Below are 56,979 nucleotides of genomic sequence, written 5' to 3'. Positions count from 1 at the left end.
TCCGCCCCCTCCGCCCCGCGGGGCCGCACGACGAACAGCCCGCCCCCCACACGGGGGGGCGGGCTGTTGACGTCGGCGACGCGTCAGCGGTGCAGGTCGAACCGGTCCAGCTCGGTGACCTTGCCCCAGGCGGCGACGAAGTCGCGGACGAACTTCTCGTTCGCGTCGTCGGAGGCGTAAACCTCGGCGAGAGCCCGCAGCTCGGAGTTGGAGCCGAAGACCAGGTCGGCGCGGCTGCCGACCCAGGTCGCCTCGCCGCTGGCGTCCGTCGTGGCCTGGAAGGCGTGCGACCCCGGATCCAGCGGCTTCCAGGTCGTGCCCAGCTCCAGCAGGTTGACGAAGAAGTCGTTCGTCAGCACGCCGGGGCGATCGGTCAGCACCCCGGTCGAGGTGCCGTCCCAGTTGGTCTCCAGCACCCGCAGCCCGCCGACCAGCACGGTCATCTCCGGCGCGCTCAGGGTGAGCAGATTGGCCTTGTCCACCAGCAGGAACTCAGCCGGCAGCTGGGCGTGCTTGCCGTAGTAGTTGCGGAAGCCGTCGGCGATCGGCTCCAGGTAGCCGAACGACTCCACGTCGGTCTGCTCCGGGCTCGCGTCGGTCCGCCCCGGGTGGAAGGGCACGACGACGTCGACACCGCCTGACCGGGCTGCCTGCTCGACCGCCGCGTTGCCGGCCAGCACGATCAGGTCGGCCAGCGAGACCCGCTTGCCACCGGTCTGCGCCTGGTTGAACTGGGTCTGGATGCCCTCGAGAGTCTCCAGCACCGCCGTCAGCTGAACCGGGTTGTTGACCTCCCAGTCCTTCTGCGGGGCGAGCCGGATGCGGGCGCCGTTCACGCCGCCACGCTTGTCGCTGCCCCGGAACGACGAGGCCGCCGCCCAGGTCAGCGAGACCAGCTGGGAGACCGTCAGGCCGGAGGCCAGCACCTGCTCCTTCAGGGTGGCCGCGTCCGCGTCGTCGATCAGCTCGTGGTCGACGGCCGGCAGCGGGTCCTGCCAGAGCAGCTCCTCCGCCGGCACCTCGGGTCCGAGGTAGCGGGCCAGCGGACCCATGTCGCGGTGGGTCAGCTTGAACCAGGCCCGGGCGAACGCGTCGGCCAGCTCGGCCGGGTTCTCGTAGAACCGGCGCGAGATCTTCTCGTAGACCGGGTCGACCCGCAGGGCGAGGTCGGAGGTCAGCATCCGGGGCTCGCGCTTGCTCGACGGGTCGTGCGCGAGCGGCACCAGGTCGTCGCCGGCGCCGTTCTGCGGACGCCACTGCCAGGCACCACCGGGGCTCTTGAAGAGCTCCCACTCGTACGAGAACAGGATGTGGAAGTACTCGTTGTCCCAGCGGGTCGGGTGGTAGGTCCAGGTGACCTCGAGCCCGGAGGTGATCGTGTCGTCACCCTTGCCGGTGCCCAGGTCGTTGCTCCAGCCCAGACCCTGGCTCTCCAGCGGAGCGGCCTCCGGATCCGGGCCGATGTGCTCCTCGGTGCCGGCGCCATGGGTCTTGCCGAAGGTGTGACCGCCGGCGATCAGCGCCACGGTCTCCTCGTCGTTCATGGCCATCCGGCCGAACGTCTCCCGGATGTCGCGGGCCGAGGCCAGCGGGTCCGGGTTGCCGTTCGGGCCCTCGGGGTTGACGTAGATGAGACCCATCTGGACGGCCGCGAGGGGCTTGTCCAGCTCGCGCTCTCCCCGGTAGCGGTCGTCGCCCAGCCAGGTGGTCTCCGGGCCCCAGTAGACGTCGTCGTCCGGCTCCCACACGTCGGCGCGACCGCCGGCGTAGCCGAACGTCGCGAAGCCCATCGTCTCCAGCGCCACGTTGCCAGTGAGCACGATCAGGTCGGCCCAGGACAGGTTCTGGCCGTACTTCTTCTTCACCGGCCAGAGCAGCCGGCGGGCCTTGTCCAGGCTGACGTTGTCGGGCCAGGAGTTCAGCGGGGCGAACCGCTGCTGCCCGGCGCCGGCGCCGCCACGACCGTCGAAGACCCGGTACGTGCCGGCCGAGTGCCAGGCCATCCGGATCATCAGCGGGCCGTAGTTGCCGAAGTCGGCCGGCCACCAGTCCTGGGAGGTCGTCAACAGCTCGGCGACGTCGGCCTTGACCGCAGCCAGGTCCAGCGTCCGGAAGGCGGCCGCGTAATCGAAGTGCTCACCCAGCGGGTTGGCCACGGCCGGGTTCTTGGCCAGGATCTTGAGGTTCAGCCGGTTCGGCCACCACTTCTCGTTCGCGGTGCCGCTGGTGGGGTGCGGCTGCTGCTGCTCACCGTGGATGACGGGGCAGGTGCCCGCGGCCTCGGTGCCCTGACCGGTGGTGTTCGTCGACTCGGTCTCCACGTCGGAGACGACCGGGTGGTCGCTGGGGATCCCGGCGGAGTCGCTGACCTTCTCGCTGTCTGTCATTCTGTCCTCACTGTGGGTGGTTCGGTCGGAGCTCGATCAGGTGCGGTTGCTGGCGCAGGCGGAGCAGGTGCCCCAGAAGGTGACCTCGGCGACGCGGACGACGAACCCGCGGTCGTCGGACGGGGTGAGGCAGGGAGCCTCCCCGACGACGCAGTCCACGTCGGAGATCGCACCGCAGTCGGTGCAGATCAGGTGGTGGTGGTTGTCGCTGACCCGTAGCTCGAACAGGCCCGGGTGGCCGGCGGGCTCGATCCGTCGCACGAGACCGGCGTCGGCGAAGTCGCTCAACGCGTTGTAGACCGACTGCAGACTCGTGCCGGGCACCGTGACCAGCACCCGGTCGAGCAGATCATCGGCCCTGCTGTGCGGCCGCTCCCGCAGAGCGTCCAGCACCGCCCGGCGGGACTCGGTCACCCGCAGCCCGACGCCGCGGATCGCGTCGTCGGTGGGGTCGAGCTGGCTGGCGGTCATCGCTACGCACGTTAGCACTCTTTTGAATGACCCAAAAGAGGGACTCTGCCGAGAGTGCCAGCCAGTGGTCCGGTCACGAGCCTTCGAGCGAGCGCCAGCGAGCGAGCCCGTCGCAAGCGTCCGCGCAGCGGAGCGCCCGGTCCTGTCTGGACTGAGAAGCGCGCAGACACGCTTCACCGTCTGCGCGCGCCGAGGGAAGTCAGGACCAATCGGCGCGCAGCGGAGCAGCGTGTGACGACAACAGTGACGACTACACCGAGCGGGTGACCACCGAGTCGCAGAGGTCGGCCAACGCGTCGCGGGCGGGGCCGGCGGGCAGGTCGGCGAGGAAGGACCGGGCCCGGTCCGCCCGACGCCGGACCTCGGCGCGCGCCTCGTCGACGCAGTGGTGGACCCGGAGCAGACCGAGCGCCTCGGCCAGGTCCGCGTCGTCGCTGAGATCGGAGTCCAGCAGCTGCAGCAACCGGGAGTCCGCGGGTGAGCTCGGGTCCGCGGAGCGTCGGAACAGCAGGGTGGGCAGGGTGGGGATGCCTTCCCGGAGGTCGGTGCCGGGTGTCTTGCCGGTCTCGTCGGAGGTGACGTCGATGACGTCGTCGGAGAGCTGGAAGACGGTGCCGATCTCCTCGGCGTACGCCGCCAGGGCCCGCTGCACCGACAGCTCGGCGCCGGCCACCTTGGCCCCGAACAGGGCCGAGGTGGCGATCAGGGAGGCCGTCTTGTCGGCCACCACCTGGAGGTAGTGAGCCAGCGGGTCGGCGTCCTGCGGTCCGACCGTCTCGGCGATCTGACCCTGCACCAGACGCGCGAAGGTCCGCGCCTGCAGCCGGACGTAGTCCGGACCGAGCTCGGCGACCTCCTCCGAAGCCCGCGCGAACAGGAAGTCACCGACCAGGATGGCCACCGTGTTGCCCCACCGCTCGTTGGCGCTGGCCGAGCCGCGGCGCAGCCGCGCCTCGTCCATCACGTCGTCGTGGTAGAGGCTGGCCACGTGGGTGAGCTCGACCACCAGGGCCGCCCGGACGACGTCCTCGGCCGGAGCTCCGGCCGGGTCGCCAGCCGGGCCGAACTGGGAGGCCAGCACCACCAGCAGCGGACGGAAGCGCTTCCCGCCGGCCGCGATGACGTGGCGGGCGGCCTCGGTCACCATGGCCGAGTCGGCCTCGGCGGCCCGGAGCAGCGCGGCCTCGATCAGCTCGAGCCGTTCACGGACGGTCGCCTCCAACGCGACCTCCCGCTCCCTCTCTGCCAGCACAGCTCTCCTCGATCCTCGTCCGTCACGCCGCGGACCGCGGCGGGCGAGTCACCCCGACCGCAACCCGCGGTGGGGCTGTCACCGTCGTGACCGGTCACCGTCGTGACCCCTCACCATTGTGACTCAGCGGACGAACTCCCCGGCCACCTGAGCCAGCTCGAGCAGCGGCCCGGGGAACAGGCCCAGAGCCACAGTAGCCACGACGGCAACACCGACGGCCACCAACGTGGAGGCCCCCGGCTTGATGACCGCCACCGGACCCTCGGCCGGCTCCGAGAAGAACATCAGCACGATGACCCGGACGTAGAAGAAGGCGGCGATCACGCTGATCACCACGGCCACCACGACCAGCCACTCGGCCCCGCCGTTCCAGGCCGCCGCGAAGACCGCCCACTTGCCGATGAAGCCGCTGGTCAGCGGGATGCCCGCGAAGCTGAGCATGAACACCGAGAAGACCACCGCCGCGGCCGGCGAGCGACGGGCCAGCCCGACCCAGCTCGAGAGCAGGGTCGCCTCGCCACTGGGGTCGCGCACGAGGGTGATCACGGCGAAGGCCCCGAGCGTGGCCGCGCCGTACGCCACCAGGTAGAACATCACCGAGGAGACGCTGGTGAGGCCGCCGGCCGGACTCCCCGAGGAGGCCTGCGAGGCACCGACGAACGCGGTCATCAGGAAGCCGGCGTGCGCGATCGAGGAGTAGGCCAGCATCCGCTTGACGTCGGTCTGGCTGATCGCGACGACCGAGCCGACGGCCATGGTGGCCACCGCGATGATGGCCATCATCGGCTGCCAGTCCCAGCGGTCGGCGCCCAGAGCCACGTAGAAGACCCGCATCAACGCGCCGATGGCCGCGATCTTGGTGCAGGCCGCCATGAACGCCGTGATCGCGGTCGGGGCCCCGGCGTACACGTCGGGAGTCCAGGAGTGGAACGGCACGGCCCCGAACTTGAACAGCAGACCGACGCCGACCAGGGCCATCCCGGCCAGCAGCAGCAGCGAGTCCCCGGTGCCGCCGCGCAGTGCGGTGTCGATCCGTGCGAAGTCGAAGGACCCGGCGTAGCCGTAGAGCAGCGCCGCACCGTAGAGGTAGATGGCCGACGACATCGCGCCCAGCAGGAAGTACTTCAGCGACGACTCCTGCGACAGCAGCCGACGGCGCCGCGCGAGCCCGCAGAGCACGTAGAGCGGCAGCGACAAGATCTCCAACGCGATGAACATGGTGATCAGGTCGTTCGAGGCCGGGAACAGCATCATCCCGGACAGGGCGAACAGCGCCAGCGGGTAGACCTCGGTGTGCTCGACGCCGGCCCGGGCGGCTTCGCGCTCCGACTCGGTGCCGGGCACCGCCGCGGCCTGCGGCGCGAAGACGCTGGCCCCGTTCTCGGCGGTCCGGTCGGCGATCAGCAGGAACGAGATGGCGCCGAAGACCAGCAGGATGACCCACATGAAGGAGGTGGGGCCGTCGACGCTGACCGAGCCCTCGGCGGCCACGGTCGGCGGGTGGACGGTCCAGTTCCGCAGGGTCATGAACAGCGCGGCCGCGATGGCGGCGTAGACGATGGTGAGCTGCGCGGCGCGGCGGCTGCCGCGGGGGGCGAAGCCCTCGACCAGGACCCCGAGGCACGCGCCTGCGAAGATCAGGATGAAGGGCATCAACAGCCCGTACTCGATGGTGGGTGCAGTGATCTCCATCAGGCTCACCTACCCCCTTCTGCCGTGACCCACGGTTGCGGGTCGCTCACTCCGACGTGCTGCATGGTGGCCTCCACCGACGGCGCGATCACGTCGAGCATCGGCTTGGGGAACACGCCGAGGACCAGGATCAAGATCACCAGCGGAGCGAGGGCGAGCCGCTCCCGGCCGTTCAGGTCGTCGGTGATCGTGCGCTCGACGTCTGCGGTGACCGGTCCGGTCATCGTGCGCTGGTACATCAACAGGATGTACAGCGCGGCGAGCACGATGGCCAGGGTCGAGACCGCGGCGTACGCCGGGTGCCGGCTGAAGGTGCCGGCCAGGACCATGAACTCGGACACGAAGCTGGACAGCCCCGGTAGCGACAGGGTCGACAGCCCGGCGAACAGGAACAGCGCGGCCGCCACCGGCGCCACCTTCTGCACCCCGCCGAAGGCGTACACGTCACGGGACCCGCGCCGCTTGATCAGGTAGCCGACGACCAGGAACAGACCGGCCGTGGACAGGCCGTGGTTCAGCATGTAGAGCGTCGACCCCACCATCGACTGGCTGGTGAAGGCGAAGATGCCCAGCACGATGAAGCCGAAGTGGCTGATCGAGGTGTACGCGATCAGCCGCATCAGGTCACGGCTGCCGATGGCGAGGATGGCGCCGTACAGGATGGAGACGGTGGCCAGGACCAGCACCACCGGGGTCGCCCACTGGCTGGCCTCGGGGAAGAGCCCCAGACAGAACCGGATCATCCCGAAGGTGCCGATCTTGTCCATCACGCCGACCATCATGGTCGCGCCCCCGGGACTGGACTCCTCGGCCGCGTCGGGCAGCCAGGTGTGCAGCGGCACCAGCGGCGCCTTGATGGCGAAGGCGAACATGAACCCGAGGAACAGCCACCGACCCGTGTCGGTGGCGATGTCCAGCTGCATCAGGTCCGACAGCAGGTAGCTGGCTTTCCCGGCCTGGGCCGACAAGACGTACAGCCCGATCACGCTGGCGAGCATGACGAAGCCGCCGAGCAGACCGAAGATCAGGAACTTGGCCGCCGCGTAGCTGCGCCGCGCTCCGCCGAAGCCACCGATCAGGAAGTACATCGGGATCAGGATGACTTCGAAGAACACGTAGAACAGGAACACGTCGGTGGCCAGGAACAGGAACAGCGCGCAGCTCTCGACGACCAGGACCAGGGCGAAGAACACCCGGCTGTCGTACTTGGGCGGTGGGGCCGTGGTGTCACCCGAGGCGACCCACGCGGCTGCGCCCTCGCCGTCGAAGTCGTTCCAGCTGGCGATGATCACCAGCGGGGTGACGATGGTGACCAGGAGCACCAGGGTGAGCCCGATGCCGTCCAGGCCGAGGGCGTAGTAGACGCCCAGCGGCTTGATCCAGGGGACCTGCTCACTCAGCTGCATGCCGGCGCCGGGCCGGTAGGAGATCAGCAGCACGATCGAGATCACGAAGGCGATCAACGAGACCGCCAGGGCCAGGGTCTTGGCCGCCTGGCCCTTGACCACGATCAACGCGGCCGCGCCGACCAGGGGCAGCAGGGCGAGCACACTCAACCAGGGAATCATTGCCGTCACTTCCTAGCCGAGCCGTCCGAGGGCGATCACAGCACCGACCACCACGGCCCCGAGGACCATGGTCAGCGCGTACGACCGCACGAAACCGTTCTGCACCTTGCGGAGCTGACCCGAGATCTGGGTGATCACCGCACCCGTCGAGTTCACCCCGCCGTCGATGCCGTCGTCCTCCAGCCGCAGCAGACCGTCGGTCAGCTGCTGACCGGGCCGCATCAGCGCCGCCTCGTTCAACGCGTCGCCGTACAGGTCGTTGCGTCCGGCCAGGGTGAACGGCGACCGGCTCTGCGGCGCCGTCAGCGGGATGTCCTTGCGCGGGCCGAAGACCACGAACGCGACGGCCACCCCGGCCGCCACCAGCAGCAGCGTGGCGATGCCGACACCGGTGAGGTGCAGCAGGCTCGGAGCGTGCTCTGCGCCGTGCGCGATGCCGAAGGCGGGGTCCAGCCAGCCGCCGATCCAGTTGTTCAGCAGCAGGCCGCCGGCGAAGGAGAAGACACCGAGGATGATCAGCGGCACCGTCATCACCGCCGGTGACTCGTGCGGGTGCACCCCGGCCAACCACCGCTTCTGACCGAGGAAGGTCATCAGCATCAACCGGGTCATGTAGAACGCCGTCACCCCGGCGCCGAGCATGGCCAGCACCCCGACCAGGGCGCTGTGCTCGAAGGCGGCCTCGATGATGTGGTCCTTGGAGTAGAAGCCGGCGAAGAACGGGAAGCCGATGATCGCCAGGTAGCCGGCGGCGAAGGTGATGAAGGTGACCGGCATGGCCCGCGACAGCGCACCGTAGTGCCGCATGTTCACGTCGTCGTCCATCCCGTGCATGACGGAGCCGGCGCCGAGGAACATGTTGGCCTTGAAGAAGCCGTGGGTGACCAGGTGGAAGATCGCGAACGCGTAGCCGGCCGGGCCGATGCCCGCGGCCAGCATCATGTAGCCGATCTGCGACATGGTCGAGCCGGCCAGGGCCTTCTTGATGTCGTCCTTGGCGCAGCCGATCCAGGCGCCGGCCAGCAGCGTCACGGTGCCGACGACGACCACCGCGGTGGCCGCGGTCTCGGTCTGCTCGAAGACCGCGAAGGAGCGGGTGACCAGGTAGACCCCGGCGGTGACCATCGTGGCCGCGTGGATCAGGGCCGACACCGGGGTCGGACCCTCCATCGCGTCCAGCAGCCAGGACTGCAGCGGCACCTGGGCGGACTTGCCGCAGGCGCCGAGCAGCAGCAGCAGACCCATCACGGTGGCCATGCCGCCCGGCATCGCGGCGGCGCCGGCGTTGACGTCGACGAAGGCCGAGGAGCCGAAGGCGGCCAGCATCAGCATGATCGCCACGGACATACCGAGGTCACCGACCCGGTTCACCACGAACGCCTTCTTGCCGGCCACGGCCGCTGACGGCTTGTGCTGCCAGAAGCTGATCAGCAGGTACGAGGCCAGGCCCACACCCTCCCAGCCGACGAACAGGACCAGGTAGTTGTCGGCCAGGACGAGCAGCAGCATGGCCGCGATGAACAGGTTCAGGAACCCGAAGAACCGGCGCCGCCGCTCGTCGTGGGCCATGTAGCCGATCGAGTAGACGTGGATCAGGCTGCCCACGCCGGTGATCAGCAGCACGAACAGGATGGACAGCTGGTCGACCAGCAGGCCGACGCCGATGTCCCAGCGACCGGAGGTGATCCAGGTGTAGACCGGCACGGCCACCGCGCGGGCGGTCTCCTCGCGTCCGAGCAGCTGGACGAACAGGGCCACGCCGAGGGCGAAGGACGCGATCGGGGCCAACGTCCCGAGCAGATGACCCCACGCGTCGCCGGCCCTGCCCACGAGCAGCAGGATCGCCGCGCTGACCGCCGGGATGGCGATCAGCAACCAGGCGTACGAGAAGAGTCCCTCGGCCGCGACCGGGGTGACCACTTCGAGCAGATTCACCGCTGTCCCCTCAGAACTTCAACAGGTTGGCGTCGTCGACCGAGGCCGACCGGCGGGTGCGGAAGATGGAGACGATGATGGCGAGACCCACCACGACCTCCGCCGCGGCCACCACCATGACGAAGAAGGCGGCCACCTGTCCGTCCAACGCGCCGTGCACGCGCGCGAAGGTGACCAGCGACAGGTTGGCGGCGTTGAGCATCAGCTCGACGCACATGAACGCCACGATCGCGTTGCGGCGCGTCATGAAGCCGATCAACCCGATGGTGAACAGGATCGCGGACAGGCCGATGTAGTAGTCGGGATTCACTGGTCGCTCCCTCCGCCGGCGCGGGACTGGCCGGCGTTGCGGGAGACGTCGTAGCCCCGGCCGCTGTCGTCGGCGGCGTCGTCGGGTCCGCCCCCGCCGTCCTCGGTCGCGATCTCGCGCAGCGTCCGCTCGATCGGGGCGGCCAGCTCGTGCGCGTCGGCCACGGTGCCGCGCGCCCGGAGGGTCGCCGACACCGACAGCTCCGAGGCGGAGCCGTCCGGCAGCAGGGCCGGGGTGTCGACGGCGTTGTGCCGGGCGAAGACACCGGGGCTGGGCAGCGGTCCGGGGTGCTGACCGGTCTCGGCGTACTTCTGCATCCGCTCGGCGACGAGCTCGGGCTGCTTCTTCTTGGGCGTGAGGCGTTCCCGGTGCGCCAGCACCATCGCGCCCAGGGCGGCGGTGATGAGCAGCGCGGCGGTGGCCTCGAAGACGAACACGTACCGGGTGAAGACCAGGGCGGCGATGCCCTGGACGTTGCCGCCGTGGTCGGCGTTCGCCGCGTCGAGGCCCAGGGGCGACCCGACCACCGCGTTGCCGACGGCCACGACGAGGAGGACCCCGAAGCTCACCCCGGCGATCACGGCCCAGACCCGCTGGCCGCGGATGGTCTCCACCAGGGAGTCGGCGGCGTCGACGCCGACCAGCATCAGCACGAACAGAAACAGCATCAAGATGGCGCCGGTGTAGACGATGATCTGCACCACGAACAGGAACGGTGCGTCCTGGGCGGCGTACTGGACGGCCAACGAGATCATCACCGCCGCCAGGCAGAGAGCGGAGTGCACGGGCTTGCGGGACAGGATCATCCCGAGGGCACCGAGGATCATCACCGGCGCCAGCAGCCAGAAGGCCACCTCCGCCCCGGTGACCATGGGCGTGAGTCCGATCACCGTCCCGCCTTCTCTCGCTTCGCAGCGTCCTTCTCGGCCTTGGCCCGCGCCTTGCGGCCCGGGATGCCCTGGTTCGGCACCGGCGGCTCCCAGCCGCTGATGTCGCCGGCCCGGTCGTCGGGCTTGCCGGTGGCGGGCAGACCGAGGAAGTACGCCTGCTCGTCGTCACCGAGGCGGCGCTCGTGCGGCGGCAGCTCCATCCCCGGCAGCAGCGGTCCCAGCAGGTCGGCCTTCTCGTAGATCAGCTTGCCCCGGCTGTCGTCGGCCAGCTCGAACTCGTTGGTCATGGTCAGCGCCCGGGTCGGGCAGGCCTCGATGCACAACCCGCACAGGATGCAGCGCAGGTAGTTGATCTGGTAGACGCGGCCGTAGCGCTCCCCCGGCGAGAACCGCTCGCCGTCGCTGTTCTGGGCACCCTCGACGTAGATGGCGTCGGCCGGGCAGGCCCAGGCACACAGCTCGCAGCCGACGCACTTCTCCAGCCCGTCGGGCCAGCGGTTCAGCTGATGGCGCCCGTGGAACCGCGGGGCGGTCACCTTCGGGGCGTTCGGGTACTCCTCGGTGAAGGTCTTGCGGAACATCGTCTTGAAAGTCACGCCGAACCCGGCGATCGGGTCGAAGACACCCATCAGGACTGCTCCTCTCGGGTCGTCTGATCGGCGTCGGCAGGCATCGGGCGGGCGCGGCGGGGCGGAGCGGAGTCGGCGTCCGGCGACTCCTCGCCGACCAGCAGGCCGGCGAGCTCGGGCAGCTGCTGGTCGCCCTGCGGGGGCACCGGGTAACCACCCGCGAAGGCGTCGAAGGGTTCGTCGGCCCCGGTGTCGTCCGACGCGGTCTCGCCGTCGCCACCGACGAAGGTGGCCACGATCAGACCCACCAGCACGACTCCGGCGACGACCCAGAAGGTCGGGGTGGAGAACCAGCCCTCCCGGTTGCCCAGCCGGAAGGCGGCCACGGCCATCAGCCAGACCAGGGAGATCGGGATCAGCCACTTCCAGCCGAAGCTCATGAACTGGTCGTACCGCAGCCGCGGCAGGGTGCCGCGCAGCCAGACGAACAGGAAGAGGAAGAACAAGACCTTGAGCACGAACCACAGCAGGCCCCACCAGCCCTGGTCCAGCGCCGGCACCAGGTTGAACGGGAACGGGGCGTGCCAGCCACCGAGGAACAGGGTGGTGGCCAGCGCCGAGACGGTGATCATGTTCATGTACTCGGCCATGAAGAACATGGCGAAGCGCATCGAGGAGTACTCGGTGTGGAAGCCGCCGACCAACTCGCCCTCGGCCTCGGGCAGGTCGAACGGGGCCCGGTTGGTCTCCCCCACCATCGAGATCAGGTAGATCGCGAAGGACGGGATCAGCATCACGCAGTACCAGAGCGGGAAGGTCTGCCCGAACAGGGTGAAGTTGGGCTGCGCCTGGGCGGCCACGATCTCCGAGGTCGACAGCGAACCGGCGTAGAGGAACACCCCGACCAGGGCCAGACCCATCGCGATCTCGTACGAGATCACCTGCGCGCTGGAGCGCAGCGCGCCGAGCAGCGAGTACGTGGAGCCACCCGACCAGCCGGCCAGCACGATCCCGTACACGCCGATCGAGGCGAGCGCCACGATGAACAGCACGGAGACGGGCAGGTCGGTCACCTGCAGCGGGGTGGTGATGTCGGTGAACGGGATCTGCACCACGCCCGCGATCGGGATCACCGCGATCGCCGTGACGGCCGGGATGGCCATCACGAACGGCGCGATCATGAAGACGACCTTCTCGGCGTTCTTCGGAGTGAAGTCCTCCTTGAACATCAGCTTCATGCCGTCGGCCAGCGACTGCAGCAGACCGAACGGCCCGTTCATGGTCGGGCCCTTGCGGTGCTGCATCAGACCGACGACGCGACGCTCGAACCAGATGGTGAACAGCGTCATGACCAGCAGGAAGACCAGGGCGAAGACCGCCTTGATCAGCACCAGCCACCAGGGGTCGGCGAAGAACACGTCGAGTCCGGTCATGGGCGCAGCCTCCCGGGAGTGCAGGAGCGATCGGGGACGACACGCTGTTCGTCGTCACCGATCGCGACGAACGAGCGGGAAACCGCGGAGCACAGGACCGCGGAGCGCGGAGCGCGACCGATGGCACCGGTCATGGCACGACCACCTCACTGTTCGACGGGGTGATCAGGACCGGGTCACCGGCGGCCGCTGCGAGGTGCTCGGCGACCTCGTGACCGCGGGGCCGGGTCGGCAGCCAGATCACGTTCGGGACCATCTCGACCGCCAGCTGGACGGGCAGCGTGACCGACCCGCGGTCGGTGGTGATCCGCACCGTGTCCACGATCCCGGCGGCCGCGGCCGTCGCGGGGTGCAGCACGGCCACCGGTGGCCGTGCGGTGTCCAGCAGGTAGGGCTCGTGGGCCACCGCGGAGCTGTGGTCCAGGTGCATCCGCCAGGTGGCCAGCAGCGCGTGCCCGGGAGCCGGCTCGTACGCCACCCCGGCACCGATGGTCGGCGCCGCCGCCCGGGGCCCGTCCCAGGTCCCCAGCTCCCGCAGCTCGGCGAGAGCCTGGGCAGGCGTCCGGAGCCCGAGCGACCTCCCGAACGCGTCGGCCAGGGCGGCCAGCACCCGCAGGTCGCTCATCGAGCTGGGCTTGGCGAAGACCGCGTCGAAACCGCGGTCCCGACCCTCCCAGTTGACGAAGGTGCCGGATCGCTCCTCGATCAGCGAGACGGGCAGCACGACGTCGGCCCGCTCGGTGACCGCGGAGGCGCGAGCCTCAAGACTGACCACGAACCCGACCCGCTCCAGCCCCTCGAGCGCGGCGACGGGGTCGAGCAGGTCGTTGGGGTCGACCCCGGCCACGACCAGGGCCCCGAGCTCGTCGTCACCCGCGCCGAGCAGCATCTCGTCGGTGTCGCGGCCGGTGTCGGCCGGGAGGTGGTCGGCACCCCAGGTGACCGCGGTGTCGACCCGGGCGGCCGCGTCGTCGACCGGACGGCCGCCGGGCAGCAGGTTGGGCAGGCAGCCGGCCTCCACGGCACCGCGGTCGCCGGCGCGACGGGGCACCCAGGCCAACCGGGCCCCGGTGCGTTCGGCCAGCGCGGCGACGGCGGTCAGCGTGCCGGACGCCAGAGCGGCCCGCTCACCGACCAGGATGACGGTGTCGGGTCCGGGGAAGAGCTCCGCCGGCAGCTCGGCGAGCACACTCGCCTCGGCGCCGGGCGCCGTGGCGACCAGGGTGGCGTCGAGCTTGTGGTTGCCGTTGCTCAGGTAGGGCGCCAGCGTGTACACCTGCAGACCCGTCGCGCGGACCGCCTTGCGCAGGCGCAGGAAGACCGCCCCGGCCTCCTCCTCCGGCTCGAGCGCGACCAGCAGCACCCGGTCGGCCCGCTCCAGGTCGGCGTAGGTCACGCCCCGGCCCGAGCCGGCCACCGTGTGCGCGAGGAACTCGGCCTCCTCCTGGCTGTGCGGCCGGGAGCGGAAGTCGATGTTGTTGGTGCCGAGCACGACCCGGGCGAACTTCGCGTACGCGTACGCGTCCTCCACCGTCAGCCGGCCGCCGGTGAGCACACCGACCCGGCTGCCCGGGCTGACCGGTGCCGCCTCCGGGTCGTCGGGGTCGAGCGGCGGGTGCATCGCCGCCTGGAGACCGCGGACGGCGACGTCGATGGCCTCGGGCCAGGACGCCGGGCGCAGCACCGAGGTGCCGTCGGCGTCGACGTCGCGGACCAGGGGCCGGGTGAGCCGGTCGGCGCCGCGGCCGTAGCTGAAGGCGAACCGGTCCTTGTCGGTGATCCACTCCTCGTTGACCTCGGGGTCGTCGCCGGCCAGCCGCCGCATCACCTGGCCGCGCCGGTAGTCGACCCGGATGGCCGAGCCGCACGCGTCGTGCTCGGCGATGCCGGGCACCGACACCAGGTCGAAGGGGCGCGAGCGGAACCGGTAGGACGACGACGTCAGCGCGCCGACCGGGCAGATCTGGATGGTGTTGCCGGAGAAGTAGGAGTGCAGCGGCTCCTTCTCGTAGATGCCGACCTGCTGCAGGGCCCCGCGCTCGATCAGGGCGATGAACGGGTCGCCGGCCACCTGCTCGGAGAAGCGGGTGCAGCGGGCGCAGAGCACGCAGCGCTCCCGGTCGAGCAGCACGTTGGCCGAGATGTTGATCGGCTTCGGGTAGGTCCGCTTGACGTCGTGGAAGCGGGACTCGGCCTGACCGTGGGCCATCGCCTGGTTCTGCAGCGGGCACTCTCCGCCCTTGTCGCAGATCGGGCAGTCCAGCGGGTGGTTGACCAGCAGGAACTCCATGTTCCCGTGCTGGGCCTTGTCGGCCACCGGGGAGGTCACCTGGGTCTTGACCACCATGCCGGCGGCGGCCTCCAGGGTGCAGGACGCCTGGGGCTTGGGGATCGGCCGACCGTTGCCGGCGTCGGGGATCTCCACCAGGCACTGCCGACAGGCGCCCACGGGCTCGAGCAGCGGGTGGTCGCAGAAGCGCGGGATCTCGGTGCCGATCAGCTCGGCGGCCCGGATCACCAGGGTGCCCTTGGGCACGCTGACCTCGACGTCGTCGATGGTCAGGGTGATCAGGTCCTCGCGCTTCTCGAGGTCCTGTCCGGGCGTCGCCGTTGCGGTCATGAAAGAGCTCCCTCACGGACGAAGATCGTGCTGCGCTCGTACGGGAACAGCTCCCAGGCCGGGGTGTGCATGGCGTCCTCGAACTCACTGCGGAAGTACTGGATGGCCGAGCTGATCGGCGACGTGGCGCCGTCGCCCAGCGCGCAGAACGAGCGACCCAGGATGTTCTCGCACAGGTCGAGGAGCTTCTCGATGTCGCCCTCCTCGCCCCGGCCGGCCTCCATCCGCTTCAGGATCTGCACCAGCCACCAGGTGCCCTCGCGACACGGGGTGCACTTGCCACAGGACTCGTGCTTGTAGAACTCGGTCCAGCGCAGCACGGTGCGGACCACCGAGGTGGTCTCGTCGAAGCACTGCAGCGCCTTGGTGCCCAGCATCGACTTGACGCTGGCCACGCCCTCGTAGTCCAGCGGGATGTCCAGGTGCTCGTCGGTCAGCATCGGGGTGGAGGACCCGCCCGGGGTCCAGAACTTCAACCGGTGACCCTCGCGGATGCCGCCGGCCAGGTCGAGCAGCTGGCGCAGGGTGACCCCCAGCGGGGCCTCGAACTGTCCCGGCCGCGTCACGTGCCCGGACAGCGAGTAGATCGTCATCCCCTTGGACTTCTCGGTGCCCATCGAGGCGAACCACTCAGCACCGTTGGCCAGGATGCACGGCACCGAGGAGATCGACTCGACGTTGTTGATCACCGTCGGGCTCGCGTAGAGACCGGCGACGGCGGGGAACGGCGGCCGCAGCCGCGGCTGGCCGCGCCGGCCCTCCAGGGAGTCGAGCAGGGCGGTCTCCTCCCCGCAGATGTACGCCCCGGCGCCGGCGTGCACCACGATCTCGAGGTCGTAGCCGGTGCCCAGCACGTTCTTGCCCGCGTAACCGGCGGAGTAGGCCTCACGCACGGCCTGCTGCAACCGGCGGACCACGTGCAGCACCTCGCCGCGGACGTAGATGAAGGCGTAGGAGGCGTTGATGGCGTACGACGCGATGATCACGCCCTCGACCAGGGTGTGCGGCGAGGCCATCATCAGCGGGATGTCCTTGCAGGTCCCCGGCTCGGACTCGTCGGCGTTGACCACCAGGTACTTCGGTTTCGGGTTGTCCTGCGGGATGAAGCCCCACTTCATGCCCGTCGGGAAGCCGGCGCCGCCACGTCCGCGCAGCCCGGAGTCCTTGACCTCTGCCACGACCTCCGCGGGGGTCATGCCCAGGGCCTTGCGCAGCCCCTGGTAGCCGCCGCGGCGTTCGTAGTTGTGCAGCTTCCAGGCCCGCTCATCGCCCCAGTTGGCGGTGAGCACCGGGGTCAGCAGGTCAACCATGGTTCTCCTCCCCCTCGTGCCCGGCGCCGTCCTGCGCCGCCTCGTGCCGCGGCACCGGAGGTGCCGACCAACCCTTCTCCGCCGCGATCCGCAAGCCCAGCAACGACTCCGCGCCGGACGTCGGGCCCTCGTCGGCCCGGTTGTCGGGGAAGCCGGCGAGCACCCGCTCCGACTCGCGCCAGGTGCAGACCCGGGCGCCCCGGGTGGCGGTGACGGCCTCCCCGGCCCGCAGCTGGTCGACCACCTCGCACGCCCGCTGCGGCGTGGTGTTGTCGAAGAACTCCCAGTTGACCATCATCACCGGCGCGTAGTCGCAGGCGGCGTTGCACTCCAGGTGCTCCAGGGTGATCTTGCCGTCGTCGGTGGTCTCGTCGTTACCGATCCCGAGATGGTCCTGCAGGCGGGCGTAGACCTCGTCCCCGCCCATGATCGCGCAGAGCGCTGTGGTGCAGACCCCGACGTGGTACTCCCCCACCGGACGGCGCTTGTACATCGTGTAGAACGTGGCCACGCCGCTCACCTCGGCGGTGGAGATGCCCAGGATCTCCGCGCACAGCTCGATGCCGCGCGGTGTCACCCGTCCCTCCACGCTCTGCACCAGGTGCAGCATCGGCAGCAACGCCGACCGGGCCTGCGGGTAGCGGGCCGCGATCAGGTGCAGCTCGTCGATCGTCGACCCGTCGATCGCCGTCCCCTGGACGGAGTGGTCGATGCTGGCCTCGTCGAAGTGGGTGGTGAAGTGGCCATGCCGCGGAGCCTCCCCGCTGGTCAGCTGCCCGACCAGCTCCTCGCTCCCGACATCGCCGCCGGCATGCCCGTTCGACCGCCCCGGCTCACTCGGCGGATTCGGCTCGGTCAGGCTCATCGGTCGACTCCGCCCATCACGGGATCGAGACTGGCCACCGCGACGACGACGTCGGACACCATGGCGCCCTCGCACAACGCCGGCATCGCCTGCAGGTTGACGAAGCTGGGATCGCGGAAGTGCGCGCGGAACGGGCGGGTGCCGCCGTCGGAGACCACGTGCGCGCCGATCTCGCCGCGCGGGCTCTCGATCGGCACATACGCCTGACCCGGGGGGACCCGGAAGCCCTCGGTGACGAGCTTGAAGTGGTGGATCAGGGCCTCCATCGACTCACCCATGATGTGCTTCAGGTGCTCGTTGGAGTTGCCCATCCCGTCGCTCCCGACCGAGAGCTGGGCGGGCCAGGCGATCTTGCCGTCGGCGATCATCACCGGGTCGCCCTCCATCTTCTCCAGCCGCGCGATGCACTGCTCGACGATCTTGAGGCTCTCCCACATCTCGTTGAGCCGGATCCGGAACCGCCCGTACGCGTCGCAGGTGTCCCACGTCTGGACCTCGAAGTCGTAGGTCTCGTAGCCGCAGTAGGGCTGCTTCTTGCGCAGGTCCCAGTCGTAGCCGGTGGCGCGCAACGGCGGGCCGCTGATCCCCAAGGCCAGGCAGCCGGCCAGGTCGAGGTGACCGACCCCGCTCAGCCGGCCGATGAAGATCGGGTTGGCGTTGCAGAAGTCGGCGTACTCCGGCAGGTGCTTCTTCAACCAGGACACGAGATCGCGAAGGTGGTCGAGCGCGTTGGGGGGCAGGTCCTGAGCCACGCCCCCCGGGCGGATGTAGGCGTGGTTCATCCGCAGTCCGGTGATCAGCTCGAAGGCGTCCAGCACCTTCTCCCGCTCCCGGAAGCCGATCGTCATCACGGTGAGCGCGCCGATCTCCATGCCGCCGGTGGCGATGCAGACCAGGTGGGAGGAGATGCGGTTGAGCTCGAGCATCAGCACCCGCAGGACGTTCGCCTTCTCGGGGATCCGGTCCTCGATGTCGAGCAGTCGCTCGACGCCCAGGCAGTAGGTGGTCTCCTGCGAGAACGGCGACAGGTAGTCCATCCGGGTGCAGAACGTCACCCCCTGGGTCCAGGTGCGGAACTCCATGTTCTTCTCGATGCCGGTGTGCAGGTAGCCGATGCCGCAACGGGCCTCGGTGACCGACTCACCCTCCATCTCCAGGATCAACCGGAGCACGCCGTGGGTGGACGGGTGCTGCGGACCCATGTTGACCACGATCCGCTCGTCGCCCCGCTCCGCCTGCTCGGCGACGAGGGAGTCCCAGTCCTGACCGGTGACGGTGTAGACGTGACCCTCGGCGTCTTCGGTGAAGGCGCCGTACGGGTCCGTGGTCGTACCGGTACCACTCATGAGTAGTTCCTCCGCTCGTCCGGGGGCGGGATGGTGGCGCCCTTGTACTCGACCGGGATGCCGCCGAGGGGGTAGTCCTTGCGCTGCGGGTGGCCGGGCCAGTCGTCCGGCATCAGGATCCGGGTCAGCGCGGGGTGGCCGTCGAAGATGATGCCGAAGAAGTCCCAGGTCTCCCGCTCGTGCCAGTCGGCGGTCGGGTAGGTCGGGACCACTGACGGGATGTGGGGATCGTCGTCGGGGCAGGACACCTCGAGCCGGATCCGCCGGTTGTGGGTCATCGACTGCAGGTGGTAGACCGCGTGCAGCTCGGCACCCTTGTCGGCCGGGTAGTGCACCCCGGAGACGCTGCTGCAGAACTCGAACCGCAGGTGGGCGTCGTCCCGCAGGTGCTGCGCGAGGGTGGCCAGGTGCGCCCGCGCCACGTGGAAGGTGATCTCGCCGCGGTGCACGACGACCTTCTCGATCACGTCGGAGTAGCTCCCCATGACCTCACCGATCCGGTCGTTGACCTGGTCCCACCAGCCCCCGTACGGCGGCAGCGAGGCGGCCGGGAACTCGATGGTGCGGGTCAACCCGCCGTAGCCGGAGGTGTCGCCGGTGCCGTGGACGCCGAACATGCCCTGCCGGGTCTCGATCACCTCCGCGCTGGAGCCCGAGCGCTGGACGGCCCCCTCGGCGGTCGCCTCCGACGCCTCGGTCTCGTCGCTGGCCACGTCCGCCGGGGCGCCGGTGGCCGATTCCGACTTCGTCCCCGCGTCGGGGGCGGACTCGCCCTCGGGCACGGCGCCGGTGATCGGGGCCTTGGCGTCGGACTCGTTGTGCGGCCCGGTCGGTTCGGTCGGCTTGTCGCTCATGGGCGGAGCCTCTCGGGAGTGCAGCAACGAGACTCCGCGCAGCCCACGAGCACGGGGCGCGGAGCGCGACCATGGAGAGCGGTCACCGCAGCAGCCCCTTCAGCTCGTGGGCGGCCGGGGCCTCCAGCTGACGGGCCTCGGCAGCCTCGTCCGCGGCCACGGCGTTCAGACCGACCGGCAGGTGCGCGACCTTCTCCCGCAGCTTGAACATCGCGTCGATCAGCATGTCCGGCCGCGGCGGGCAGCCGGGCAGGTACATGTCCACCGGCACCACGTGGTCGACGCCCTGGACGATCGCGTAGTTGTTGAACATGCCGCCGGTGCTGGCGCAGACACCCATCGCCAGGACGAACTTGGGGTTGGGCATCTGGTCGTAGATCTGCCGGAGCACCGGGGCCATCTTCTGGCTGACCCGGCCGGCGACGATCATCAGGTCGGCCTGGCGCGGGGAGGCCCGGAAGACCTCCTGGCCCCAGCGACCCGAGTCGTAGCGGGGCGCGCCGTACGTCATCATCTCGATCGCACAGCAGGCGAGCCCGAAGGTCGCCGGCCAGAAGGAGGCGCTGCGCATGTAGCCGAACAGCCCCTCCAGCGTCGTCAGCAGCACACCGGTGGGGAGCTTCTCCTCAACACCCATGATCGTCTTCTTCCCGGGAGGAGGTCTGGAGGTCAGTGGTCACAGGGATCAGTCCCACTCGAGTCCGCCGCGTCGCAGCACGTAGAGGTAGGCCAGGAAGACGGTGATCACGAAGAGCACCATCTCCACCAGCGCGAAGGTCCCCATCTGGTCGAAGGAGACCGCCCACGGGTAGAGGAAGACGATCTCGATGTCGAAGATGATGAAGAGCATGGCGGTGATGTAGTACTTCACCGGGAACCGGCCACCACCCAGGGGCTGCGGGGTCGGCTGGATACCGCACTCGTACGAGTCGTACTTGGCCCGGTTGTAGCGACCAGGACCCACCAGCATGGAGGTGATGATGGTCAGGCCGACGAAGCCCGACGCGATCACCAGCATGATCACGATGCCGAGGTAGGGGCTCACCGCTCCACTCCTTGCCCGCTCATCCGGCTGCCCCTCATGCTTTCGGGGCGATCTTGCAGAGCGCGTTGATGATCTTGTCCATGGCGTCCCCGTCCCGGCTGTCGTGCAGGTTGGCCAGCAGCTTGAGGGTGAAGCGCATCAGGGTCTTGCGCGGCAGACCGTACTTGGTGCACAGCGACATCACCCGCGGGTTGCCGATCAGCTTCACGAACACGGCGCCGAGGGTGTAGTACCCACCGAGCTCGGCCTTCAGCTGGGTGGGGTAGCCCTGCAGGGCCCGCTCGGCGGTGCTGGTCCCGACGCCGCGGTAGTGGGCCTCGGCGATCGCGTCGGCGGCCAGCTCGGCCGACTCCATCGCGTAGGCGATGCCCTCGCCGTTGAACGGGTTGACCATCCCGCCCGCGTCACCGACGAGCAGCAGGCCCCTGGTGTAGTGCGGCGTCCGGTTGAAGCCCATCGGCAGCGCCGCACCCATCACCTTGGTGGTCATGTTCTCGTCGCGGAAGCCCCACTCCTCCGGGGTGTTGTCCAACCACCGCTTGAGCAGGTCCTTGTAGTCGGTCTTGCCGAAGGCCGAGGACGTGTTCAGGACGCCCAGTCCGACGTTGCAGGTGCCGTCGCCCATCCCGAAGATCCAGCCGTAGCCGGGCAGCAGGTCGCTCTCCCCGGGCGTGCCCGACCACAGCTCGAGCCAGGACTCCAGGTGGTCGTCGAGGTGCCGCGGGCTGGTGTAGTAGGTGCGGACCGCCACACCCATCGGTCGGTCGTCCCGCTTGGCCAGCCCCATCGCCAGGCTCAGCCGGGTCGAGTTGCCGTCCGCGGACACCACCAGCGGCGCGCGGAACTCCTGGCCGTCCTTGGTGGTGACGCCGACGATCCGGCCGGTCCGGTCGTCCAGGATCGGCGTGCTCACGTTGCACAGCTCGTACAGCTTCGCGCCCGCCGCGACGGCGTTGCGGGCCAGCAGGTCGTCGAAGTCGGAACGCGGCCGCACCAGTCCGTACGACGGGAAGTCCGCGAGCTCGGGCCAGGGCAGCTCGAACGGCGTCGTCGAGCCGCCGTAGATGCGCAGGCCCTTGTTGTGCAGCCAGCCCGCCTGCTCGGAGGTGTCGATGCCGAGCCGGATCAGCTGCCGGGTGGCGCGCGGTGTCAGACCGTCGCCGCACACCTTCTCCCGCGGGAACTGGGCTTTCTCCAGCAGCGCCACGTCCAGGCCACGGCGGGCCAGATGCGTCGCGGTCGCCGAACCAGCCGGTCCGGCGCCCACGACGAGGACGTCGGCCTCGACAGACATCGTCCCTCCCGGGCGTCAGCAGTGAACATCAGTGGGGGCGCTCGTGAAAACCTTCACGAACTCTGTGAACCTACCCTACGACTCAGACACCGGAAGAGTCATGCGGGGGCGACGCCTTCGGCGGACGATTTCCCTTGCCAGACACGAATGTCGCGATGAATTACGTGCGGCTGCGGTTGCGAAAATGCGCGAGCTGGGCGCCGGTGTCGATGTCGCGCGACAGGTCCTCGGCCAGGTCCAGCCGTGCGGGGGCCAGGGCGGTCACCAACCGGCGGACGGACTGGTCGTGACCGCGGTCCGGTCCGGCGAGCTGGATCAGGCGCCGGGCGGCGACGGGTCGTAGGGCGAGCTGGAGCACCTGGTCCCGGCCGGACAGGTCGACCCCGACCACCGCGTCGGCCCCGGTGCGCTCCAGCTCGGCCAGCAGGAGCGCCGCGGCCCGCCCTCCGCCCGGGGCGTCACCGGGGAGGGTCACGACCGCGGCGGGGTCGGAGGTGAGCGCCCAGGCCAGCCCGGTGACCAGACCGGCGGCCGGCCCACCGCCCGGCGGGTCCTCGGCGACCACGGTGACCGGTCGACTCACGGCACGGGGCGGACCGACCAGGGCGATCGCGGTCCCGGCCGGCAGGCCGTCGAGAGCGTGCTCCAGCAGCGGGCGACCGTCGATCTCGACCGCCAGCTTGTCGCCGCCGAACCGGCGGCCAGCCCCACCGGCCAGCACGACGGCGACCAGCCGGGGGGCGCTGGGCGGGGTGGTGGGCGGGCCGGAAGAGGCGGGGCGGACAGCGGGAGCGGCCACGAGGGTCAGCCGAGCGCGTCGCGCATCGGCACCAGCTTGGCGTTCGACTCGGTCAGCTCCGACTGCGGGTCGGAGCCCGCCACCACCCCGCAGCCGGCGAACAGGCGGATCTGCCGGGGGTCGGTCTCGTCGACGATGCCGCAGCGCAGCGCGATCCCCCACTCGCCGTCACCCTGGGCGTCGATCCAGCCGACCGGCCCGGCGTAGCGCTCCCGGTCGAGGTGCTCCAGCTCGGCCAGGGTCTCCCGGGCCGTCTCGGTCGGGGTGCCGCAGACCGCCGCACTCGGGTGCAGGGCCGCGGCCAGTCCGAGCGAGGTGCGCTCCGGTCCGGCCACGGCGGTGACGTCGGTGGCCAGGTGCAGCACGTTGGGCAGCTCGAGCACGTACGGCGCGTCGGGCACGTTCATCCCGGAGCAGTACGGCGCGAGCGCGTCCGCCACCGAGGCCACCGCGTACTCGTGCTCCTCCAGGTCCTTGCTGGAGCGGGCCAGCGCCGCCGCCGACGCCAGGTCGCGGGTGTTGTCGCCGCTGCGCTGGATGGTCCCGGCCAGCACCCGGGAGGTGACCAGCCCGTTCTCGCGACGCAGCAGCATCTCCGGCGTGGCACCGACCAACCCGTCGACCAGATAGCTCCAGCAGCGCTCGTACCGCTCGGCCAGCCGGGCCAGGATCCAGCGCGGGTCGATCGGTTCGCTCGAGCGGGCCAGCAGGTCCCGCGCCAGCACCACCTTCTCCAGCTCGCCGGCGCTGATCCGCCGGACCGCCTCGGCCACCGCCGCCTCCCACTGCGGTCCGGTGAGACCGCCGTCGGCGTACGAGACAGAGCGCGGCGGCACGGGCTGGACGACCGGCGGCAGGGCGTCGTCGTGGCCGAAGGAGGTGCCGATCTGGGTCAGCCAGGACCGGCCGTTGCGGCGACCGATCACCGTCCGCGGCACCACCATGGTGGAACGGGCCGCGGTGGTGGCCGGATCGAACACGAAGCTGCCGAAGGCCATGAACCCGGCTCCCGGCGTCTGGTTCAGGTCGCTGACCGAGACCACCTGGGACACCAGACCGGTCCACCACTCCTCGGCCTCGGCCACCGAGGCGGGCTTGCTGCGGACCACCTCGCCCCAGCCGATCATGCCCTCGCCGCGTCGCACCCAGGCGAACGCGTCAGGTCCCGGCAGCAGCGGAGCGAGCGGGCCCGGGTCCTCGATCTCGACCGTACGGGCGTAGAGCCGGGGCGGGTACGGGCCGGTGCTGCTCACCCTGGCAGCGTATCTCCGGGCGCCGCACGACCCATCCGTACGGACCGCGGCTCCGAATGATCGGCATGGGGAAGCCACGGAAGTCGACGCTCGCCCTCAGCGGGGTGCTGTCCGCGTCGGCGGCGCTCGGGGTCGGTCACCTGGTGGCCGCGCTGATGGCGAGACCAGCGGCTTCGCCGCTGATCGCCGTCGGCTCCGTGGCGGTGGATGCGGCTCCGACGCCGGTCAAGGAGACGGCGGTCCGGTTGCTGGGGACCTGGGACAAACCGGTTCTCATCAGCGGGATCGCGGTCGTGCTGCTGGTCGCGGCCGCTGGGATCGGCCTGCTGGCCCGGCACCGTCCGGGACCGGCGTCGGTGGCCATCGGCGCTCTGGGCCTCGTCGGAGCGGGGGCGGCGCTGCTGCGCAGCGGCTTCTCCTCCGGCGGGGTCTGGAGCGCTGTGCCGTCGCTCGTGGCGGGTGTGGTCGGGGTGGTGGCCCTGACCCTGCTCACCCGCTCTCTCACTCCTCCGGACCTCACCTCCAGGACAGCGGCGGACTCGCCGACCATCCCGACCGGCTCGCGGCGCCGCTTCCTGGCCACCGTCGCGGGGGCCGGTCTGCTCGCGGCGGCCGGCGCCGGCCTCGGCGAGGCCGTCAACCGCACCCGTCAGGCGGCTCGCGGGCTGATCCGCCTCCCGCTCCCGCGCTCGGCCGCGAAGCCTCTCCCCTTCGGGGTCCAGGTGCCCGGGGTGCAGACCTTCACCACCCCCGACGACGCCTTCTACCGGGTGGACATCTCCCTGGTCACGCCGCGGGTGGACGTGGGCACCTGGACGCTGACCATCGACGGCGGGGTCGACCGCCCGCTCGTGCTCAGCTACGACGACCTGCTGGCGATGCCGATGATCGAGCGGGACATCACTCTGGCCTGCGTGTCCAACGAGGTGGGCGGGGCGTACGTCAGCTCGGCCCGCTGGCTCGGGGTGCCGTTCAGCGAGATCCTCACCCGCGTCGGCGTGCGGCCGGGAGTGGACCAGGTGTTCAGCTACTCCTCCGACAGCGGCTACACCTGCTCGACCCCGCTCGCGGCGGTCAGTGACGGCCGGGACGCGATGATCGCGGTCGGGATGAACGGCGTGCCGCTGCCCGATGCCCACGGCTTCCCCGCGCGGATGGTGGTGCCGGGCCTGTTCGGCTTCGTGTCGGCGACCAAGTGGTTGGAGCGGATCGAGTTCACCAGCTACGCCGCGCAGACGGCCTACTGGACCGAGCGCGGCTGGGCCACCGACGCCCCCGTGCTCACCCAGAGCAAGATCGAGGTGCCGGCGTCCCTCGGCACCCTGAGCGCCAGCGGCATGATCGGCGGCACGGCGTGGGCGCAGCACCGCGGGATCGACAGGGTCGAGATCCGGATCGACGACGGGAAGTGGCAGGACGTGACCCTCGCCGAGTCGGCCGGCATCGACACCTGGCGGCAGTGGTCCTTCCACTACGACGGTCCCGCCGGTCGGCACACGGCCCAGGTCCGCGCCACCGACGGCACCGGCGAGGTGCAGCCGGAGAACCGCACGAAGGTCTTCCCCAGCGGTGCGCGCGGCTGGCACCAGATCCAGTTCAGCGTGGAGTGACCCGGCTCAGCGCTTCTTCTGCTGCTCCGCGGCGGCCGCGGCCGCGCGCTGCTTCTTCGCCCGGTCCAGCTCCCGCTGCTGCTCGGCCTGCCGGGCGCGGATCGACTCGGCGTCCATCGAGTTGAGCAGGATCAGGGCGGCGATGCCGCAGATGGCCAGCGACCACAGCGGCGAGAAGCCGAGCAGCATCGGTGCGGTGGCGATCAGACAGACGTCGAAGCCGCGGAAGACGTTGGACATCAGTCCCGGCGGGAAGGCGCCCGACGGGGTGGAGATCATCGGCGCGCTGAAGTCGGGGCCCTTGGCCTGCACCCAGCGGATGGCCGCCAGCAGCCCCGCCGCGGCGGTGGCGATCGCCATCAGACCGGCCTGCGTGCCCGTACGGGCGATCGCCCCGTCTCCGAAACCGAGGTAGGCCGGCGCCGTCAGACCCGCCCAGACCGCGACCAGGACGGCCGGGACGGTGATCGCCGACAGCTTCAGCTGCGCCAGTGAGAAGGGCAGGCAGCGGGACAGCCCGCCGGTCCGGGTCAGCACCCGCAGCCCCCCGAGCAGCGGCACCGTGGCCCCGAACAGGGACAGCGCGGCCACCACCGGGGTGAGGGTGCTCATCCCGAGGGCGTCGCAGGCGTACGGGACGACCAGGGTGACCGCCAGCATGAACAGAGGTTGCGGGAACCGCAGCAGACGCTGCCACTCCCGCCAGACCAGCGCCTGCCGGCCCAGCCCACGGCCACGCTTCGGCCGGACCGAGCCGACCGCGACCGCACGCCGCTCCACGACGATGTCGCGGGCCAGCCCGAAGTCGAGGGCGAAGAACGCACCGGAGATGCCGTTGACCAGGGCGCCGCCGCTGGTCAGCCGGGTGCGGCGGATGCGGCCGAGACGCAGCACGGCCAGCACGAGGTTGACGACGAGGAGCACCCCGGCGACCGCGACCACGGCGTACCCGATCTCCGCGTCGCCCTGCTCGCCGATACCCAGGCTGAACCAGCCGGCCGCGATGCCGACCACCGCGACGAGCGAGGCGACGCCGAGGACCGCGAACAGGTAGGTGGCGACGGCGGTCAGCCGGTGTCGTTCGGCTCCCTGCTGGGCGGCGGCGCCGGAGACCGCTGCCATCGCCGCGAGCGCGGTCGCGGCGGACCAGATGACGACGCTCGCCGCGGAGCCGCCGGTCAGGGCGGTGATCGCTCCCCCCACCAGCGCACCGACCACGAGGGCGACAGCCAGGGCGGCGACCAACCGAGGACCGAGGAGGCGGGCCCGCCGGACCGGGGTGTCGAGCAGCCAGAAGCCCTCGGCGGCGGAGGCGAGCACCGGGCCGAAGAGCCGGGAGACCGCCAGGGCGAGGGCCACGGCGAGGGCCAGCGCCGCCCACGGCAGCACCGTCCGCGCGGACAGACACGACTCCGAGCTGCACTCCGCGACGACTCGCTGGGCACGGATGACCACGTTGACCATCGCGCCGCCGATCATCAGGGCGGCGATGACGGCGATGTAGGCGTCGGAGAAGGCCTCCCACAGGTTCCGGGTGGCCCGGCCCTTGCGCCAGTCCCGGATCAGGGTCTTGAGCTCGGCCGCCGACGGGACGGCGAGGTGCGCGGGCTCCTCGTTGCCCTCGAAGCCGGCGTCGTGGTGGGCCGGGTACTCGTCGAACGTGTCGCCGGTGGTGGTCATCAGGCGGCGCCGAGCCGGACGACCCGGGTCGCGACGGACTCGACCAGCGAGGGCTCGTGGCTGGCGAACACGATGGCCAGCCCGCTCTTCCGCTCCGCCTGCAGCCGCTGCGACAGCCAGGCCACGCCCTCGACGTCCAGCCGCTGCTCCGGCTCGTCCATGATCAACAGCTTGCGCGGGCGGACGAAGGCGGTGGCCAGGGCGAGTCGCCGACGCTGGCCCGACGACAGGGTGCCGGGCAGCTGTCCCGACTGCGGCACCAGCTGCACCTCGTCGAGCACCTCGTCCACCATGGCGTCGGGATCGTCCTGACCGTGGGCTCGCGCCAGCAGGTCCAGGTGCTCCACCACACTGAGGTCGGGGAAGAAGTCCAGGTCGTCGATGACGGTGGCCACGTTGCGGCGGATCTCGGGCGAGGTCTCCGACATCGGCGTGCCGAGCACGTCGATGGTGCCGTCGTCAGGTCGGTCCGCGCCGACCAGGCAGCGCAGCAGGGTGGACTTGCCGGCACCGTTGCGCCCGGTCAGGGCGATGGCCTCACCCGCCCGCACCTCGAGGTTGAACCCGTCGAAGATGGTGTGGGAGCCGAAGGCGCGCTTCAGCCCCGACACTTTGAGCACGGTGGTGCGTTTGGCCATGGGGGCGATTCTGCCCCCTCGCACCAGCTGATCGCGCCCACGACCACGGCCGCGCCGGGGGTCGGACGGCGCCGGGACAGCTACGCGAGGGCGGGCTGGCAGGTCACGCCGGACTGGGTGAGCAGCCCGACGTCGCCCTTGTCGATCTTCGTCGGGTCGCCGTCCCGCATCGCCACCAGGGTCGCGGGCTTCGCCTTGTCGTACATCTCACCCACCATGCAGACCGCGAACTTCTTCGCCTTGCCGCCGGAGATGCCCTGGGTCTGCTGGTAGAACGTCGCCAGCCCGGCCACCACGTCGGACTTCGACGGCTTGGCGCCGTCGTCGCCGGACTGCCCACCGGCAGTGCTCTCCGTGCTCGGGCTGCTCTCCGTGCTCGGGCTGGTCTCCGCGCTCGGGGCGGTCGTGGACTCGGGGGACGCCGCCGACGGCTGGGTGGACGCCGGCGACTCCGGTGCGCTGCCGGTCTGCTCGCCCCCGCAGCCGGTCAGGGCGAGGGCGGCCGCGGTGGCGGCGGCCGCGAGAGCGTACGTGAAGCGGCGGTTCATCGGGGTCTGGCTCCTGGATCTCGACTGACGTCTGGACGGACGGACGGCCTCGCACTGTAGTGCCGGCGAGGGTCGTCGTGGGGCCCCGCCGTCACCCGGAGACCCCCGCTGGCGAAAGAAGTTCGCAGATCGGCCATCCGGAAGCCCCCGAGACTCCGAATCCTCTTGTGAGACGACCCCATCGAGGACGTCCGATCACCGGAGGACAACATGATCACGAAGACTCGTAAGAACGCGACCCGTCTGGCCGCCCTCACCGCTGCGATCCTGCTGCCGCTGAGCGCCGCCGCCTGTGGGATGGAGAGCAACACCGCCGCCCCGGCGGGCGGCACCTCGTCCGCCCCGATGAGCAGCCCGTCCATGTCGGCCCCGGCCAGCCCGTCGGCGTCGGCGTCCACGGCCTCGATGACCGAGCCGTTCGGCGCCGGCTGCGCCTCCGTGCCGAAGACCGGCAAGGGCTCCTTCGACGGCATGTCGCAGGATCCGGTGGCCACCGCCGCCAGCAACAACCCGGCGCTGTCCACGCTGGTCACCGCGGTCAAGGCGGCCGGTCTGGTCGACACGCTCAACACCACCCAGGACATCACCGTCTTCGCCCCCACCAACGACGCGTTCGCCGCGATGGACCCGGCCACGCTCAAGAAGGCGCTCGGTGAGCCGAAGGGTCTGCTCACCGACGTGCTGACCGCGCACGTCGTGCCCGGCCGGCTCGCGCCCGACCAGCTGGCCGGCGAGCACCAGTCGCTGAACAAGTCGCAGCCCGTCACCGTCACCGGTTCCGGTGAGAGCTTCGAGGTGAACGGCGAGGCGATGGTCGTGTGCGGCAACGTGCAGACCTCCAACGCGACCGTCTACATCATCGACAAGGTGCTGCTGCCGAAGTCCTGATCCGCGACCCGGCGCGCAGCCCGAGGCTGCGCTCCGGGACGCTCACCCGACCAGCGACCCCGGGCCGCGGGTCGGGAACGTCCTGAGAGGATCAGCCTGTGACCACGTCAGTCGGGCCGGAAGGGCGGGGGGAGCCCGCTGAGGCCGACGTCGGGGGACGTCAGCAGCAGGCGGCCCGACTGGCTGACCTGCTGGACCGCTCCGCCCGGGGGCAGGAGGAGGCGTTCGCCGAGCTCTACGACGCCACCTCCAGCCGGATCTACGGCGTCGTGCTCAAGGTGCTGCGGTCCCCGGACCTGGCGGCGGAGGTCACTCAGGAGGTCTACGTGGAGATCTGGCGGCTGGCCAGCCGGTTCTCCAGCGAGCGCGGCAGCGTGATGTCGTGGATGGTCACCATCGCGCACCGGCGGGCGGTCGACCGGGTGCGGGCGACCGTCAGCGAGACCCGGCGGGACACCGACTGGGCCCGGCTGGACGAGGAGACACCGCACGACAAGGTCTGGGACACCCTGGAGCACCGTCTCGACACCGAGCGCGTGCGCAAGGGGCTGGACTCGTTGACCGCGGTGCAGCGGGAGGCGGTCGGTCTGGCCTACTTCGGTGGCTACACCCACCGCGAGGTGGCGGGCCTGTTGAAGCTGCCCCTCGGGACCGTCAAGACACGTATCCGAGATGGTCTGATCGGCCTCCGAGATGCCCTCGGAGTTGAAGCATGACCGCGGCGTCCAGACAGGAGGGGGTGCGAGATGTCTGATCCACAGGGCTACGACCCGTTCGTCAACGACCCCCACGGGGCCGTCGGCGCCTACGTCGCCGACGCGTTGGACGACGACGAGCGCACCGTCTTCGAGCTGCACCTGGCGGGTTGCGAGAGCTGCCTGCGTGAGGTGGCCGAGTTCTCCGAGACCGCGGCCGAGCTGACCTGGCTGACCGAGGCGACACCGCCGCCGAGCCTGCGGGCGTCGGTGCTGTGGGAGATCGCCACCGTGCGTCCGCTGCCGCCGGCGGCGACCGTCGGGCGGCCGGGCTCGCCGGTCTCCCCCGGGTGGTGGGTGTCGGCTGGGTCCCCCGATAGCGCGGTGAACCGGTCGGGCACCGCTGCGGAGCTCGATCCGGAGACCACCGTCGACCGGCCGCAGCTGGACGAGCTCGCGGTGCGCCGGCAACGGCGTACCCGCCGGATCCTGACCGGACTGGTCGCGGCCGCTCTCGTCCTGGTCGTCGGGTTGGGCGGCTGGGTGTCCGTGCTGCGCTCCGAGCAGCAGAACCAGCAGGTCGCCGCCCGTCGGGTCAGCGAGCTGCTGACCGCCCCCGACGCCAAGGTCTACGCCACGACCCTGAACGGGTCCTCGGTGTCGTTCGTGGTCTCGAAGGCCCGTGACCAGGCGGTCTTCCTCGGCGACGACCTCCCCTCGCCCGGCGACGGCAAGGTCTACCAGCTGTGGATGATCGGCTCCGCGATCACCCCGAACGCGCTCGTCGACCGGGGCGGTGACATCACCCAGTGGTTGGACGACGGTCCGCTCGACGGGGCCAAGCAGCTGGCGGTCACGGTCGAACCGGCCGGCGGCTCCACCGCTCCCACCCTGCCCCCGGTGGCGGGAGTCGAGCTCTGAGGCGTGGCAGGCTGAGCCCGTGACCCGTACGCGTTCCCCCCGGCCGAGGCGTCAGCGTCGGTGGTCGCTGTGACCACCACCGAGGCTGACGGCTCGGGACGGGGGTCCCGGGGATCGCGGGCCAGCCTGGACAAGGGCCGGGCCGAGGTGGCCGCCATGTTCGACCGGGTGGCCGAGCGCTACGACCTGGCCAACGACGTGCTGTCGCTGGGTCAGGACCGGGCCTGGCGGACCCTGGTGCTGGAGGCGGTCGATCCGCAGGTCGGCGACCGGGTGCTCGATCTGGCTGCCGGCACCGGCACCTCCAGCGAGCCGTTCGCGGCCGCCGGGGCGTTCGTCGTGCCGACCGACATCTCCCTGGGCATGCTCACCGTCGGCAAGCGCCGCAGCCCGTGGTTGTCCTTCGTGGCCGGCGACGGGCTCCAGCTGCCGTACGCCGACGACAGCTTCGACGCCGTGACCATCTCCTTCGGGTTGCGCAACGTGTCCGACACCACCGCCGCCCTGACCGAGCTGCGCCGGGTCACCAAGCCGGGCGGTCGGCTGGTGGTGTGCGAGTTCTCCACCCCCACCTGGACCCCGTTCCGGGTGCTCTACCGCAACTACCTGGTGGCGGCCATCCCCCGGATCGCGCGGATCGTGTCCTCCAACCCGGCTGCGTACGAGTACCTGGCCGAGTCGATCCTGGGCTGGCCGGACCAGGCGGGTCTGGCCGCGCTGATGCAGCGGTCCGGCTGGCAGCAGGTGGCCTGGCGGAACCTGTCGACCGGCATCGTGGCCCTGCACCGCGGTACCGCCTGACGGCGACGCGACCGAGCCGTCGGGCACCCGCCGAGAGGTGCGTCCGGGCTGTTTCGGGGGCCGGTGAAGCAGCCCGGAGTCACCAGTGGGCAGCGCGCCCTGCGACCTCGTACGGGCTCGATCACCCCACGACCAGCAGTGGTCACGGTGGTCAGCTCGGGAAGGCCCAGGCCACCATGCGGGGGAACTCGGCCTGCCAGAAGGGATCGCCGTGGTCGCCGTCCCGTTCGGTCAGGACCACCTCGGCCCCGACCGCGGCGAGGGCGTCCGCCCAGCGCTGCGCGTTCTCCAGGAGGACGGTTCCGACGTACCTGCCGTGAGGTAGACCCGTGGCAGCAGGTGGGGCCACGCCGCTGGTGGCCGGAAACCGCCACCGGGTGAGCTCGCGAACACCGCTCCGTAGAGCGTCGGGTGGCGCAGGCCCAGGGCGAACGCGAGCTCGGCCCCGGCCGACACCCCGCAGACCGCCGTCCGCTCCGGCGGCAGCCCCGGGCCGAAGCGGGTGTCGACCCACGCGAGCACTTCCTCGACGAAGAAGCGCTCGTGGGCCGTGAACCGCTGCGGGTCGAACGACGGCGAGTACTCCTGGATCCGCACCATCTCGTCGGGGTCGCCGGTGCGGTGCACTCCCACGATCAGGGTCGGGACCGTCCCGGCGGCCTCGAGCGCACCACCCCACCCCGCGATCAGCTCCCCGTCCCCGGCGTAGACCACCGCCTGCGGCGGTTCCGCCGGGACGTACACGGTGACCTGGCGCCCGCCGTCGTAGGCGAAGGCGGTGGTGAGGAGCTCGCCCGCGACGGCAGGACCGTCGGGCGCCTGTGCTGGGGCGGTGTCACCGGCGGACGGGTGGGTCATCGGCACCTCGATACGCAGTGAGCAGGCCTGCCTGCGTCGAACTCAGCTCGACCTGCACCCGGCGAGCGCGACACGCCGGGTAAGGACTCCGGTCGAGCTGATGTCGACGCAGTGTCGGTCGACGATCCTGGCGCCACCCGACTACACCGCCACCGTCAACGACCCGATCTCGTTGTCCAGCGTCCGCCGCAGCCGGCGGTCGATCACGGCCTCGACCACCTCGATGCCCAGCGGCGGTTCGGCCAGCACCTCGGACAGGTCCTCGCCGGTCTCGACCCGCCGGTAGCCGGCTCCGGTGGCGGTGGCCAGCCGCTCCAGGTCGACGTCGTGCGGGGTGCCGAAGATGCGCTCGTACGCCCCCGAGTGGACCGGGTGCCCGTGCTCGAGGGTGGCGAAGATGGCCCCGCCGTTGTCGTTGGCCACCACGATCCGCAGATCCGGCCGCTGCTCGTGTCGACCCACGATGAGTCCCGTGGTGTCGTGCAGGAACGTCTCGTCGCCCATCAGCGCGTGGGTGGGGCGCTCGACCACCAGCCCGACCCCGACGGCGGTGGACACGGTCCCGTCGATGCCGGCCAGCCCCCGGTTGGCGTACACGGTGGGGGGTGTCTCGCTGACCGGGGCCAGGTCGAGGTCGCGGACCGGCGAAGAGGACCCGACGACGAGCGTGTCCGCCGCACCCAACGCCGACCAGAGCCGAGCGGCGACCACCGGACCGCTCAGGTAGGCCAGCCCGTCCAGCACCTCCTGCAGGCGCACCGACATGGCTTCGTCGGCCTCGGTCCACCGCTCCCGCCAGCCGTCCCGCACGCGGTCCAGGGCCACCGCGTTGGCCACCAACCGGGCGTTCGTGCCCGGGTCGATCCACTCCCCGTACGGGCTGACCACCACCAGCTCCACGTCCTCGCGGCCGAGCAGCCGCATCACCGGGCGGGCCAGGGTGGGGTGGCCGAACATCACCACCCGCTCGATCTCCTCCCCCAGTCCGGTGCGCAGCAGCAGGCGACCGGTGGCCAGGGCGTGGCTGCCTCCCCGGGCGTTGCTCACCGGCTCGGCCAGCAGCGGCAGGTCGGCCTGCTCGGCGAAGGCCCGGGCGGCGGCGCCCGCTGACGGCGTCAGCGCACCGGCCACCACCAGGGTCTGCGGACCGGTCGGCAGCACGACCGGGGCGTGCCCCAGCGGGCGCGGGGTCACCTGCAGCTCGGGCTGGATCGGGGCCGACTCCACCCCGGGGACCAGTGGCTCGCTGAAGGACAGGTTGACGTGCACCGGGCCGGGGGTGCCGCTGCGGGTCCCGACCGCCGCCGTCAGCACCCGCCCCAGCTCGAAGCGCCAGGAGCGCGGTGTGGTGGGGGTGTCGTCGATCTGGGTCTCGGCACGCACGTGGTTCCGGAACAACCCGGCCTGGTCGGTGGTCTGGTTGCCGCCGGCGTGCCGCGCGGCGCGCGGCCGGTCGGCGGTCATGGCCACCAGCGGGATGTGACTGTGGAACGCCTCCAACACGGCCGGGTGCAGGTTGGCCGTCGCGGTGCCCGACGTGGTCACCACCGCCACCGGGCTCTCGGCGGCCTTGGCCAGCCCGAGCGCGAGGAACCCGGCCGTCCGCTCGTCCAGTCGCACGTGCAGTCGGAGCAGCCCGATCTTGTCCGCCTCGAACAGCTCGTACGCCAGCGGGGCGCTGCGGGACCCCGGGCACAGCACGACCTCCTGGACGCCGGCCCCCAGCAGCTCGGTGACCACCAGCTGGGCGCAGCGCGACGCGTCACCCACGCTCGTCCCTCCCCTGCGGTCGGTGCGCCGCGGCCCGCCGCCGCGTCGTGTCCAGCCGAGCCTGCCAGAAGGCGGTCGTGTCCGGGTCGGCGGCGTGCTGGGCGAGCCGGTCCGCCGACGGGACCACGGCCCGCACCGGCAGGCACCCGTTCCGGGCCACCAGCGGCTCGTCGACCAGGTCGTCGGCCAGCAACCGGACGGTGTTCAGCCCGCACGCGTACGGGAGGTCGGGCAGCGCGGCAGCGAGGGCGACCCCGGCGGCCATCCCGACCGAGGTCTCCAGCGCGCTGGAGACGACCACCGGCAACCCGATCTCGGCGGCGATCCGCAGGCAGGCCCGCACCCCGCCGAGCGGCTGCACCTTGAGCACGGCGACGTCGGCCGCGCCCCGGCGGGCGACCAGAGCGGGGTCCTCCGCCCGCCGGATCGACTCGTCGGCCGCGATCGGCACGTCCACGCCGGCGCGGGCCAGCGCCACCCGGAGGGCGACGAGCTCGTCGACGGTCCGGCAGGGCTGCTCCGCGTACTCCAGCCCGTAGCCGGCCAGCCGTCCCAGCGCCACGGTGGCCTGCTCGACGTCCCAGGCGCCGTTGGCGTCCACCCGGATCCGGCCGGCGGGCCCCAGCGCGTCCCGTACGGCGGCGATGCGGTCGAGATCGTCGGCGAGGGTCTGACCGGGCTCGGCCACCTTGACCTTGACGGTCCCGCAGCCCGCGTCGCGGACCAGGACCGCGGCCCGCTCGGGAGCCACGGCCGGGACTGTCGCGTTCACCTCGATCTCGTCGCGCACCGGTACGGGCCAGCCCTGCTCGGCGGCCTCGTCGGCGGCCCGCAGCCAGGGGATGATCTCGTCACCCTCGTAGTCGAGGAAGGGACTCCACTCCGCCCAGCCGGCCGGGCCCGACCAGACCAGGCCGTGCCGGGTGGTGATCCCCCGGAACCGGGTGCGCAGCGCGAGCGCGTACGTGTGCGGCACGGAGGCGAGCGTACGCGGCGGCTCGTCGCCCCGGGGTCGCCGGCGAGGGCTCCGAGACCCCCCGCCCGTCGGTCGCCCGATCCCGCGTCGGTCGCGCGGCCGCCCGTCAGTCGCCCAGCGCCTGGTGCAGGCGCGCCGCCTGCCGGGTCAGGTGGTCCCGCTCGGGCAGGTTGGGAGCCTGCCGGGCGGCCTCGGCGTACAGCCCGGCGGCGGTGGCCGGGTCACCGTCGGCCTCGTGCAGGTGGGCCGCCACCGCCGTCCGGCGGGGCACCGACGCCTCGACCTGGGCCAGCGCCGCCAGCCCGGCGCGCGGACCGTCGGCCTCCCCGATCGCCACCGCCCGGTTCAGGCGCACGACCGGGGAGTCGGTCAGCTTCAGCAGCTCGTCGTACCACTCGACGATCTGCACCCAGTCGGTCTCGGCCGGCGAGGGTGCGTCGGCGTGGAGCGCGGCGATGGCCGCCTGGGCCTGGTACGGCCCGAGCCGGTCGCGCGCCAGGGCGTCCTGCAGCAGGTCGACCCCCTCGGCGACCAGGTCGGAGCGCCACCGGGACCGGTCCTGGTCCGCCAGCGGCACGAGACGTCCCCGGTCGTCGGTGCGCGCGTCGCGCCGGGCGTGGTGGAGCAGCATCAGGGCCAGCAACCCCGCGACCTCGGGCTCGTCCCGACCCCCCTCCCGGACCAGTGCGGCCAGCTGGCGGGTCAGCCGGATGGCCTCGGCCACCAGGTCGACGTCCCCGCTGTAGCCCTCGTTGAAGACCAGGTAGAGCGTCGTCAGCACCGTGGACAGGTCGCCCGGCTGGTCGAAGCGGACCCCGGAGACCGACCGCTTGGCCCGGCTGATCCGCTGCGCCATCGTCGCCTCGGGGACCAGGTACGCCGCCGCGATCTGCCGGGTGCTCAACCCGCCGACCGCGCGGAGAGTCAGGGCCACGGCCGACGCCGGGGTCAGGACCGGGTGGGCACAGCGCAGGTAGAGCGCGAGGGAGTCGTCCCCGGCGGCGACGGGTCCGGGCTCCGGCTCGAGGTGCACCCTCTCCTCCCGCCCCCGACGCGCGCTGTCGGCCCGGGCCAGGTCGAGGAACTTGCGCCAGGCCACCGTGACCAGCCAGCCCTTCGGGTCCCGCGGCGGGTCGGCGGGCCACGTCTGCACCGCTGTCAGCAACGCCTCCTGGACGGCGTCCTCGGCCGTCGCGAAGTCGGCCCCACGACCGACGAGGACGGCCAGGACGGCCGGGCTGAGCTCCCGCAGCAGACCCTCGTCGACCGGGTCGCTCACTCGCTGACCGTGGGCGCCTCGGTCAGGAACGGGCGCACCTCCAGCCACTCGTGGATCGGCTCACCGTTCTCCCCCGGCGCCGCGGAGAGCTCACCGGCCAGCTCGATCGCCCGCTCGTAGGAGTCGACGTCGATGGCCATCCAGCCGGCGATCAGGTCCTTGGTCTCGGCGAACGGACCGTCGGTGACCGGGGGGCGGCCCGGGCCGTCGTACCGGACGAACGTCCCCTCCGGTGAGAGCGCCTGGCCGTCGACGAACTCCCCGGACTGCTCCAGCCGGGCGGCGAAGTCGTTCATGTAGCCGATGTGGGCGTCGATCTCCTCCGGCGTCCAGTTCTCCATCGGACGGATGCCGGCGACGTCGGCGGGACCGGCGTTGCGGCGGTAGTGCTTGAGCAGCAGGTACTTGGCCATGACAGGACTCCTTCGGGTGGTGCGCCCCATTGTGGGATGCGCTCGACCCTGGGACGGAGCCGGCCGGGTGTTCTCGACATCGCCGGGCGAGATCTTCGCCGACTCGGCCGGAGCGGTCGGGGCGGGCCGCGTCTGGAAGGATGCGCTGCGTGACTGCGCAGGGACTGGGAGCCGTGCTGACGGCCATCGTGACGCCGTTCGACGCCGAGCTGAACGTGGACGAGGAGGCGTTCGTCGCGCTGCTGCACCACCTCGCCGCGCACGGCTCGGACGGCTTCGTGGTCTGCGGCACCACCGGCGAGGCCTCCACCCTGACCGACGAGGAGCACCTGCGGGTGATCGAGCTCGCCGTCCAGGAGCGACCCGCCGGCGCCACGATCATCGCCGGCACCGGCTCCAACAACACCCAGCACGCGGTGCACCTCACCGAACGCGCCACCGAGCTCGGGGCCGATGCGGTGCTGAGCGTCACCCCGTACTACAACCGACCCAACCGCAGAGGGATCCTTGCCCACTACGGCGAGGTCTCGCGGGCTACGGACAAGCCGATCGTGCTCTACAACATCCCCGCCCGGGTCGGGATCGACCTGCCCAACGACCTGCTCGCCGAGCTGGCGCAGCTCGATCACGTGGCCTACGTGAAGCAGGCCAACAACGCCAACCTGGCCCAGGTCGACGGTCTGGGTCTCTACGCCGGCAACGACGAGGCCTTCCTGGCCACGCTCGAGCTCGGGGGCTGTGGCGGCATCCTGGTCGCCAGCCACCTGGTGGGCGAGCAGATGCACCGGATGGTCGACGAGCCGGAGCGCCGGGCCGAGATCGACGCGTCGTTGCGGGACGTGTACGCCGCCATGGGTCTGACCAGCAACCCGATCCCGGTCAAGGCCGCTCTCGCGCTCGCCGGCCACCCGGTCGGCGGTCTGCGGCTCCCGCTGGTCGAGGCCTCCGGCACCGAGCGCGCCCAGCTCCGGGACGTGCTGGACCGGCACGGTCTGCTGGCCGGATCGTGACCGGAGGACCGGGCTGACGTCCCGGGCGCCCCGAGCAGAAGGCACCTCGCCGGCGGCGACGGCGGCTCCGGTGGACCCGGCGGCAACGGTGGCGGCGACGGCCAGGGCACTGGGCGCCGAGCTGGGTTTCGGGGCCGACTCGGTCGAGGTGCTGGTCGGCGGCAACCAGAACCACGTCGTCCGGCTGCGCACAGCGGTCAGCGACGTCGTGCTCCGCTACGCCCGCGACACCGACCGGCTGACCATGGACCCCTTCGACGTCGAGCAGTGGTGCTCCCGGGCCGCCGCGGCGGTCGGGATCCCCACCCCCGCCACGCTGGCCCGGGCCGAGGTCGGCGGGCACTCGGTGATCGTGCAGGAGTTCGTCCCGGGAGCGCCGGCCGACGCCGACGACCGGCGGGCCTGGGAGGCGATCGGTGGGGTCGCCGCCGCGCTCGCCGACATCGACCTGGCCGACGCCCCGGAGGGGCTGTTCTCGCGCTTCGGCCGCGATCTCGACGCTGCCTGGGAAGCCCATCTCGACTACAACCTGGCGGCTCTGACCCCCGGCGACCAGCTGCTGGAGCTCGGCGCCTACACCCCCGACCAGCGAGAGCCGCTGCGGCGGCTGGTCGCCGGTCTGCGGCGCCACCGGCTGCAGCAGGGTCTCGGCCACGGCGATCTCTCCACCCGGAACCTGATCGCCGATCCCGCGGGCGGCTACGTCGTCCTGGACTGGGGCTCGGCCGCCGTGGGTCCGACACCCTGGACCGACCTCGAGCTGATCCGCCGCTGGCACGCCATCGACGACCCGGTCAGCGTGGTCTCGGCTGACGCCTGGCGGGCGGTGCTGACCGGCGTCGGGTCCGCCGGGCCGTCCGCGTCGGAGGTGGAGACGCTGCTCGCGGAGCTGCAGGTCCTGCACGTGCTCGACGTCATCCGCTGGGCCATCGACCAGAAGCCCGAGCGGATCCCGGAGTTCGTGCGGCAGGCACGAGCTGCGCTGGCCCGCGGGCCGGTCTGAGCCTCAGGCCCGCAGCACCTTGACCATCGCCTTGCCTTTGGCCAGCTCGTCGACCAGCTTGTCCAGGTAGCGGATCCGGCGCATCAACGGGTCTTCGATGGTCTCCACCCGGTGCCCGCAGATCACCCCGGTGATCAGGGAGGCGCTGGGATTGAGCCGGGCGGCGGCGAAGAAGTCCTCGAACGTGGTGCCGGCCTCGAGATGTCGACGCAGCTCGGCGTCGTCGAAGCCGGTGAGCCAGCGGATCACCTCGTCGAGCTCGGCCTGCGTCCGGCCCTTCCTCTCCAGCTTGGTCACGTAGTGCGGGTAGACCGAGGCCACGCTGACCGTGAAGATCCGGCTCACACCGGCTCCCGGACCGCTGGGGTGACGCGGCCCTGGACCGGGCCGAGGATGCCGCGACCTACCACCCAGGCGACCACGTACGACCCGAGCAGGATGACCGACATGGCCACCGCGAACCGCACCAGGAACGGGTTCCCGAACGGGTCGGCCAGCCGCTGCAGCACGACCCCGACCAGACCGGACGGGTCGGTCAGGACGTCCCAGGAGTTGAACCGCGGGAACCGGCCGAGGTAGACCCCGATCGCGCTCAGCAGCAGCGCAGTCACGGCGAAGACCCAGCCGACCACGCGACCGGCCCACGCCTCAACGACTGCATGGACCACGAGCAGCGACACCAGGCCCAAGGCCAGACCGACGGCGGCGAACAAGCCGATCACTGCGGCGTCGAACCACAGCGGCGCTCCTCGGAGCCGGCCGAGGTGGATGAAGTCGGTCAGGATGTAGGGCGCGTTGGGCAGGAACAGCAACCATCCGGCACCGAGCAGCCAGAGCACCGGGCGGGGCCCGCGACGGACGTGCACGGCGGCCAGGGCGAGCGCGAGGACGAAGGGGATCCAGGCCAGGAACAGGTTCCAGGGGAGGAAGAGGAAGGCGGTCTCCCCCACCCGGTCCGCGCGGACCACCAGCAGTCCGACGGCTGCCAGGCTCAGCACGGCGAGCATCACGCCAACGCCGATCAGCCAGGTCACGGCGCGCGAGCGCAGGTGGCCGACCGCCGGTCGCTCGGTCTGGTTCGCCATCCGAGAAGTCTGCCGCATCGCCGCCGTCGGTGTGAGGGATCACGGATCGTCGCTCGGGTCGGCGGGCGGGGACCCGGAGCGGGGACCGGCGGGCGGCGGGCCCCGCCGGCCGCCGATCTAGGATGACGCCTCGTGAAGGTGAGTTGGTTCGGCGTGTTCGACCAGGCGCTGCGGTCCGCCGACGTGATCGCCGTCTGGGCGGCCGTCGAGAACCACCTCGAACGCCCGCTGACCAGGGCCGAGCTGACCGCGGCCCGGCGGGCCGCGAACCGGTATGCCGCGGCCAGCGCCATCTCGGTCGTCCGGATCCCCGCCCCCGGCGGTGGCCCGATCCGCACCATCCCCCTGCTGGCCCGCGCGGACGCCGATCTGAGCGACATCGGGCGGCTGACCGCCATCGCGTCCGGGCGGATCGCCGGCACCGCCCGCCGCGGTCGGGTCAGGACGTCCGCGCCGGTCCGGGCCCAGGCGATGACCACGGCTGTCGGCACCGCCGCCCGGCAGGCCCGCCGACTGAAGACCGGGAAGTTCGACCCGCAGTACGCCGCGCAGCTGGCCGACGAGCTGGCCGGGGCCCTGCCCCACCTGCACGAGCTGGAGCAGCGGCTGCGCCACCGGGGTCAGGCCCCGACTCCGGCCACCGACCCCTCTGGGCGCCCGATCCGCCGCCGTCGTGGCCGACGGCCGGTCCGCACACCGCCGGCCCCCTGAGGTCGTACGGTCAGCCGGTGGAGGTGGCGCGGCTAGCTGGTGCGACCCCCGCTCAGCAGCCGGGCCACCCGCGGCAGCACGTCGGCGACCGGCGCGGAGAGCCCGCACTCCATGGCCAGCCACCCCTGGTAGCCGATCGACTCCAGCGCGTCCAGCGTCTCGGGCCAGTCGTAGTGACCCGCCCCGGGTTCGAGCCGGTTGCTGTCGCCGAGCTGCACGTGGCCGATCCGGGAGCCGGCGCGCCGGATGGCGGCCCCGATGTCGCCCTCCTCCACCGACATGTGGAAGGTGTCGGCGATCACCGCGACCCCGGCCGAGTCGACCTCGTCGACGATCGAGGCCGCGTCGTCGAGGGTGTTGACCACGAAGTCCTCGTAGCGGTTGAGCGGCTCCAGGTAGACCACCGCACCGACCGAGACCGCGTGCTCCCCCGCCTCGTGCAGCGCCTCCACCAGCTGCCGGCGCGATTCCTCGTCCGAGCGGGGCGGGGTGAACGGCGGCAGCTTGGTCGAGAACAGCCCGAACGCGTGCGGTGACACGATGCCGGTCCCGCCGGCCTCGACCACTGTCGACAGCAGCACCTTGAGCTGGTCGATCGCGTCCCGCCGCCGCGCCGGGTCGAAGTCGCCGATGAAGTGGTCCATGTGCACCACCGCGGTTGGCATCACCACCCCGGCCCGGGCCGCGGCCCGCAGCTCGTCGACGCGCGCCGCGAAGATCCCGTCGCCCCGCCCGGACAGCTCGATCCCGTGGAACCCCACCGACTGGACGAACGCGAACTTCTCCTGCAGGGACGTGCCGGGCAGCGTGCCCTCCGCTGCGGCCAAGCGGAAGCCGCTCACGCCGCCACCTCCTCGAAGCTCAACAGCACCTGCAGGGCCTGCTCCGGTCTCTCGTGCAGCAGGGTGAAGGCGGCTCCGGCGTCGGCCAGCGGGTAGGTGTGGGTGATCAGCTCGAGCAGGCGCAACCGTCCGGACTCGGCCAGGTCCATCGCCGTCCGGGCCAGGCGGTAGCCGTCCCAGCGGTGCTGCAGGTTCGGCGCCACGCCGGAGATCTGGGAGCAGACCACGTTCACCCGGTTGTGGTGGAACTCCTCCCCGAGCCGCAGTCCGACACCGTCACCCTGCATGAACCCGGCAGCACAGACCCGGGAGCTGTACGCGACCGCCCGGATCGCCTCGTGCAGAGCGCGGTAGTTGCCGGTCACCTCCAGGCAGACGTCGGCGCCGCGGCCCTGCGTCAGCGCGCGGACCTGCTCGGCCACCTCCCCCTCGCCGGCGTCGAGGACCACGTCGGCCCCCAGCTCGCGGGCCAGGTCCCGGCGCGCGGCGATGCCGTCCACCCCGATCACGGTGGCCCCGTTGAGTCGGGCGAGCTGCGCGACGATCTGACCCGGCACGCCGAGGCCGAACACCGCCACCGTCTCCCCGACGTGGATGTCGGCATCGAGGACCACGTTCAGACCGATCGCCGCGATCTGGGAGAAGATGCCGATCCGCGGGTCGACGCCGGCGCCCAGCAGCCGCCCCCCGGCCCGCTCGGCGGACTGCACGGTGCTCGTGCGGTGGCCCCACGTGCCCCAGACCCGATCGCCCGGTTGCAGGCCGGTGACGGCGTCACCGATCTCGACGACCTCGCCGACCTCCTCGTAGCCCCAGCCGTCGACCGGGTACTCGAAGCTGGTCGAGCCGTCGACGAAGAGGCGTCGGTCGTCGTCCCAGCGCTTGGTCAGGTACGGGTTGGTCCCGCGGTAGGCGGTCAGCTCGGTCCCGGCGGAGATCCCCGAGAACAGCGTGCGCAGCCGGACGTCGTCCGGACCGATCGGCCGTTCCTCGTCGGGGACGACCTCGGCGACGCACGGTGAGGTGAAGCTCACCATCGAACCCATGGCAGAACGCTCCTTCGCGTAGGTGGTCTCAGTTTTCTGGTGGTCGTGGTCGTGGTGGTGTGGTTGCTGCGGGTCGGCCCGATGATCATGGGATCGCCGGGTGGTCAGCCCTTGACCGCTCCCGAGATGAAGCCCTCGGTGACCTGACGCTGCAACAGGACGAAGAGCAGCAGAACCGGCACGATGGTGATCAGGGCGCCGGCGGCGAGCGGGCCGATGTCGACCGACCGGCCGCCGGTGAACATGTAGAGGCCCGTGGTCAGCGGTCGGTAGTCGCCGCTGGGCAGGTAGAGCAGCGGGATCAGGAAGTTGTTCCAGTTGCCCAGGAACGTGAAGACCGCCAGCGCTCCCATGCCGGAGGAGACGAGGGGCAGCATCACCCGGAGGAAGATCTGTGCCTCCGAACAGCCGTCGACCCGGGCGGCCTGCTCGAGCTCGCTGGGCAGGTCGGTGAAGAACGCCCGCATGAAGAAGGTCCCGAACGAGATGCTCGTCGCGGCCAGCACCAGGTTCGCCCCGAGCAGGGTGTCCAGCAGCCCCATCGACCGGAGCTGGAAGTAGAGCGGGATCATGTAGGTGAAGAACGGCACCAGCAGTCCCAGCACCACGACGTAGAACACGAGTGTCCGTCCGGGGAACGGCAGCCGCGCGAACGCGTACCCGGCCATGGTGGACACGGCCACGACGAGCAGGGTGCTGGGCACCGACAGCAGGATGCTGTTCACCAGGTAGTCGGAGAACCGCCCCACGGTCCAGGCGTCGACGAGGTTGGTCCACGAGAACGACGAGAAGAGCCCGAACGGATTGAGCCGGACGTCCTCGGGCGTCTTCAGGGCGGTGGAGACGACCAGCAGGACGGGGAACAGGGTCAGCCCCGCGAGGACCACCAGCAGCAGGTGACGCATCAGCACCGCCACGGTGCGACGGGGTCCGCGACGATGGACCGCAACTGGAGCCGACCGGTCGCTGGTCGCGGCGCGGGCGAGCTCGAGGGGAGGGGTGTCGGACACGTCAGGCTCCGGTGTCTTGGAGGGCGAGTCGGCGTTGCAGGCGGTTGATGGCCACCGCGAACGGGATGGACAGCACGGTGATCAACAGGGCCAGCGTGGTCCCGTAGCCGATCCGACTCAGCTGGAACGCCTGGGTGTAGGCGTAGGTGCCGAGCACGTTGGTGGCGTCGGCCGGACCGCCGCCGGTCATGATGAAGATGATGTCGAACACGCTGAAACCGCCCACCAGCGTCAGCGTCAGCACCATCAGGAAGACCGGCATGATCTGCGGCAGCAGGATGAACCAGAGCCGTTGCGGGGCGTTCGCCCCGTCGATCCGCGAGGCGTCGACCAGCTCGATGTCCACGTTGCGCAGGGCCGACAGGAAGATGATGATCACGAACCCGCTGTACGCCCACACCGCCGTCGCCAGCACCGCGTACAGGGCCAGGTCCGGGTCACCCAGCCAGCCCCGCACCAGACCCTCCAGTCCGATCGACTCCAGCGCCCGGTTCAACCAGCCGCTGACCGGGTCGTAGATCCAGGTCCAGACGATCCCGATCGCCACCCCGGGCAGCACGAACGGGAGGAAGAACGCCAGCCGGTAGATCGCCGCGCCACGCCGGGTGGTCCAGATCAGCACCGAGACCAGCAAGCCGATGATCATCGGGGCCGCCGTGCCGACGACGATCCAGATCAGGTTGTTGGTCAGGGCGTGCCAGGTCTCGGGATCGGTGAACATCTCGATGACGTTGGCCGGCCCGACGAACTCGGGGCTGGGGTCGATGCCGTCGAAGTCGACGACCGAGAAGTAGAGCGCGCTGACCATCGGGAACAGGAAGAAGATCACGACCAGGGCCAGCACCGGGACGGTGAGCAGGATGCCCAGGCGGGCCTGAGCCCGTCTGGTCACCCGCGGCAGCGTGGATGCGCGGGCTGCCACCGCTCCTACTTCTTCGACTTCTCGTAGGCGGTCTGCAGCTGGGCCGCCACCTTCTCCGGGGTGGTCTGGTCGGTCAGCAGTCCCTGCATCCCCTTCCACATGGCGTTGTTGAAGGCGTCCGGGGTCAACACGTCGACGTTGTAACCGAAGTCGCCGGTGCCGTCAGCGATCTTGGCCGAGTCGTCCAGGATCTGCTTGAACAGCGGGCTCGCCTCGATGCCGGCGGTGTCGACGGGATAGGCCGGGATGTCCTGCAGCTTCTCCACGGCCCACTTCCCGTGCTCCTCGGTCAGGCCGTAGTCGAGGAACCTGATCGCGGCGTCGGCGTGCTTGGTGGTGGCGTTGACGAAGGTCCCGGAGCCCAGTCCCCCGCTGAAGATCCCCGGGCCGTTCGGAGCCGGGAACGGGATGAAGCCGACGTCGAACTTCACGTTGCGCTCGATGTCGAGAGCCAGCCAGCTGCCGGTCGGGTTCATCGCGGCCTTGCCCGAGTAGAACAGGGCGTTGCCGTTGTCGTAGGTGACGGCGGTGGGCGACGGGTTGAGATACCCGGACTGCTGGAAGTCCTGCCACACCTTCAGGGCCTCGACCACCTCCGGTGAGTCCCAGGACTTCTCACCGTTGATCAGCTGGTCCATCGTCTGCGAGCCGACCGCACTGGACAGGGAGATGCTCATCAGGTGGCCGCCCTGCCAGCCTTCCTTGTCGCTGACCACCATGGGGATGACGTCGGAGCCCTTGATCTTCTCCATCGCCGCCGTGAGGTCGCCGACGCTCTGCGGCTGCGCGATCGACAGCTCGGTGAAGATGTCCTTGTTGTAGAAGACGCCGACCTCCTCGATCTGGCTGGGCACCCCGACGAGCTTGCCGTCGAAGGTGACCCGCTGCTTCGCGAAGTCGTAGATCGGCCAGTCGTTCTCCTCGTACGCCTTCGTCAGGTCGTAGACCAGGCCCGCCTTGGCCAGTGCACCCGCGAAGCCGGGGCCGGTGTCGTAGCCGAAGACGTCGGGGCCCTCACCGGACCGCAGCTGGGTCTGCAGCACCGTCCGGACGTTCTCCGACGGGATCACGTCGAGCTTGACGGTGATCCCGGCGTTCTCGGTCTCGAACTTCTTGATGTCGGCCTTGATCAGCTCGAGGTCGGCCGGGTCCTCCGGCTGGCCGATCATGTAGCGGATCTGCTGGGGTCCGCTGGTCTCCTGCGGAGCCTCGGACCGGTCGGTGCCGGGGGCTCCCCCGGTGCAGCCGCCCAGGAAGAGAGCGCCCGCCGCGACCAGCACGGCCAGGGGCCGCCAAGACGGAGATGTGAACACGATGACTCCTTCGTCGTCGTTCGGGCGGGTCGGTTCCGGGGCGCGGTCGTCGGAGCTCCCGACCCGTTGTGTGGTGGGGAACCCGACCGGGCGACAGGGTGCGCCGACCAAGATTTCTAACGTTAGAAGAACTGTGCCCTATGCTCTCCTCACTGTCAACGGATCCGGCCTCGGGCCGGCGCAAGGAGCGGCGTGTGGTCCCACCCGAGCCCGGGGAACCGTCGCGGCCCGCCCGGATCAAGGACGTCGCCGCCCGGGCCGGGGTGTCGCTGAAGACCGTGACCAACGTGGTCCACCAACGGCCCTACGTGAAGGCCGAGACCCGGGCCAGGGTCCAGGCCGCCATCGACGAGCTCGACTACCGTCCGTCGCTGGCCGGTCGACAGCTGCAGAGCGGCCGCAGCAACATGATCACCCTGGCCGTGCCGAGGATCGACGAGCCCTACCTGGGCGCTCTGGCCCACCGGCTGATCGCCGCCGCCGCCCCCCGCGGCTACACCGTCGTGATGGACGAGACCGGGGGACGGGTCGAGCGCGAGGAGCAGGCGGCACGCGGCTATCCCGGCCACGGGATCGACGGCGTGATCTACAGCCCGCTCGCCCTCAACCCGCAGCTGCTCGCCGCGATGAGCCGCGACACGCCGATGGTGCTGCTCGGGGAGCCGCTGCCCGGCAGCTCAGCCGACTACGTCGCCATCGACAACCAGGGGTCGGCTCACGAGGTGGTCGACCATCTCGTGGCCCAGGGTCGCCGCCGTTTCGTGTTCCTGGGTGGACAACCGGGCCTCTACCCCGGCGTCGGCGAGCAGCGTGCGCTCGCCGTCGACCACCGGTTGGCCGAGCACGGGCTCGCGCCCGACGACCTGGTCATCACCACCGGCCGGTTCCGCCGCGGCGAAGGTGCCCGCCGGACGCGCGAGAGCCTCGAGCGCCTGCGCGACTGCGACGCTCTGGTCTGTGCCAGCGACCTGCTGGCCCTCGGGGCCATGTTCGCGCTCCGCGAGGCCGGCATCGGCACTCCCGACGACATCGCCGTGGTCGGCTGGGACAACATCGACGACGGCGCGTACAGCCAGCCGACGCTGACGTCGGTGGCTCCGGATCTGGGGGCCCTGGCCGAGAAGGCCGTGGACGCGCTGATCACCCGGATCGAGGGCGACCGGTCCGAGAGCCGCAGCTACGTGGTGCCACACGAGCTGATCATCCGCCGGTCCAGCGTCCGCCCCTGATCCCGACGTCGGGCCCCGATCTCCGCGCCGGCCCTGATCTCCGTCAGAACGGGGGCGCGGTGCCACACTGTGGCGGTGGTCGGTCGTCCCGAGGGGTTCTCGTACGAGCAGCAGGGCCGGGACGTGGTCATCTCGCACCACGGCCGGCGAGCGACGACGCTGCGCGGCGCAAAGGCCCTCGCGTTCCTGGCCGAGGTGGGGTTCGAGGACGGCCAGGAGCTGATGGCGCGGCTGACCGGCAACTACCGGCGCGGCAACGAGCGCACCGCCCGACAGCACCCCCGTAACCGTCGATCCTGACGCCGCCGTTGACTCAGGCGGGTCGAACGTGCCGGGCCAGGTCGGCCACGATCAGCCGCAGCTGGCGGTCGAACGCGGTCCGGGAGAGCTCCTCGTGCGACGTCCCGGCCAGGGAGCGGGTGAGGGCGGAGTCCTGGTCGCGCGCGGCCCACACCTCCGAGGGGGCGCCCAGGTCGAGAGCCGCGCCGAGGCAGAGGGTGTCCAGCATCGTGATGGCCACGATCAGGTCCGCCCCGGTCAGTCCGGCGCGGTCCTGCAGCACCTTGGCCAGCTGGTCGTACTGGGCCAGCGTGGACGGATCGCTCACCGTCTGTCCCACCAGCAGGGGGATCGCGGCGGGATGGGCGGCGAAGGAGTCCCGGTAGGAGGTCGCCCAGTGCACGACCGCGTCCTGCCAGTCCGGCTCGGTCGGGGGCGTCATGGTCGCCGCGAGGAGTCCCCGGATCCCCTCGACGATGCTGGCACGACCCTCGATGTGGTGATACAGCGACGACACGCTGACCCCCAGCCGCTGCGCCAGCTCGGGGAGCGTGAACCGTCCCGTCCGGTCGATCAGATCGAGCGCGGTGGCGATGATGAGCTCACGGGACAGGATCGGTCGGTGCGGGCGAGCCACGGGTCGTCGCCCCCTTTCACTGGTGGGGCGTCAGTCTCCCACCGGGAGGCGTCCGGGGTCGGACTCAGCCTCGGTGCGCGACGGTCCCGTCGACGACGGTGAGCGGGACGGCGGCCTCGGCGAACTCGTCCGGCGGCACGAGCAGCGGGTCGAGACCGAAGGCGCTCAGATCGGCCCGGAAGCCCTCGCGGATCCGCCCTGCCACCCGCTCGAGGCCGGCGGCTGCCGCGGCGTGGGTCGTGTAGCCCTCCAACGCCATCCGAGCCGTCAGCCGCTGCTCGGGCCGGATCTCCGGGATCTCCGGCCGACCGTGCGGGCGCCGCAGCTGGGCGTCGGCGAGCACCGCGCGCGGATCGTACGGGGCGACGGGCCAGTCCGACCCCAGCACGAGCCGGGCCCCCTCGGCCCGCAGGTCGCGGGTGCGCCAGGCCCGCCCGGCCCGTTCCGGCCCGAGCCGGTGCGACCAGTTGTCGGTCTGGTCCGCGCGGGCGTAGAGCGTGCAGTGCGTGGGCTGCATGCTGGCGGTCACGTCCTGCCGGGCGAACCGGCCGACCAGGTCGTCGGGCACGGTCTCGAGGTGCTCGATCCGGTGCGGGACCCGGGTCGGTGCGGCCGGCAGGTCCTCGAGCGCGTCGAGCACGTAGCGCACGCCGGCGTCGCCGATCGCGTGGGTGACGGTCGGCACCCCGGCGGCGGCGAGGTGGCGCAGGGCCTCGGCGTACGCCTGGGGCTCCGGCCAGAACGGGGCCGTCGACTCCCCGAAGCAGTCGGGTTCGTGCAACCAGGCCGTACCGCCGTCGATGGTCCCGTCGATCATGAACTTCACCCCCTCGACCTGCCAGCGTCGACCGCCGATCCGTTGCTGGTCGAGGATCTCGGCGATCTCGGCGGGACCTGCACCCGGCATGCAGAGCGGGGCGAACCGCAGCCGGAGCGGCAGGTCCGTCTCCTCCTCGAGTGCGGCGACCAGCGCCCCGGAGTCGCCCTGGAAGTCCATCGCGTTGCCGGCGGTGAGCCCGACGGCTGCCATGTCGCGCAGCAGCTGCCGCAGCTTGTCGCGGCGGACGACGTCCGCCTCGGGTGGCATCACCGCCACCACCAGCTCGTAGGCCGGGATCTCCAGCAGGTGCCCGGTGGGTCGACCGGCCTCGTCGCAGACGATCTCGGTCGCTCCGGCGAAGGCCCGCGGGCCGTCGATGCCGGCGGCGCGCAGGGCGCTCGGGCTGGCCAGCGCGGCGTGGGCGTCGTTCATCAGGAGGAACACCGGGGCCTCACCCAGGGCCTGCACCAGCGGGGCGTACGTCAGCGGCGTCCGCGCGAAGGCGTCCGGACTGAGTCCCCAGCCGAGCACCCAGCCCTCGGGCTCGACCCTCGGAGCCCCCCTCAGCACGTCGACCAGCTGCGGCAGGGACGTCACGGTGGTCAGGTCGACCCCACGGGTCATGTCGACGCCGGTCACCGGGTGGAGGTGTCCGTCCACCAGACCGGGCGTGAGCGTGGCGGGACCGAGGTCGATCACCTCCGTGGCGCGACCGCGCCAGGCCATCGCCTCGGCCCTCGAGCCGACGCCGACGATGATGCCGCCCGCCATGGCGACGGCCTCGGCGGTCGGACGCCCGACATCCAGCGTGTGCACGGTGTCGGCCTGGACGATCAGCTCGGCCGTGGTCATCGACGGTCCCCCTCGCCGTCCCAGAAGAACATGACGGACGGCATGCGATTCGTTCCATGGTCGGACCGGCCCCCTGCCCTGTCAAGAGAGTCGCCTTCCTGGCCGTCGGCAGCGGACCGCGTACGGTGGCAGCCGTGAACGACCGGCTGCGCCTCGCCGACGGCACCGCTGAGGTGCTGGCGTCGCTGCGCAGCAGCCTGGCGGGCGGGGTCGCCACCGCTCCCCTGCCGGCGGACCCGGTGGAGCGGGTGCAGACCCTCACCATGCTCCGCCCGGAGGTCCCTCTGGACGAGCCCGGTGCGGCAGCCGTCGTGGCCACCTCGGGTTCCACCGGGCGGCCGCGCGGGGTCGTGCTGACCGGGTCGGCGTTGGTCGCGTCGGCGGAGGCCACCCACCGGCGGCTCGGCGGACCCGGCCGCTGGGTGCTCGCCCTGCCCGCGCACTACGTGGCCGGTCTGATGGTGCTGGTCCGCTCGCTGGTGGCCGAGCGTCCGGTCGTCGAGGTCGACGCCCGGCTGGACGCGCTCCCGACACTCGCGCTGGCCGGGGCCGGCCCGCACTATCTCTCCGTCGTGCCCATCCAGCTGACGCGGGCGCTGGCCGATCCAACCCGGACCGAGGTGCTGCGGCGGTTCGACGCCGTGCTGCTCGGCGGATCGGCGGCCGACCCGTCGCTGCTGGACCGGGCGGCCGCGGCCGGGGTCTCGGTGGTCACCACGTACGGGATGAGCGAGACCTGTGGTGGCTGCGTCTACGACGGTGTCCCGCTCGACGGGGTGGACGTCACCGTCGATCCGACCGGACGACTCGTCATCGGCGGTCCGACGGTGTTCGCCGGCTACCGGCTCGATCCCGCTGCCACCGCCGACGCACTGTCGGGCGGGCGGCTTCTCACGCGGGACCGGGGTGAGGTCACCGACGGTCGGGTCGCGGTGCTGGGGCGGATCGACGACGTCGTCATCTCGGGTGGTCTGAACGTCGACCTGGCCGCCGTCGAGCGAGCCGTCCGCGCGTGGGTCGCTGCCGAGGGGTCCAGCGACGAGGTGGCCGTGGTCGGCGTGCCGCATCCGGACTGGGGCACCGAGGTGGTCGCCGTCGTGGCCGCGGACCAGCACCGGGCGCTCGTCGCGGCGCCCGGGCCGGACCCGCGTGCGGTCCGCTCGGGGGACGGACGATCCGTCTTGTCGGACCTCCGCGCCGCCCTCGCCGAGGGACTCCCGTCGTACGCGCTGCCCCGCCGCCTGGTGGTCCGCAGCACCCTGCCCCGCACCTCCGGTGGCAAGATCGATCGCCGACAGCTGATCGCCGACCTGACCGACACCGCGGCGGACCGACCGGAGGACCCCACGTGAGCACCGATGTGACCCAGCCGCGGCGCCCGACGGCGTCGCAGTGGGCGGCCGGAGCGCGCCCGCGCACCCTCCCGGCTGCGGTGGCCCCGGTGCTGGCGGGCAGCGGGGTGTCGGCCTGGGCCGGCGGCTTCACCCTCACGGCCGCGGCGCTCGCCCTGCTGGTCAGCCTGGCCCTGCAGGTCGGGGTCAACTACGCCAACGACTACTCCGACGGGGTGCGGGGCACCGACGCGGTCCGGGTCGGACCGCTCCGGCTGGTGGGATCGGGCGTGGCCGAACCTCGCGCGGTGAAGCGTGCCGCGTTCGCCTGCTTCGGGGTCGCCGCGGTGGCCGGTCTCGTGCTGGTGGTGCTCACCGGGTTCTGGTGGCTGCTGGTCGTGGGCGCGGCCTGCGTGCTCGCCGCCTGGTACTACACCGGCGGCACGCGACCGTACGGCTACCGCGGCCTCGGCGAGGTCTTCGTGTTCGTCTTCTTCGGGCTGGTCGCGGTGTCCGGCACGGTGCTGGTCCAGGTGGGCACGGTGCCGTGGCCGACCTGGCCGGTCGCCGTCGGGATCGGGTCGCTGGCCTGCTCCATCCTGGTGGCCAACAACCTGCGCGACCTGCGCGGCGACCTCGCGGTCGGCAAGCACACGCTGGCCACCCGCCTCGGCGATCGCGGCACCCGCTGGTTCTACGTGGCGCTGGTGGTCCTCGCCGCGGTGGCGGTCGTCGTGGTGGCCGCCGCCACGACCTGGTGGGCGCTGCTCGCCCTGGCCGGGATCGCGCTCCTGGTGCCCGCCGTCCGTCGGGTCCTCGGCGGCGCCCAGGGTCCGGAGCTGATCGCGGTGCTCAAGTCCAGCGGCACCGCCGAGCTCACGTACGCCCTGGGTCTCGCGGTCGGCCTCCTCCTCGCCTGACCGCCCCTCCGTACGCAGCCCCCGCCCCACAGCTGCTCGGGTTTGTCGGTCCTGCTCGGTCTATAGAGCGAGCAGGACCGACAAACCCGAGCAGATCCGGTCAGGGGTGGGTGAGGGTGCCGGTCCGCAGGAACGCCCCCAACGCATCGGCGTACGGGGTCAGGTCCCAGCCCTGCGCGGCCACCCAGTCGTCGGCGTAGTACGTGTGCGCGTAGCGCCGGCCGTCGTCGCAGATCAGGGTGACCACGCTGCCCCGCTGGCCGGCCGCGACCATCTCCGCGATCAGCTGGACCGCCCCCCACAGGTTGGTGCCGGTCGAGCCGCCGACCTGGCGGTCGAGCAACGCCGTTCCCCAGCGCATCGCGGCCACGCTGGCCGCATCGGGGACGGCGATCATCCGGTCCACCAGCTCGGGCAGGAAGCTCGGCTCGACCCGCGGCCGGCCGATCCCCTCGATCCGGGAGCCGGCGGCGGTCACCGTACGGTCTCCGGTGCTCCAGGCCGGGTAGAACGCCGACCCCTCCGGATCGACCACGCAGAGCCGGGTCGCGAACCGCTGGTAGCGCAGGTAGCGGCCGATGGTCGCGCTCGTCCCGCCGGTGCCGGCGCCGACGACCACCCAGCTGGGCACCGGGTCGGGCTCCATCCGGAGCTGGTCGAACATCGACTCGGCGATGTTGTTGTTGCCGCGCCAGTCGGTCGCCCGCTCGGCGTACGTGAACTGGTCCAGGTAGTGCCCGCCGGACTCGTCGGCCAGCCGCTGCGCCTCGGCGTAGATGGTGGTCGGGTCGTCGACGAGGTGGCAGCGACCGCCGTGGAACCCGATCAGCGCGCACTTCTCCCGCACCACGCTGGCCGGCATCACCGCCACGAACGGCAGCCCCAGCAGCCGGGCGAAGTAGGCCTCGCTGACCGCTGTCGACCCCGACGAGGCCTCGACCAGCGTGGTGCCCCGCCGGATCCAGTTGTTGCAGAGACCGTAGAGCACCAGGGAGCGGGCCAGCCGGTGCTTCAGGCTGCCGGTCGGGTGGACCGACTCGTCCTTGAGGTAGAGCCGCACCCCCCACTCGGGGGGCAGCGGGAACACGTGCAGGTGGGTGTCCGACGTGCGGTTGGCGTCGGCCTCGACCTGGGCGATCGCCCAGGCCTGCCACTCCCGGTCCGTCAGCTGGTCCGACACGTCGACGCTCCTGGTCCCGGCGCTAGATGACGGGCGGGTGCCCGGCGCGGGTCATCCGCGCCACCGTCCGCCAGCTCATCGGTCGTCGTACGCCGCACTCCTCCGTGAGCCCCAGCTGGTAGCCCCGTACGGTCTCGCGCAGCGCCGACCTGGTCCGCAGCCGGATCCCGCCGACCAGCACCCAGGACAGCACGTAGAGCAGACCGACCGGGAGCGGCAGGTTGCGGCGGGCCAGCCACACCCGGTTGCGGGCCTGGAAGCGGTAGAACTCGGGATGCCGGGTGGGCGTGATGGCCGGGTGGAACACCTCGATGGCCCCGTCGTAGCGGACGTGCCAGCCGCCGTCCCAGACCCGCCAGGCCAGCTCGATGCCCTCGTGCGCGTACCAGAAGGGGGCGGGCCAGCCGTCGGCGTACGCGAACGCCTCCCGGCGCATGGCCACCGCGCCCTCCCAGACCGACATGGCCGGACTGCTCCGGCCCGGGTCGCTGGCCCGCAGCCGGGGCGTCCACCGGCGCGGCGCCGGCCGACCGTCCGGGTCCACCACCCGCGGCTGCACCAGGCCCATGGTGGGATCGGTCCGGAACAGCTCGGCCAGCTCAGCCAGCACGGTCGGGGTGGGCAGCCGGGCGTCGTCGTCCAGGAAGAACAGCAGATCGCCGCTGACCAGGGCGACCCCGGCGTTGCGGCCCGCCGGGATGCCGAGGTTGGTGGGCAGACCGTGCGCGCGGACCCCGTCGGGCAGCCCGGTCGGCTGCCAGCCGTTACCCACCACGACGATGTCGAGGTCGACGTCGCGCTGCTCCAGCAGGGACTCCAGCCCGCGCTGCAGGTCGGCGCGACGCTTGCCCATGGTCAGCACCACCACGCCGTAGCGGGTCGGTGCCCCCGGCGCCGTCATCGCAGCCTCGGCGAGGCGAGCACCGCGGCCAGGTGACCGACCAGGGTCACGGCGGCGGCGACACAGAGCCCGACCAGCAGCCACTGGGTCGCGGCCCCGTCCAGCCACAGGTCGACCACCGCGGCGACGAGGATCACCAAGGAGAGCTCGACGGAGTGGAACACCCGGTGGAACGGAACGAAGCGGGCGACCCGGCGGGCCGTCCGCAGCAGGCCCTGAGTGGGCTTGCGCACCGCCTCCGTGTCCTGCATCTGGGGCAGCCCGGCGTAGTGCCGGGAGACGTGCACGAGGTCGTTCTCCACCTTGTTCAGACAGACCAGCAGACCGAGCAGCAGACCGAGACTCACCCAGACGTTGCCCAGCTCGAGCTCGCGAGCGGCTCGGATCCCCAGCGCCACGGAGATGCCGCACTCCGCGACGTAGTGGCCCACCCGGTCGAGGTAGACCCCCTTAGGCGACGACGTCTGGCGCCAGCGCGCCACCTCCCCGTCGCAGCAGTCCAGCAGCATCTGCAGCTGGATCAGCACCACGGTGACAATCGCGCCGGCCAGCGTCCACCAGGCGGTGGAGAAGAAGGCGAGGACCGTGCACAAGATCATCAGCCAGGTGACGCCGTTGGCCGAGAACCCGGCCTTGAGCAGGACCCTGGTCAGGTACGGCGAGAGGTCCCGCAGGTAGGCACTGGCGACCCAGTGCTCGGCGCCGGCCCGGGTGCGCACACTCGGCGGCTGGGTGACCTCACGCAGCTCGGCGATCGACGGATCGGCCGGACGACCGGTCGCTGGCGTCCCTTCGAGCATCCGGCCACCCTATAGTCCGAGGTCGCGCACGCCCTGCATCTGCCGGCTCGACGCGAACTCATCCTGGCGGTGGCCGCCGCCCCGACACGCGCATACTCTTGGGAAATGGCCCGCTATCTCCCGATCATCATCGTGGCGTTGTTGATGATCTACTGCGTGGTCGAGGTCGCCCAGGCGCAGCCGTACGCCGTCCGCCGGATGCCCCGTTGGCTGTGGGCCACCGTGGTGATCTGCGTGCCCCTGGTCGGCGCGCTGGCCTGGCTGTTCTTCGGCCGGCCGAACGCGGAGTCGTTGGGCACCCGCAAGCCACGGACCCCGCCCCGCGCCCCCGACGACGACGTGGACTTCCTCCGAGGGTTGTGACGGTCAGTCGTCACTCGCTGTGTTGTCGTCACGCGCTGCTCCGCTGCGCGCCGAATGGTCCTGACTTCCCTCGTCAGGCGCAGACGATGAAGCGTTGTCTGCACCCTCCTCAGTCCAGACAGGACCGGGCGCTTCGCTGCGCGGTCGCTCGCGACGGGCTCGCTCGCTGACGCTCGCTCGATCAGGTGCTGCGTGTGCTGATCTCGGCTCGCCGACAATCGATGACCTCGGTGAGGGCCGCCTCGAACCTCTGCGTGCTGGCGCCGTCCGCGGTGTCCCCGAAGTAGTACGCCGCTAGCTCGGCCAGCTCCGGACTCGGGTCCGGTAGCAGCGCGGCGAGGTCGCCGGCCCGGTCGGCCGGGAGCAGGGGCAGCGCCTCGAGCAGCCGGGACGCGGGCCGGTACGCACCCTCGGCCGGTGCGGTGATCACCAGCGGCTTCCCGGTCGCCAACCAGTCGTACGCCACAGCTGACACATCGGTGATGCAGTGGTCGGCGAACCGCCACTGCCAGCCGTACGGGCCGGTGTCGAGCAGGTGCCGATCGCCGTCGGCGGCCAGCGCGGCGCGGAGCGCGGCGTCGGCGACACCGTGGGCGGCGGACGCCCGGCCGATCCGCGGATGGGGCCGGTAGATGATCCGCACCCGCGGGTCGGCGCGGAGGGCGGCGATGATCGCGGCGCCGTGGCTGACCACCGAGCCGTAGTGGATGCTCGTCCGGTCGCCCTCCCAGGTGGGGGCGTAGAGCACCCGGAGCCGACCGTCATCCGCCCAGTCCGGGGCGCCGGCCGGGTCGTGGTCCAGCTGCGGACGACCGACCTCGCGGATCCGGGTGTCGGCGTCGAAGTCGAACAGGGCCCGGGCCAGCCGCTCGCGACCGGCCGGCCCGCCGATGAAGGTGAGGTCGTACGCCTTGTGCTGGTTGGAGACGCTGCCGCCCTTGTCGCTCTCGCCGTGCCCGATCTGGACGTGCACCGGCTCGGCGAAGCGGAGCATCCGGAAGTTCTGCTCGACCTGGTTGACGTAGAGCACCGCCGCCACCCGGTGCCGGTCGACCAGCGCTTCCAGCTCACCGCTGGCCCGGGCGAACGCCACCGGCAGGGTGCTGCCGGACAGCACCAGCCGCCCCGTGTCGGGTCGGTCGACGATCACCACCACCGGCCGCCGGGTGGCGAGGGCCTCGAGGGGCAACCGCCACTGCTCGAACTGGTAGGCGTTCTCCGGTCCCACCGCGAAGAACAGCGCCACCGCCTCGTCCGGCACCGGCCCGTTCTTCCTGACCTCGCCGACGAACCGGTCCGCGGTCAGCCGGTTGCCCAGCTTCTCCCGGACCAGCTGCGCCGAACGTCGCAGACCCACCAGCTTCCCCACCGTGACCTCAGGCTCTGACCGTCGTCTCAGGCCGGGGTCGGGTCCGCCTTCTCGGCCGGCTCCGGCGGCAACGCCTTCGCCTCACCGGCATCCAGGGTCGACTCGCTGCGGTCCAGGCCCCACTGGGTGTGGAACGTGCCCGGCTTGTCGACCCGGTGGTAGGTGTGCGCCCCGAAGAAGTCGCGCTGCCCCTGAATCAGGGCCGCCGGCAACCGCTCCGCCCGGATCCCGTCGTAGTAGGCCAACGACGACGAGAACGCCGGCGTCGGGATCCCGTTCCGCGCCGCGCCCGCCACCACGCGTCGCCACGCCGGCAGGGCCGTGGAGATCGCGTCGACGAAGTACTCATCGGCGATCAACAACGCCAGATCCGGCGTCCGCTCATA

The 56,979-nt window shown here is 71.4% G+C and carries 54 protein-coding genes and 1 pseudogene; 13 read left to right on the top strand and 42 right to left on the bottom strand.

Annotation, left to right across the window (positions count from 1 at the left end; genetic code table 11):
• Positions 1-83: 83 nt before the first annotated feature.
• From katG to ABD714_RS00285, 20 genes are all read right to left on the bottom strand, one after another.
• Positions 84-2,387 carry a catalase/peroxidase HPI gene (gene katG / locus ABD714_RS00380; protein ID WP_344810283.1) on the bottom strand — a complete coding sequence of 768 codons (2,304 nt, stop codon included), beginning with the start codon at positions 2,385-2,387 and terminating at the stop codon, positions 84-86.
• Between the two features lie 36 nt (positions 2,388-2,423).
• Positions 2,424-2,858 carry a Fur family transcriptional regulator gene (locus tag ABD714_RS00375; RefSeq protein WP_344810282.1) on the bottom strand — a complete coding sequence of 145 codons (435 nt, stop codon included), beginning with the start codon at positions 2,856-2,858 and terminating at the stop codon, positions 2,424-2,426.
• Positions 2,859-3,108: 250 nt separating this feature from the next.
• Positions 3,109-4,110: a polyprenyl synthetase family protein gene (locus ABD714_RS00370; protein WP_344810281.1), complete on the bottom strand. Its 1,002-nt coding sequence runs from the start codon at positions 4,108-4,110 to the stop codon at positions 3,109-3,111.
• 123 nt (positions 4,111-4,233) lie between these two features.
• Positions 4,234-5,802 carry an NADH-quinone oxidoreductase subunit NuoN gene (gene nuoN / locus ABD714_RS00365; RefSeq protein WP_344810280.1) on the bottom strand — a complete coding sequence of 523 codons (1,569 nt, stop codon included), beginning with the start codon at positions 5,800-5,802 and terminating at the stop codon, positions 4,234-4,236.
• A 5-nt stretch (positions 5,803-5,807) separates the two neighbouring features.
• The gene (locus ABD714_RS00360; protein ID WP_344810279.1) at positions 5,808-7,370 is read right to left on the bottom strand and encodes an NADH-quinone oxidoreductase subunit M; all 1,563 of its coding nucleotides are present in this window, start codon (positions 7,368-7,370) and stop codon (positions 5,808-5,810) included.
• A 12-nt stretch (positions 7,371-7,382) separates the two neighbouring features.
• A complete protein-coding gene (gene nuoL, locus ABD714_RS00355; RefSeq protein WP_344810278.1) occupies positions 7,383-9,305 on the bottom strand; it encodes an NADH-quinone oxidoreductase subunit L in 1,923 nt (640 codons plus the stop codon).
• Between the two features lie 10 nt (positions 9,306-9,315).
• Positions 9,316-9,615 carry an NADH-quinone oxidoreductase subunit NuoK gene (gene nuoK / locus ABD714_RS00350; protein ID WP_344810277.1) on the bottom strand — a complete coding sequence of 100 codons (300 nt, stop codon included), beginning with the start codon at positions 9,613-9,615 and terminating at the stop codon, positions 9,316-9,318.
• A complete protein-coding gene (locus ABD714_RS00345) occupies positions 9,612-10,487 on the bottom strand; it encodes an NADH-quinone oxidoreductase subunit J (protein ID WP_344811248.1) in 876 nt (291 codons plus the stop codon). The genes nuoK and ABD714_RS00345 overlap by 4 nt, the downstream gene beginning before the upstream one ends.
• A 14-nt stretch (positions 10,488-10,501) precedes the next feature.
• On the bottom strand, positions 10,502-11,134 hold the full coding sequence (gene nuoI / locus ABD714_RS00340; RefSeq protein ID WP_344810276.1) for an NADH-quinone oxidoreductase subunit NuoI: 633 nt from the start codon (positions 11,132-11,134) through the stop codon (positions 10,502-10,504).
• The gene (gene nuoH / locus ABD714_RS00335; protein WP_344810275.1) at positions 11,134-12,507 is read right to left on the bottom strand and encodes an NADH-quinone oxidoreductase subunit NuoH; all 1,374 of its coding nucleotides are present in this window, start codon (positions 12,505-12,507) and stop codon (positions 11,134-11,136) included. The genes nuoI and nuoH overlap by 1 nt, the downstream gene beginning before the upstream one ends.
• A 130-nt stretch (positions 12,508-12,637) precedes the next feature.
• Complete coding sequence (locus tag ABD714_RS00330; RefSeq protein ID WP_344810274.1) at positions 12,638-15,127, bottom strand: NADH-quinone oxidoreductase subunit G; 2,490 nt, start codon at positions 15,125-15,127, stop codon at positions 12,638-12,640.
• Complete coding sequence (nuoF, locus tag ABD714_RS00325) at positions 15,124-16,437, bottom strand: NADH-quinone oxidoreductase subunit NuoF (protein ID WP_344810273.1); 1,314 nt, start codon at positions 16,435-16,437, stop codon at positions 15,124-15,126. Before nuoF ends, ABD714_RS00330 begins: the two co-directional genes overlap by 4 nt.
• Positions 16,430-17,302 (bottom strand): NADH-quinone oxidoreductase subunit NuoE, encoded by an 873-nt coding sequence (nuoE, locus tag ABD714_RS00320; protein ID WP_344810272.1) that lies wholly within the window; start codon positions 17,300-17,302, stop codon positions 16,430-16,432. Before nuoE ends, nuoF begins: the two co-directional genes overlap by 8 nt.
• Entirely contained in the window at positions 17,299-18,648 is a 1,350-nt protein-coding gene (locus ABD714_RS00315; protein WP_344810271.1) for an NADH-quinone oxidoreductase subunit D, read from the bottom strand. The genes nuoE and ABD714_RS00315 overlap by 4 nt, the downstream gene beginning before the upstream one ends.
• Positions 18,645-19,502 carry an NADH-quinone oxidoreductase subunit C gene (locus tag ABD714_RS00310; protein ID WP_344810270.1) on the bottom strand — a complete coding sequence of 286 codons (858 nt, stop codon included), beginning with the start codon at positions 19,500-19,502 and terminating at the stop codon, positions 18,645-18,647. The genes ABD714_RS00315 and ABD714_RS00310 overlap by 4 nt, the downstream gene beginning before the upstream one ends.
• Before the next feature lie 82 nt (positions 19,503-19,584).
• Entirely contained in the window at positions 19,585-20,139 is a 555-nt protein-coding gene (locus tag ABD714_RS00305; protein ID WP_344810269.1) for a NuoB/complex I 20 kDa subunit family protein, read from the bottom strand.
• 48 nt (positions 20,140-20,187) lie between these two features.
• Positions 20,188-20,547, bottom strand: a complete 360-nt coding sequence (locus ABD714_RS00300; protein WP_344810268.1) for an NADH-quinone oxidoreductase subunit A — start codon at positions 20,545-20,547, stop codon at positions 20,188-20,190.
• Positions 20,548-20,581: 34 nt separating this feature from the next.
• Positions 20,582-21,841: a geranylgeranyl reductase family protein gene (locus ABD714_RS00295; RefSeq protein WP_344810267.1), complete on the bottom strand. Its 1,260-nt coding sequence runs from the start codon at positions 21,839-21,841 to the stop codon at positions 20,582-20,584.
• 160 nt (positions 21,842-22,001) lie between these two features.
• The gene (gene mobA / locus ABD714_RS00290; protein ID WP_344810266.1) at positions 22,002-22,640 is read right to left on the bottom strand and encodes a molybdenum cofactor guanylyltransferase; all 639 of its coding nucleotides are present in this window, start codon (positions 22,638-22,640) and stop codon (positions 22,002-22,004) included.
• 5 nt (positions 22,641-22,645) lie between these two features.
• Entirely contained in the window at positions 22,646-23,893 is a 1,248-nt protein-coding gene (locus ABD714_RS00285; protein WP_344810265.1) for an isochorismate synthase, read from the bottom strand.
• Positions 23,894-23,958: 65 nt separating this feature from the next.
• Here ABD714_RS00285 and ABD714_RS00280 point away from each other — a divergent pair, with 65 nt between their 5' ends.
• Positions 23,959-25,503 carry a molybdopterin-dependent oxidoreductase gene (locus ABD714_RS00280; protein ID WP_344810264.1) on the top strand — a complete coding sequence of 515 codons (1,545 nt, stop codon included), beginning with the start codon at positions 23,959-23,961 and terminating at the stop codon, positions 25,501-25,503.
• Positions 25,504-25,509: 6 nt separating this feature from the next.
• Here ABD714_RS00280 and ABD714_RS00275 read toward each other — a convergent pair whose 3' ends face one another.
• From ABD714_RS00275 to ABD714_RS00265, 3 genes are all read right to left on the bottom strand, one after another.
• Positions 25,510-27,183, bottom strand: a complete 1,674-nt coding sequence (locus tag ABD714_RS00275) for a DUF6297 family protein (protein WP_344810263.1) — start codon at positions 27,181-27,183, stop codon at positions 25,510-25,512.
• Positions 27,183-27,821, bottom strand: coding sequence for an ABC transporter ATP-binding protein (locus ABD714_RS00270; RefSeq protein WP_344810262.1), 639 nt, complete (start codon positions 27,819-27,821; stop codon positions 27,183-27,185). Before ABD714_RS00270 ends, ABD714_RS00275 begins: the two co-directional genes overlap by 1 nt.
• An 80-nt stretch (positions 27,822-27,901) precedes the next feature.
• Complete coding sequence (locus tag ABD714_RS00265; protein ID WP_344810261.1) at positions 27,902-28,369, bottom strand: hypothetical protein; 468 nt, start codon at positions 28,367-28,369, stop codon at positions 27,902-27,904.
• 210 nt (positions 28,370-28,579) lie between these two features.
• Here ABD714_RS00265 and ABD714_RS00260 point away from each other — a divergent pair, with 210 nt between their 5' ends.
• The 4 genes from ABD714_RS00260 to ABD714_RS00245 all read left to right on the top strand — a co-directional run bounded on the left by ABD714_RS00260 (position 28,580) and on the right by ABD714_RS00245 (position 31,674).
• Positions 28,580-29,257, top strand: coding sequence for a fasciclin domain-containing protein (locus ABD714_RS00260; protein WP_344810260.1), 678 nt, complete (start codon positions 28,580-28,582; stop codon positions 29,255-29,257).
• Positions 29,258-29,355: 98 nt separating this feature from the next.
• Positions 29,356-29,973: an ECF RNA polymerase sigma factor SigK gene (gene sigK, locus ABD714_RS00255; RefSeq protein ID WP_344810259.1), complete on the top strand. Its 618-nt coding sequence runs from the start codon at positions 29,356-29,358 to the stop codon at positions 29,971-29,973.
• A gap of 30 nt (positions 29,974-30,003) precedes the next feature.
• A complete protein-coding gene (locus ABD714_RS00250; RefSeq protein ID WP_344810258.1) occupies positions 30,004-30,873 on the top strand; it encodes an anti-sigma factor in 870 nt (289 codons plus the stop codon).
• 69 nt (positions 30,874-30,942) lie between these two features.
• A complete protein-coding gene (locus ABD714_RS00245) occupies positions 30,943-31,674 on the top strand; it encodes a demethylmenaquinone methyltransferase (protein ID WP_344810257.1) in 732 nt (243 codons plus the stop codon).
• A 231-nt stretch (positions 31,675-31,905) separates the two neighbouring features.
• Here the strand turns inward: ABD714_RS00245 and ABD714_RS00240 are convergent, their stop codons facing one another.
• From ABD714_RS00240 to ABD714_RS00220, 5 genes are all read right to left on the bottom strand, one after another.
• The gene (locus tag ABD714_RS00240) at positions 31,906-32,532 is read right to left on the bottom strand and encodes an alpha/beta hydrolase-fold protein (RefSeq protein WP_344810256.1); all 627 of its coding nucleotides are present in this window, start codon (positions 32,530-32,532) and stop codon (positions 31,906-31,908) included.
• 141 nt (positions 32,533-32,673) lie between these two features.
• Complete coding sequence (menD, locus tag ABD714_RS00235) at positions 32,674-34,302, bottom strand: 2-succinyl-5-enolpyruvyl-6-hydroxy-3-cyclohexene-1-carboxylic-acid synthase (protein WP_344810255.1); 1,629 nt, start codon at positions 34,300-34,302, stop codon at positions 32,674-32,676.
• Complete coding sequence (locus ABD714_RS00230; RefSeq protein WP_344810254.1) at positions 34,295-35,278, bottom strand: o-succinylbenzoate synthase; 984 nt, start codon at positions 35,276-35,278, stop codon at positions 34,295-34,297. The genes menD and ABD714_RS00230 overlap by 8 nt, the downstream gene beginning before the upstream one ends.
• 106 nt (positions 35,279-35,384) lie before the next feature.
• The gene (locus tag ABD714_RS00225) at positions 35,385-36,557 is read right to left on the bottom strand and encodes an RNA polymerase sigma factor (RefSeq protein ID WP_344810253.1); all 1,173 of its coding nucleotides are present in this window, start codon (positions 36,555-36,557) and stop codon (positions 35,385-35,387) included.
• Positions 36,554-36,970, bottom strand: a complete 417-nt coding sequence (locus tag ABD714_RS00220) for a YciI family protein (RefSeq protein ID WP_344810252.1) — start codon at positions 36,968-36,970, stop codon at positions 36,554-36,556. Before ABD714_RS00220 ends, ABD714_RS00225 begins: the two co-directional genes overlap by 4 nt.
• 149 nt (positions 36,971-37,119) lie before the next feature.
• Here ABD714_RS00220 and dapA point away from each other — a divergent pair, with 149 nt between their 5' ends.
• Complete coding sequence (gene dapA / locus ABD714_RS00215; RefSeq protein WP_344810251.1) at positions 37,120-37,980, top strand: 4-hydroxy-tetrahydrodipicolinate synthase; 861 nt, start codon at positions 37,120-37,122, stop codon at positions 37,978-37,980.
• 70 nt (positions 37,981-38,050) lie between these two features.
• Positions 38,051-38,983 (top strand): phosphotransferase family protein, encoded by a 933-nt coding sequence (locus ABD714_RS00210; protein WP_344810250.1) that lies wholly within the window; start codon positions 38,051-38,053, stop codon positions 38,981-38,983.
• 3 nt (positions 38,984-38,986) lie between these two features.
• Here ABD714_RS00210 and ABD714_RS00205 read toward each other — a convergent pair whose 3' ends face one another.
• The gene (locus ABD714_RS00205) at positions 38,987-39,328 is read right to left on the bottom strand and encodes a DUF2200 domain-containing protein (protein ID WP_344810249.1); all 342 of its coding nucleotides are present in this window, start codon (positions 39,326-39,328) and stop codon (positions 38,987-38,989) included.
• Positions 39,325-40,068, bottom strand: a complete 744-nt coding sequence (locus tag ABD714_RS00200; protein ID WP_344810248.1) for a DUF1361 domain-containing protein — start codon at positions 40,066-40,068, stop codon at positions 39,325-39,327. Before ABD714_RS00200 ends, ABD714_RS00205 begins: the two co-directional genes overlap by 4 nt.
• Positions 40,069-40,200: 132 nt before the next feature.
• On the opposite strand from ABD714_RS00200, the gene ABD714_RS00195 reads away from it, so the two are divergent.
• Positions 40,201-40,779, top strand: coding sequence for a hypothetical protein (locus ABD714_RS00195; RefSeq protein ID WP_344810247.1), 579 nt, complete (start codon positions 40,201-40,203; stop codon positions 40,777-40,779).
• A 32-nt stretch (positions 40,780-40,811) separates the two neighbouring features.
• On the opposite strand, the gene ABD714_RS00190 is transcribed toward ABD714_RS00195, so the two are convergent.
• From ABD714_RS00190 to ABD714_RS00170, 5 genes are all read right to left on the bottom strand, one after another.
• Entirely contained in the window at positions 40,812-41,621 is an 810-nt protein-coding gene (locus tag ABD714_RS00190) for a sugar phosphate isomerase/epimerase family protein (RefSeq protein ID WP_344810246.1), read from the bottom strand.
• Entirely contained in the window at positions 41,618-42,667 is a 1,050-nt protein-coding gene (locus ABD714_RS00185; RefSeq protein WP_344810245.1) for a zinc-binding dehydrogenase, read from the bottom strand. Before ABD714_RS00185 ends, ABD714_RS00190 begins: the two co-directional genes overlap by 4 nt.
• Before the next feature lie 104 nt (positions 42,668-42,771).
• Positions 42,772-43,677, bottom strand: coding sequence for a carbohydrate ABC transporter permease (locus ABD714_RS00180; RefSeq protein ID WP_344810244.1), 906 nt, complete (start codon positions 43,675-43,677; stop codon positions 42,772-42,774).
• Between the two features lies 1 nt (position 43,678).
• Positions 43,679-44,569: a carbohydrate ABC transporter permease gene (locus tag ABD714_RS00175; RefSeq protein ID WP_344810243.1), complete on the bottom strand. Its 891-nt coding sequence runs from the start codon at positions 44,567-44,569 to the stop codon at positions 43,679-43,681.
• Positions 44,570-44,604: 35 nt separating this feature from the next.
• Entirely contained in the window at positions 44,605-45,912 is a 1,308-nt protein-coding gene (locus ABD714_RS00170; RefSeq protein ID WP_344810241.1) for an ABC transporter substrate-binding protein, read from the bottom strand.
• Between the two features lie 194 nt (positions 45,913-46,106).
• On the opposite strand from ABD714_RS00170, the gene ABD714_RS00165 reads away from it, so the two are divergent.
• Complete coding sequence (locus ABD714_RS00165) at positions 46,107-47,141, top strand: LacI family DNA-binding transcriptional regulator (RefSeq protein WP_344810240.1); 1,035 nt, start codon at positions 46,107-46,109, stop codon at positions 47,139-47,141.
• Between the two features lie 75 nt (positions 47,142-47,216).
• Complete coding sequence (locus ABD714_RS00160) at positions 47,217-47,441, top strand: hypothetical protein (RefSeq protein WP_344810239.1); 225 nt, start codon at positions 47,217-47,219, stop codon at positions 47,439-47,441.
• Positions 47,442-47,454: 13 nt separating this feature from the next.
• Here ABD714_RS00160 and ABD714_RS00155 read toward each other — a convergent pair whose 3' ends face one another.
• Entirely contained in the window at positions 47,455-48,057 is a 603-nt protein-coding gene (locus tag ABD714_RS00155) for a TetR/AcrR family transcriptional regulator (protein ID WP_344810238.1), read from the bottom strand.
• A 64-nt stretch (positions 48,058-48,121) separates the two neighbouring features.
• Positions 48,122-49,729 carry an amidohydrolase gene (locus ABD714_RS00150; protein WP_344810237.1) on the bottom strand — a complete coding sequence of 536 codons (1,608 nt, stop codon included), beginning with the start codon at positions 49,727-49,729 and terminating at the stop codon, positions 48,122-48,124.
• 134 nt (positions 49,730-49,863) lie between these two features.
• Here ABD714_RS00150 and ABD714_RS00145 point away from each other — a divergent pair, with 134 nt between their 5' ends.
• Positions 49,864-51,081, top strand: coding sequence for an AMP-binding protein (locus ABD714_RS00145; protein WP_344810236.1), 1,218 nt, complete (start codon positions 49,864-49,866; stop codon positions 51,079-51,081).
• Positions 51,078-51,980, top strand: a complete 903-nt coding sequence (locus tag ABD714_RS00140) for a 1,4-dihydroxy-2-naphthoate polyprenyltransferase (RefSeq protein ID WP_344810235.1) — start codon at positions 51,078-51,080, stop codon at positions 51,978-51,980. The genes ABD714_RS00145 and ABD714_RS00140 overlap by 4 nt, the downstream gene beginning before the upstream one ends.
• Before the next feature lie 100 nt (positions 51,981-52,080).
• On the opposite strand, the gene cds1 is transcribed toward ABD714_RS00140, so the two are convergent.
• From cds1 to ABD714_RS00125, 3 genes are read right to left on the bottom strand one after another with little or no spacing between them, the layout of a single operon-like run.
• A complete protein-coding gene (gene cds1 / locus ABD714_RS00135; protein WP_344810234.1) occupies positions 52,081-53,160 on the bottom strand; it encodes an L-cysteine desulfhydrase Cds1 in 1,080 nt (359 codons plus the stop codon).
• 22 nt (positions 53,161-53,182) lie between these two features.
• Positions 53,183-54,061, bottom strand: coding sequence for a glycosyltransferase family 2 protein (locus tag ABD714_RS00130; RefSeq protein WP_344810233.1), 879 nt, complete (start codon positions 54,059-54,061; stop codon positions 53,183-53,185).
• Positions 54,058-54,861 (bottom strand): CDP-alcohol phosphatidyltransferase family protein, encoded by an 804-nt coding sequence (locus ABD714_RS00125; RefSeq protein WP_344810232.1) that lies wholly within the window; start codon positions 54,859-54,861, stop codon positions 54,058-54,060. Before ABD714_RS00125 ends, ABD714_RS00130 begins: the two co-directional genes overlap by 4 nt.
• A 105-nt stretch (positions 54,862-54,966) precedes the next feature.
• Between ABD714_RS00125 and ABD714_RS00120 the strand changes: the two genes are divergently transcribed.
• Positions 54,967-55,224 carry a PLD nuclease N-terminal domain-containing protein gene (locus ABD714_RS00120; RefSeq protein WP_344810231.1) on the top strand — a complete coding sequence of 86 codons (258 nt, stop codon included), beginning with the start codon at positions 54,967-54,969 and terminating at the stop codon, positions 55,222-55,224.
• Between the two features lie 181 nt (positions 55,225-55,405).
• Here ABD714_RS00120 and ABD714_RS00115 read toward each other — a convergent pair whose 3' ends face one another.
• Both ABD714_RS00115 and ABD714_RS00110 read right to left on the bottom strand, forming a co-directional pair.
• Positions 55,406-56,593: a CDP-glycerol glycerophosphotransferase family protein gene (locus ABD714_RS00115; RefSeq protein WP_344810230.1), complete on the bottom strand. Its 1,188-nt coding sequence runs from the start codon at positions 56,591-56,593 to the stop codon at positions 55,406-55,408.
• Between the two features lie 26 nt (positions 56,594-56,619).
• Positions 56,620-56,979 (bottom strand): annotated as a pseudogene (locus ABD714_RS00110) (hypothetical protein); the annotation flags it as partial.

Source organism: Microlunatus aurantiacus, from assembly GCF_039536605.1.
Lineage (GTDB): Bacteria > Actinomycetota > Actinomycetes > Propionibacteriales > Propionibacteriaceae > Microlunatus > Microlunatus aurantiacus.
This window is presented reverse-complemented; position numbering and strand designations above follow the sequence as displayed.

Bases quoted from the DNA above. Each gene is read 5' to 3' on its own strand.
- katG (WP_344810283.1), bottom strand. From the start codon at position 2,387: ATGACAGACAGCGAGAAGGTCAGCGACTCCGCCGGGATCCCCAGCGAC.
- ABD714_RS00375 (WP_344810282.1), bottom strand. From the start codon at position 2,858: ATGACCGCCAGCCAGCTCGACCCCACCGACGACGCGATCCGCGGCGTC.
- nuoN (WP_344810280.1), bottom strand. From the start codon at position 5,802: ATGGAGATCACTGCACCCACCATCGAGTACGGGCTGTTGATGCCCTTC.
- ABD714_RS00360 (WP_344810279.1), bottom strand. From the start codon at position 7,370: ATGATTCCCTGGTTGAGTGTGCTCGCCCTGCTGCCCCTGGTCGGCGCG.
- ABD714_RS00345 (WP_344811248.1), bottom strand. From the start codon at position 10,487: ATGGTCACCGGGGCGGAGGTGGCCTTCTGGCTGCTGGCGCCGGTGATG.
- nuoI (WP_344810276.1), bottom strand. From the start codon at position 11,134: ATGGGTGTCTTCGACCCGATCGCCGGGTTCGGCGTGACTTTCAAGACG.
- nuoH (WP_344810275.1), bottom strand. From the start codon at position 12,507: ATGACCGGACTCGACGTGTTCTTCGCCGACCCCTGGTGGCTGGTGCTG.
- ABD714_RS00330 (WP_344810274.1), bottom strand. From the start codon at position 15,127: ATGACCGCAACGGCGACGCCCGGACAGGACCTCGAGAAGCGCGAGGAC.
- nuoF (WP_344810273.1), bottom strand. From the start codon at position 16,437: ATGGTTGACCTGCTGACCCCGGTGCTCACCGCCAACTGGGGCGATGAG.
- nuoE (WP_344810272.1), bottom strand. From the start codon at position 17,302: ATGAGCCTGACCGAGCCGAATCCGCCGAGTGAGCCGGGGCGGTCGAAC.
- ABD714_RS00315 (WP_344810271.1), bottom strand. From the start codon at position 18,648: ATGAGTGGTACCGGTACGACCACGGACCCGTACGGCGCCTTCACCGAA.
- ABD714_RS00310 (WP_344810270.1), bottom strand. From the start codon at position 19,502: ATGAGCGACAAGCCGACCGAACCGACCGGGCCGCACAACGAGTCCGAC.
- ABD714_RS00305 (WP_344810269.1), bottom strand. From the start codon at position 20,139: ATGGGTGTTGAGGAGAAGCTCCCCACCGGTGTGCTGCTGACGACGCTG.
- ABD714_RS00295 (WP_344810267.1), bottom strand. From the start codon at position 21,841: ATGTCTGTCGAGGCCGACGTCCTCGTCGTGGGCGCCGGACCGGCTGGT.
- ABD714_RS00280 (WP_344810264.1), top strand. From the start codon at position 23,959: ATGGGGAAGCCACGGAAGTCGACGCTCGCCCTCAGCGGGGTGCTGTCC.
- ABD714_RS00275 (WP_344810263.1), bottom strand. From the start codon at position 27,183: ATGACCACCACCGGCGACACGTTCGACGAGTACCCGGCCCACCACGAC.
- ABD714_RS00270 (WP_344810262.1), bottom strand. From the start codon at position 27,821: ATGGCCAAACGCACCACCGTGCTCAAAGTGTCGGGGCTGAAGCGCGCC.
- ABD714_RS00265 (WP_344810261.1), bottom strand. From the start codon at position 28,369: ATGAACCGCCGCTTCACGTACGCTCTCGCGGCCGCCGCCACCGCGGCC.
- ABD714_RS00260 (WP_344810260.1), top strand. From the start codon at position 28,580: ATGATCACGAAGACTCGTAAGAACGCGACCCGTCTGGCCGCCCTCACC.
- ABD714_RS00250 (WP_344810258.1), top strand. From the start codon at position 30,004: ATGTCTGATCCACAGGGCTACGACCCGTTCGTCAACGACCCCCACGGG.
- ABD714_RS00240 (WP_344810256.1), bottom strand. From the start codon at position 32,532: ATGACCCACCCGTCCGCCGGTGACACCGCCCCAGCACAGGCGCCCGAC.
- ABD714_RS00220 (WP_344810252.1), bottom strand. From the start codon at position 36,970: ATGGCCAAGTACCTGCTGCTCAAGCACTACCGCCGCAACGCCGGTCCC.
- ABD714_RS00200 (WP_344810248.1), bottom strand. From the start codon at position 40,068: ATGGCGAACCAGACCGAGCGACCGGCGGTCGGCCACCTGCGCTCGCGC.
- ABD714_RS00185 (WP_344810245.1), bottom strand. From the start codon at position 42,667: ATGGGTTCGATGGTGAGCTTCACCTCACCGTGCGTCGCCGAGGTCGTC.
- ABD714_RS00150 (WP_344810237.1), bottom strand. From the start codon at position 49,729: ATGACCACGGCCGAGCTGATCGTCCAGGCCGACACCGTGCACACGCTG.
- ABD714_RS00130 (WP_344810233.1), bottom strand. From the start codon at position 54,061: ATGACGGCGCCGGGGGCACCGACCCGCTACGGCGTGGTGGTGCTGACC.
- ABD714_RS00125 (WP_344810232.1), bottom strand. From the start codon at position 54,861: ATGCTCGAAGGGACGCCAGCGACCGGTCGTCCGGCCGATCCGTCGATC.
- ABD714_RS00120 (WP_344810231.1), top strand. From the start codon at position 54,967: ATGGCCCGCTATCTCCCGATCATCATCGTGGCGTTGTTGATGATCTAC.